The sequence below is a fragment of the Undibacterium hunanense genome, from assembly GCF_014284335.1.
Lineage (GTDB): Bacteria > Pseudomonadota > Gammaproteobacteria > Burkholderiales > Burkholderiaceae_D > Undibacterium > Undibacterium hunanense.
In genome coordinates, this window is sequence record NZ_JACOGF010000010.1 from 1 (window position 1) to 57,671 (window position 57,671).

The 57,671-nt window shown below is 52.6% G+C and carries 43 protein-coding genes and 3 tRNA genes (1 of these 46 running past the window's edge); 8 read left to right on the forward strand and 38 right to left on the reverse strand.

Going from position 1 to position 57,671, the window contains the following annotated elements:
- The 8 genes from H8L32_RS18375 to H8L32_RS18415 form a co-directional block, all read right to left on the reverse strand.
- Positions 1 to 4,273 (reverse strand): transglutaminase-like domain-containing protein (locus H8L32_RS18375; RefSeq protein ID WP_186948737.1); only part of this gene is annotated, 4,273 nt, incomplete at its 3' end.
- A 345-nt stretch (positions 4,274 to 4,618) separates the two neighbouring features.
- Positions 4,619 to 7,036 carry an endopeptidase La gene (lon, locus tag H8L32_RS18380; protein WP_186948738.1) on the reverse strand — a complete coding sequence of 806 codons (2,418 nt, stop codon included), beginning with the start codon at positions 7,034 to 7,036 and terminating at the stop codon, positions 4,619 to 4,621.
- 251 nt (positions 7,037 to 7,287) lie between these two features.
- Positions 7,288 to 8,553 carry an ATP-dependent Clp protease ATP-binding subunit ClpX gene (gene clpX, locus H8L32_RS18385; RefSeq protein ID WP_186948739.1) on the reverse strand — a complete coding sequence of 422 codons (1,266 nt, stop codon included), beginning with the start codon at positions 8,551 to 8,553 and terminating at the stop codon, positions 7,288 to 7,290.
- Between the two features lie 244 nt (positions 8,554 to 8,797).
- A complete protein-coding gene (gene clpP, locus H8L32_RS18390; protein ID WP_329605199.1) occupies positions 8,798 to 9,424 on the reverse strand; it encodes an ATP-dependent Clp endopeptidase proteolytic subunit ClpP in 627 nt (208 codons plus the stop codon).
- 16 nt (positions 9,425 to 9,440) lie between these two features.
- The gene (gene tig / locus H8L32_RS18395; RefSeq protein ID WP_186948740.1) at positions 9,441 to 10,790 is read right to left on the reverse strand and encodes a trigger factor; all 1,350 of its coding nucleotides are present in this window, start codon (positions 10,788 to 10,790) and stop codon (positions 9,441 to 9,443) included.
- A 28-nt stretch (positions 10,791 to 10,818) separates the two neighbouring features.
- Positions 10,819 to 10,905: transfer RNA gene (locus H8L32_RS18400), tRNA-Leu, on the reverse strand.
- A gap of 287 nt (positions 10,906 to 11,192) precedes the next feature.
- Positions 11,193 to 14,288 (reverse strand): efflux RND transporter permease subunit, encoded by a 3,096-nt coding sequence (locus H8L32_RS18410; RefSeq protein ID WP_186948742.1) that lies wholly within the window; start codon positions 14,286 to 14,288, stop codon positions 11,193 to 11,195.
- Positions 14,285 to 15,472, reverse strand: coding sequence for an efflux RND transporter periplasmic adaptor subunit (locus tag H8L32_RS18415; RefSeq protein ID WP_329605200.1), 1,188 nt, complete (start codon positions 15,470 to 15,472; stop codon positions 14,285 to 14,287). The genes H8L32_RS18410 and H8L32_RS18415 overlap by 4 nt, the downstream gene beginning before the upstream one ends.
- A 461-nt stretch (positions 15,473 to 15,933) precedes the next feature.
- Here H8L32_RS18415 and hpnC point away from each other — a divergent pair, with 461 nt between their 5' ends.
- The 3 genes from hpnC (at position 15,934) to H8L32_RS18430 (ending at position 18,143) form a co-directional block, all read left to right on the forward strand.
- Positions 15,934 to 16,791, forward strand: a complete 858-nt coding sequence (hpnC, locus tag H8L32_RS18420; protein ID WP_408058950.1) for a squalene synthase HpnC — start codon at positions 15,934 to 15,936, stop codon at positions 16,789 to 16,791.
- Between the two features lie 302 nt (positions 16,792 to 17,093).
- Positions 17,094 to 17,381, forward strand: coding sequence for a hypothetical protein (locus H8L32_RS18425; protein ID WP_186948743.1), 288 nt, complete (start codon positions 17,094 to 17,096; stop codon positions 17,379 to 17,381).
- 57 nt (positions 17,382 to 17,438) lie between these two features.
- Positions 17,439 to 18,143, forward strand: a complete 705-nt coding sequence (locus H8L32_RS18430; RefSeq protein WP_222619411.1) for a M24 family metallopeptidase — start codon at positions 17,439 to 17,441, stop codon at positions 18,141 to 18,143.
- Between the two features lie 181 nt (positions 18,144 to 18,324).
- On the opposite strand, the gene H8L32_RS18435 is transcribed toward H8L32_RS18430, so the two are convergent.
- Entirely contained in the window at positions 18,325 to 19,176 is an 852-nt protein-coding gene (locus H8L32_RS18435) for a hypothetical protein (protein ID WP_186948744.1), read from the reverse strand.
- A gap of 359 nt (positions 19,177 to 19,535) precedes the next feature.
- Here H8L32_RS18435 and hpnD point away from each other — a divergent pair, with 359 nt between their 5' ends.
- Positions 19,536 to 20,369 (forward strand): presqualene diphosphate synthase HpnD, encoded by an 834-nt coding sequence (gene hpnD / locus H8L32_RS18440; protein WP_186948745.1) that lies wholly within the window; start codon positions 19,536 to 19,538, stop codon positions 20,367 to 20,369.
- Positions 20,362 to 21,729, forward strand: coding sequence for a hydroxysqualene dehydroxylase HpnE (gene hpnE / locus H8L32_RS18445; RefSeq protein WP_329605201.1), 1,368 nt, complete (start codon positions 20,362 to 20,364; stop codon positions 21,727 to 21,729). Before hpnD ends, hpnE begins: the two co-directional genes overlap by 8 nt.
- 6 nt (positions 21,730 to 21,735) lie before the next feature.
- Here hpnE and radA read toward each other — a convergent pair whose 3' ends face one another.
- A complete protein-coding gene (radA, locus tag H8L32_RS18450; protein ID WP_186948746.1) occupies positions 21,736 to 23,115 on the reverse strand; it encodes a DNA repair protein RadA in 1,380 nt (459 codons plus the stop codon).
- 217 nt (positions 23,116 to 23,332) lie between these two features.
- Between radA and lplT the strand changes: the two genes are divergently transcribed.
- Complete coding sequence (gene lplT, locus H8L32_RS18455; RefSeq protein ID WP_186948747.1) at positions 23,333 to 24,595, forward strand: lysophospholipid transporter LplT; 1,263 nt, start codon at positions 23,333 to 23,335, stop codon at positions 24,593 to 24,595.
- 65 nt (positions 24,596 to 24,660) lie between these two features.
- Here the strand turns inward: lplT and H8L32_RS18460 are convergent, their stop codons facing one another.
- Genes H8L32_RS18460 through tsaB form a run of 4 tightly spaced genes read right to left on the reverse strand, consistent with a single transcriptional unit; the run spans position 24,661 to position 27,883 of the window.
- Entirely contained in the window at positions 24,661 to 25,650 is a 990-nt protein-coding gene (locus tag H8L32_RS18460) for a DUF1853 family protein (RefSeq protein ID WP_186948748.1), read from the reverse strand.
- A 22-nt stretch (positions 25,651 to 25,672) separates the two neighbouring features.
- Positions 25,673 to 26,644 (reverse strand): uracil-DNA glycosylase, encoded by a 972-nt coding sequence (locus H8L32_RS18465; RefSeq protein WP_230412302.1) that lies wholly within the window; start codon positions 26,642 to 26,644, stop codon positions 25,673 to 25,675.
- 38 nt (positions 26,645 to 26,682) lie between these two features.
- Positions 26,683 to 27,174: a ribosomal protein S18-alanine N-acetyltransferase gene (rimI, locus tag H8L32_RS18470; protein ID WP_186948750.1), complete on the reverse strand. Its 492-nt coding sequence runs from the start codon at positions 27,172 to 27,174 to the stop codon at positions 26,683 to 26,685.
- Between the two features lie 16 nt (positions 27,175 to 27,190).
- The gene (tsaB, locus tag H8L32_RS18475; protein ID WP_186948751.1) at positions 27,191 to 27,883 is read right to left on the reverse strand and encodes a tRNA (adenosine(37)-N6)-threonylcarbamoyltransferase complex dimerization subunit type 1 TsaB; all 693 of its coding nucleotides are present in this window, start codon (positions 27,881 to 27,883) and stop codon (positions 27,191 to 27,193) included.
- An 84-nt stretch (positions 27,884 to 27,967) separates the two neighbouring features.
- On the opposite strand from tsaB, the gene H8L32_RS18480 reads away from it, so the two are divergent.
- Positions 27,968 to 28,378, forward strand: coding sequence for a thioredoxin domain-containing protein (locus H8L32_RS18480; RefSeq protein WP_186948752.1), 411 nt, complete (start codon positions 27,968 to 27,970; stop codon positions 28,376 to 28,378).
- A gap of 145 nt (positions 28,379 to 28,523) precedes the next feature.
- Here the strand turns inward: H8L32_RS18480 and H8L32_RS18485 are convergent.
- From H8L32_RS18485 to paaA, 22 genes are all read right to left on the reverse strand, one after another.
- Positions 28,524 to 28,600, reverse strand: a tRNA-Arg gene (locus tag H8L32_RS18485).
- 246 nt (positions 28,601 to 28,846) lie between these two features.
- Positions 28,847 to 29,095: a hypothetical protein gene (locus H8L32_RS18490; RefSeq protein WP_186948753.1), complete on the reverse strand. Its 249-nt coding sequence runs from the start codon at positions 29,093 to 29,095 to the stop codon at positions 28,847 to 28,849.
- 181 nt (positions 29,096 to 29,276) lie between these two features.
- A complete protein-coding gene (locus H8L32_RS18495; RefSeq protein ID WP_186948754.1) occupies positions 29,277 to 29,669 on the reverse strand; it encodes a DUF4279 domain-containing protein in 393 nt (130 codons plus the stop codon).
- Positions 29,670 to 30,055: 386 nt separating this feature from the next.
- Positions 30,056 to 30,793 carry an REP-associated tyrosine transposase gene (locus tag H8L32_RS18500; RefSeq protein ID WP_222619412.1) on the reverse strand — a complete coding sequence of 246 codons (738 nt, stop codon included), beginning with the start codon at positions 30,791 to 30,793 and terminating at the stop codon, positions 30,056 to 30,058.
- Between the two features lie 182 nt (positions 30,794 to 30,975).
- The gene (locus H8L32_RS18505) at positions 30,976 to 31,623 is read right to left on the reverse strand and encodes a hypothetical protein (RefSeq protein ID WP_186948755.1); all 648 of its coding nucleotides are present in this window, start codon (positions 31,621 to 31,623) and stop codon (positions 30,976 to 30,978) included.
- 202 nt (positions 31,624 to 31,825) lie between these two features.
- Positions 31,826 to 34,273, reverse strand: a complete 2,448-nt coding sequence (locus tag H8L32_RS18510) for an RHS repeat-associated core domain-containing protein (RefSeq protein ID WP_186948756.1) — start codon at positions 34,271 to 34,273, stop codon at positions 31,826 to 31,828.
- A gap of 47 nt (positions 34,274 to 34,320) precedes the next feature.
- Entirely contained in the window at positions 34,321 to 35,730 is a 1,410-nt protein-coding gene (locus tag H8L32_RS18515; RefSeq protein ID WP_186948757.1) for an RHS repeat protein, read from the reverse strand.
- Complete coding sequence (locus H8L32_RS28200; RefSeq protein WP_186948758.1) at positions 35,727 to 37,841, reverse strand: RHS repeat protein; 2,115 nt, start codon at positions 37,839 to 37,841, stop codon at positions 35,727 to 35,729. Before H8L32_RS28200 ends, H8L32_RS18515 begins: the two co-directional genes overlap by 4 nt.
- Before the next feature lie 1,132 nt (positions 37,842 to 38,973).
- A tRNA-Arg gene (locus H8L32_RS18525) sits at positions 38,974 to 39,050 on the reverse strand.
- Positions 39,051 to 39,107: 57 nt separating this feature from the next.
- Positions 39,108 to 40,985, reverse strand: coding sequence for a potassium transporter Kup (locus tag H8L32_RS18530; RefSeq protein WP_186948759.1), 1,878 nt, complete (start codon positions 40,983 to 40,985; stop codon positions 39,108 to 39,110).
- 186 nt (positions 40,986 to 41,171) lie between these two features.
- A complete protein-coding gene (locus tag H8L32_RS18535; protein WP_186948760.1) occupies positions 41,172 to 43,994 on the reverse strand; it encodes an ATP-binding protein in 2,823 nt (940 codons plus the stop codon).
- A gap of 213 nt (positions 43,995 to 44,207) precedes the next feature.
- Positions 44,208 to 46,262 carry a phenylacetic acid degradation bifunctional protein PaaZ gene (gene paaZ, locus H8L32_RS18540; RefSeq protein ID WP_186948761.1) on the reverse strand — a complete coding sequence of 685 codons (2,055 nt, stop codon included), beginning with the start codon at positions 46,260 to 46,262 and terminating at the stop codon, positions 44,208 to 44,210.
- A 56-nt stretch (positions 46,263 to 46,318) separates the two neighbouring features.
- Positions 46,319 to 46,918 carry a phenylacetic acid degradation protein PaaY gene (locus tag H8L32_RS18545; RefSeq protein ID WP_186948762.1) on the reverse strand — a complete coding sequence of 200 codons (600 nt, stop codon included), beginning with the start codon at positions 46,916 to 46,918 and terminating at the stop codon, positions 46,319 to 46,321.
- Positions 46,919 to 46,933: 15 nt separating this feature from the next.
- The gene (gene pcaF / locus H8L32_RS18550) at positions 46,934 to 48,136 is read right to left on the reverse strand and encodes a 3-oxoadipyl-CoA thiolase (protein WP_222619413.1); all 1,203 of its coding nucleotides are present in this window, start codon (positions 48,134 to 48,136) and stop codon (positions 46,934 to 46,936) included.
- Between the two features lie 39 nt (positions 48,137 to 48,175).
- Positions 48,176 to 49,504, reverse strand: coding sequence for a phenylacetate--CoA ligase PaaK (gene paaK / locus H8L32_RS18555; RefSeq protein WP_186948763.1), 1,329 nt, complete (start codon positions 49,502 to 49,504; stop codon positions 48,176 to 48,178).
- A 60-nt stretch (positions 49,505 to 49,564) separates the two neighbouring features.
- Positions 49,565 to 50,047: a hydroxyphenylacetyl-CoA thioesterase PaaI gene (gene paaI, locus H8L32_RS18560; protein ID WP_186948764.1), complete on the reverse strand. Its 483-nt coding sequence runs from the start codon at positions 50,045 to 50,047 to the stop codon at positions 49,565 to 49,567.
- 134 nt (positions 50,048 to 50,181) lie between these two features.
- Complete coding sequence (gene paaG / locus H8L32_RS18565; protein WP_186948765.1) at positions 50,182 to 50,985, reverse strand: 2-(1,2-epoxy-1,2-dihydrophenyl)acetyl-CoA isomerase PaaG; 804 nt, start codon at positions 50,983 to 50,985, stop codon at positions 50,182 to 50,184.
- Positions 50,986 to 52,062 carry a 1,2-phenylacetyl-CoA epoxidase subunit PaaE gene (gene paaE / locus H8L32_RS18570; RefSeq protein WP_186948766.1) on the reverse strand — a complete coding sequence of 359 codons (1,077 nt, stop codon included), beginning with the start codon at positions 52,060 to 52,062 and terminating at the stop codon, positions 50,986 to 50,988.
- A gap of 33 nt (positions 52,063 to 52,095) precedes the next feature.
- Complete coding sequence (gene paaD / locus H8L32_RS18575) at positions 52,096 to 52,626, reverse strand: 1,2-phenylacetyl-CoA epoxidase subunit PaaD (RefSeq protein ID WP_186948767.1); 531 nt, start codon at positions 52,624 to 52,626, stop codon at positions 52,096 to 52,098.
- Positions 52,620 to 53,399: a 1,2-phenylacetyl-CoA epoxidase subunit PaaC gene (gene paaC, locus H8L32_RS18580; RefSeq protein WP_186948768.1), complete on the reverse strand. Its 780-nt coding sequence runs from the start codon at positions 53,397 to 53,399 to the stop codon at positions 52,620 to 52,622. The genes paaD and paaC overlap by 7 nt, the downstream gene beginning before the upstream one ends.
- A 46-nt stretch (positions 53,400 to 53,445) precedes the next feature.
- Positions 53,446 to 53,730 (reverse strand): 1,2-phenylacetyl-CoA epoxidase subunit PaaB, encoded by a 285-nt coding sequence (paaB, locus tag H8L32_RS18585; protein WP_110252930.1) that lies wholly within the window; start codon positions 53,728 to 53,730, stop codon positions 53,446 to 53,448.
- An 18-nt stretch (positions 53,731 to 53,748) separates the two neighbouring features.
- Positions 53,749 to 54,738 (reverse strand): 1,2-phenylacetyl-CoA epoxidase subunit PaaA, encoded by a 990-nt coding sequence (gene paaA / locus H8L32_RS18590; RefSeq protein ID WP_186948769.1) that lies wholly within the window; start codon positions 54,736 to 54,738, stop codon positions 53,749 to 53,751.
- Between the two features lie 220 nt (positions 54,739 to 54,958).
- On the opposite strand from paaA, the gene paaX reads away from it, so the two are divergent.
- The gene (gene paaX, locus H8L32_RS18595; protein ID WP_186948770.1) at positions 54,959 to 55,885 is read left to right on the forward strand and encodes a phenylacetic acid degradation operon negative regulatory protein PaaX; all 927 of its coding nucleotides are present in this window, start codon (positions 54,959 to 54,961) and stop codon (positions 55,883 to 55,885) included.
- A 95-nt stretch (positions 55,886 to 55,980) separates the two neighbouring features.
- Here the strand turns inward: paaX and aceB are convergent, their stop codons facing one another.
- Positions 55,981 to 57,567, reverse strand: a complete 1,587-nt coding sequence (gene aceB / locus H8L32_RS18600) for a malate synthase A (RefSeq protein ID WP_186948771.1) — start codon at positions 57,565 to 57,567, stop codon at positions 55,981 to 55,983.
- Positions 57,568 to 57,600: 33 nt separating this feature from the next.
- On the reverse strand, positions 57,601 to 57,671 hold the final stretch of the coding sequence (locus tag H8L32_RS18605) for a haloacid dehalogenase type II (RefSeq protein WP_186948912.1). Its footprint extends 613 nt past the window's final position; only the last 71 of its 684 coding nucleotides appear in the window; the start codon falls outside the window, past its right edge; it ends in the stop codon at positions 57,601 to 57,603.

Consider the following 57,671-nt stretch of genomic DNA (forward strand, 5'->3'; position numbering starts at 1 on the left):
TGACGTTCCATTGCAGACCCAGGATCATGTTCTTGCGGATCTGGACGTTCTGATAGTCCACACTCCAGCCATACCCAAAGTCAAGATTCTGGCTCTTGCGACGGGTGTCGTAGGTGCGGGTGACGCGAATCGGGATGCCGGACGCCTGGATGTTGATGTCTTCAAAGCTGATGCTGAACTGGCCTATCTTGAGGTTGCGGTTGACATCAACGGTGATGAGGTGGTTGGTCTGTACGCCATTGGTGTTGACGACGATGAGGTTGAGGTCGTAGATGCCGTTCTGTAATTGGGTAGGGTCAAGCTTGCCAAGTGTGCCATTGGTGACGGACTGGTAGCCACGGCCAATTTCTTGCCAGTCACTGCTGTCAGTGGCGCGCAGCAGTAGCTGGTAGTAGGCGAGGTTTTTAGCGCTGGCGGTACCGGTGATGATGCCAGGGGCGGTGACGTCGGCATCGTCAATGGGGGCGGTGATCTGGGCGACGGGGGTAGTGGTGTCGCTGGGATCTTTGACGCTGTAGAGGCTGGTTTTAGTCAGGGTGCCAAGATCGTCTTTGGCAGTGACGGTAATCTGGTGGGCACCTGTTGTGCTGGCGGTGAGGATGGCGGTGCCGTCAGTGTTGAGGGGCACGGGCTGTCCATCGACGGTCAGGCTGGTGCTGATGGCGCCGGTGCCACCGTTGGTGAGGACGGTGAGGGTGACTTTGTCACCGAGGTTGACCAGGGCGGGGGCAACAGCGAGGCTGATGGACAGGGCTAAGGCATGGTCGCTGACGCTGAGCTGATAGCGTTGTTCAGCATAGGCGCGGCCATTGTCGGCACGGACGGTGACGTTGAAGTTGCCGATGACGGGTTTGGTCCAGCTGATGACGCCGGTCTTGCTGATGCTCATGCCGCTGGGGGCGTCAGTGAGGCTGAAGCTAAGTGCAGCCCCTTTGGGGTCTTGGGCAGCGACGGGGTAGCTGTAGGCTTGTGCCGCGACGGCAGCCGTGACGGGGGCACTGGTGATGACGGGGACGCTGGTGATGTCGGTGGGGGTGCCGGTGCCGCTGTCGTCATAGCCGGTGGCAGTGCCAAGGTTGGCGGCGATGATGGAACTCAGGCTGTCGCAGGCGGTGTTAGTGTTGCTGATGCTTTGTGCACCAGCCAGGCGGGCCAGGAAGAGGCCATTGGCAACATCGGCCTGGCCACTGAAGTAGGACCAGCGGATCTGGTCGCTGTTGTCATTGCCGCCGGTACCGCCACTGGGCAGCATGCTGGCGAGAATGGTGTTGATGCTTTGGCTGGCAGTGATGGCGGGACTGATGCTGGCTTGTGCCTGAACGGGTTGGGCAAGGGCAAGCCAGGCCATGCCCTGAGGCGCGAAGATGGCGGCGGTGGCGGTGCCGCTGAGATTGCCGCTGCCATTGCTACCATTGCTGCTGCCACCGGAGAGGCGATAGGCACCGGCACCGGTCTGGGGGTCTTCAATCTGCATGGCTTGTCCGCTCCAGCCACTGAGGGTGGCGGGGTTTTGCGGCAGCAGGACGCGATAACCGGCGGCCACGGCGTTTTGCAGATCATTGGATTGGTCGGCGGTGAGGCTGATGTTGAGTAAGGCGGCGCTGAGGTTACTGCTGGTCACTGCATGCACGGGCTGGGTCTGTGGCTGACTGGCGGCTTTGGCAAGGATGCGTACGGCTGAGGCGGCGGTGACGGCGGCAGTATTGGTGGCTGCATTGGCAGCACTGCCATAGTGTTTGTCCAGGACGAGATGGGCATAGGCGGCATTGCGCTGGTTGCTCTGACGGCTGTAGACGGGGGCGCTCAGACCGGTGCTTTGGCTGGCGACGGCGCTTTTAAGGCGGTCAATGTCGAGAATGACGCCAGGGAAGCTGACGTTGTTGACCATGCCGAGCAGGAAGTCGGGGCTGACCTGGGCCACGGCACGTCCATGCGACGGCAGGCGTTGTTCGATGACACCGGCGGCGCGCTGGAAGATGGCGCTGTTGGCATCGGTGGTGGCGAAGTAGGCCAGGATGGTCTGGTGCAACAGGTCGCCGGTGAGGTCGTCGCGGCTGACGCTAGTGGCGGCTGTTTGACTATTGAGTCTGGTTTGGGTGGCAGCCAGGCGTTGGCGTACGGTGTCGAGCTGGGCGGGGTTGATGCCCTGGGTATCGGCAACGATGGCGTGGTAGTCACCGGCATGGGCGATGAAGTTGCTGTCGTTCCAGTTGTTGGCGGCCGGGTCGTAGTTGCTGATGCTGGCGGGCAGTTCGCTGCCAAGGCTGAAGTTGCCACCGGTGGCAACCACTTGGCCATCGAGGCGGATTTCGGCTTTGAGCTGGACCAGGTAGCCAGGAATGCTGGTGGGGAATTCGCTGGCAGTAATAGGACTGTTGTCGCTATGGGCGGCAGGCAGGTAGGCGGCCAGGACATCGGCATCGGCCTGGCTGACGGGGGCAAAGCTCAGGGTCAGGCGTTTGTTGGCGAGGCCGGGGTAGCTGCTGGTGTAGCTGACGCTGGGGTTGTTCTGGACTTGTGCTGCTGGGGTGGCATACAGCTGGAGGCGTAACGTGCCTTTGAGGTTGCTGGGGATGGCGGTGAAGCTGGCTCCCTGGGCGATGACGCTGTAGGGCAAGGAGCCCATGAGGATGCTGTAGTTTTCTGGGGCGATCTGGCTGCTACCGAGGACGCCGCCTACGGTCAGGTCGCTGCCCTGCTGACCGAGTACCTGGTTGAGCTGGGTCTGGTAAGTGGTAAAACTGGTCTGGATGGCGATCTGGTTGAGGCTTTTACCGGCATCGGCACTGCAGGTGGCACCTTGACGGGCGGCATCGAAGACGCCGGATTCGTTGAGGGCGACGCTACTGCGCAGGCCAAGTGCGGCGATGCTGTTGCTTTGTTTAAAACTGGGGTCCAGCGGGTACCAGGCGCTGGCCTGGCGGTTTTTAGCACCACGACTGGGGCTGGCGTCGATGAAGGCTTCTACCCAGGTGTGTTCGAGCTGGATGGCGCTGATGTTGCCATTCTGGAGGATGGCTTTGTTGGGAATGCCGGCCTGGGTGAGCAGGCTCAGTGCGGCAGTGGTGTTGTCGACATGCAGCCAGTTGAGCAGGCGGCTGGCAGGTACTTCAATGGTGCCGTAGACATAGCGGCTGGGTATGCCTGCGGCTCTATACAGTGCAATGAGCAAACTGGCGCTGTCGGTGGCGTTGCCGCTTTTGGCTTGCAGGGTCTGGGCGGCACCTTGCAGGCTGCCATAGCCGGGACGGTAGCTGATGCTGTTGCGAACGTAGTTGTAGATGGCGACGGGATTGTTTTGCAGGCTGCTGGCAAGGGTGCTGATGTCGCTGCTGAGTTGAACGTCGTCGGTGGCGGCGAGGTCAGCGGCAGTCGGGGTGTCGCTCAGTACGGCATCGGGCAGGGGCAGACCAGAGAGGCTGCCATTGCTGGCGAGCATCACGCTGCGCGGGAAGCGGTGTTCGAACTGGCGTGCTGTCTGTGCTGGCTGGGCTGGCTGTGTTGGTAACTGAAGCAGGCCGACTTTGCTATTGCCGCTATTGTTCTGGGGGGTGGTCGTGCCCCAGGGGAGTTTGTTGCCGTTGAGGACGGGGGTGCTTTGGCTGGCGTATTGTTTGAGGTATTGTTGCCATTGCTTGAGGGCGCTGCTGGCATCGGTCTTGCCGGCGGCTGCATTGTCGAGGGGGGTGTAGGCGTCTTTGAGGAGGCTGGCGCGTTTGGTAAATTCGGTGACCATGGCGTCGTGCCGCTGGCTGATGCTGGTGGGCAGTTTGCGGTCTTTGATGAGGCTGGCTGTGGCCGTAAAACCTTGGGTCACGCGTTGTTCTTGCTGGACGAGGGTCTGGTATTGGCTGCGGATGCTGTTGATGGCAATTAAGGCGCTGGCATTGCTTTGCAGGGTTTGGGCACTGACCTGGGCGCTCAGGTCTATGAGTTTGGCGAGGCTGCGGGCGTAATCGGCACTGGCGTTGGTGGTGGTATTGTTCGCAACGGGAGCTGCTGCTGGTGTTGGAGTTGGCGCCGGGGCCAACGCGGAAGCCGATATGGTCTGTTGTGCGGTACTGCCCTGCCCTTTGCCCAGTGGCAGACTACGCGGCCCCACCGGCAGCAGGGTGTTGTTGTTGCCCAGGCTGCTGTCCTCTACCCGCGCCCGCGTGCTGCCTTGGGCTGGCGCACTGCCCTGTGCCAACGCTAACGGGGAGATCAGGCTGCTTGTGAATGCGACAAGAACCAGACTGGCCAGACTGCGTTGAAGACGGGGATGGCGGAACATAAATATTTACTCTTGGTAATGTGGCATAGGTAGGCGCAAGGCCTGTCTGGATGCGGCCACACCCGCCAAGTTTGGTAGTGCTGACATCTGAAAGCTGCTTGCATGGTCAACGCCCCCGATTAGAGAAGGAGCATGGAACCTGTCTATTTTTAAAACCACGCATGTTACCAATTGTAAAATATTATTGCAAGAAAATTACCCTTTTGATATCTTTGTAACCGACACATTCAGCGAAAATCAAAGCCGCAAAAACAAAAACGCCCGATTTTTTAATCGGGCGTTTTTATCTGTTGCCAGCGCTTACCAAGTTGACGCTGATAAGCACCTATTCGACATAGCCTGAGCCTAGTGCTTTACCACCGTCGTATCCGCCGGTGTTTCTGGCGTTGCCGGTGTTGCTGCGGCAGCTACAGGGACTGGCTCATCGACCAAAGGAACCGGCTGGGTTTCCAGTGCGATTTCCAGGACTTTGTCTATCCAGCGAACCGGGATGATTTCCAGTTTGTTTTTGACGTTGTCCGGGATCTCTGCCAGATCCTTGGCGTTTTCTTCTGGTATCAGCACGGTTTTGATGCCACCACGATGTGCAGCCAGCAATTTCTCTTTCAGGCCGCCGATAGGCAATACTTCGCCGCGCAGCGTGATCTCGCCTGTCATGGCGACATCGGCACGGACCGGGATGCCGGTGAACACAGACACCAGCGCCGTAGTCATGGCGATACCGGCAGACGGACCGTCTTTCGGTGTTGCGCCTTCTGGCACGTGGATATGGATATCACTCTTCTCGAAGACATCAGCCTTGATACCCAGACGCTTGGCGCGGCTGCGTACCACGGTGCGGGCTGCCTCGATGGATTCTTTCATGACATCGCCCAGGGTACCTGTACGAATGACACCACCTTTACCTGGCATGGCAACGGCTTCTATGGTCAGCAGATCGCCGCCCACTTCAGTCCAGGCCAGACCAACTACCTGGCCGATCTGGTTGTCTTTGACAGCGACGCCAAAGTCATAGCGACGCACACCCAGGTATTTATCCAGATTTTTGGAATTGACCGTGGCTTTTTTCTCGGTCTTTTTCAGCAAGAGCATTTTCACGACCTTGCGGCAAATCTTGGAGATTTCCCTTTCCAGCGAACGCACGCCGGCTTCACGGGTGTAATAGCGAATGATGTCGCGTATCGCACTTTCGGCCACGGTGATTTCGCCTTCTTTCAAACCATTGTTCTTGATTTGCTTGGGCAACAAATAGCGCTGGGCAATGCTGGTTTTTTCATCTTCGGTATAACCCGACAGGCGTATCACTTCCATCCGGTCCAGCAAAGCTGGCGGAATATTGTAGGAGTTGGACGTCGCCACAAACATCACATCGGAGAGATCGAAATCGACTTCAATGTAATGATCCGAGAAAGTATGATTTTGCTCAGGGTCCAGTACCTCCAGCAAGGCAGACGACGGGTCGCCACGGAAGTCTGCACCCATCTTGTCCACTTCATCCAGCAGGAAAAGCGGATTACGCACACCGACCTTGGACAGGCTTTGCAGAATCTTGCCTGGCATGGAGCCGATGTAGGTACGACGGTGACCGCGGATTTCAGCCTCGTCACGCACGCCACCCAGGGCCATGCGCACGAACTTGCGGTTCGTGGCACGGGCGATGGATTGCCCCAGCGAGGTCTTACCTACGCCCGGAGGACCTACCAGACACAGGATAGGTGCTTTCAGCTTGTCGACGCGCTGTTGTACTGCAAGATATTCCAGGATGCGTTCCTTGACCTTATCGAGGCCAAAGTGTTCGTCTTCCAATACTTTTTCAGCATTCGTCAAATCATTATTGACCTTGGATTTTTTCTTCCATGGCAGATTGACGATGGTGTCAATGTAATTGCGCACGACGGTGGCTTCTGCCGACATCGGGGACATCATCTTGAGTTTTTTCAACTCATTCTGTGCCTTGTCGCGGGCTTCTTTAGGCATCTTGGCGGCCAGGATTTTTTTCTCCAGCTCGTCAATATCGGCACCCTCTTCACCTTCGCCCAGTTCTTTCTGGATGGCCTTGACCTGTTCATTCAGGTAGTACTCGCGCTGGGATTTCTCCATCTGGCGCTTGACGCGACCACGGATACGCTTTTCAACCTGCAGAATATCGAGTTCACCTTCCAGTTGACCCAGCAAATGCTCAAGGCGTTTGGACACACTGAAGATTTCCAGGATGACCTGTTTCTGCTCCAGCTTCAATGGAAGATGGGCAGCAATGGTGTCAGCCAGGCGACCGGCATCATCAATACCGGACAGGGATGCCAGGATTTCTGGCGGGATTTTTTTGTTCAGTTTGACGTATTGATCAAACTGCTGAACGATGGCGCGACGCATCGCTTCCACTTCAGATTCATCACCTTCATCCAGAGCGACCGGTGTCAGGTCTGCGAAAAAGTGCGATTCGGAATCATGGATCTTGTGTATGCGCGCACGCTGAGCACCTTCGACCAGTACCTTGACGGTACCGTCTGGCAACTTCAACATTTGCAGAATGTTGGCAATACAGCCGATTTCATAAATATCATCTGCCGAAGGCTCATCCTTGGCAGCGGCTTTCTGAGCGGCAAGCATAATGCTCTTGCCTTGATCCATGGCAGCTTCCAGGGCCTTGATGGATTTTGGACGCCCCACAAACAGAGGAATCACCATGTGCGGGAATACAACAACATCACGCAGTGGCAACAACGGCAGTTGGGTTTGTTCGGTTATCAGAGTAGTCGTCATGGCGCACCTTTCATAAATACTGGTTAACAATGTTGGCGCACTGGGCGGAAACACAAGCCCATTCTGGAAAAAAACAATAAAAAAAGCCACACAGAGAGTCTCCCCGGTAGCTTTACGATTGAAGCTGTCATTGTTTTCTTAAATCATTGTACTTCGAATCAAATTAAAACGAAGAAATAAAGCGAGAAAACCAATAAAAAATGGGGAGTTGCCTCCCCATTAAGTTTCTACTGTTACATCACGCCACCAATTCAGGCACCGGCAACCTTGGGTTGCTCATGGTAAATCAACAAGGGCTTTGCACCATTGGTGATGGTGTTTTCATCAATGACGACCTTCTCTACATTCTGATGGCTAGGCAAGTCATACATGACATCCAGCAGGGCGTGTTCCAGTATCGAACGCAGGCCACGCGCGCCAGTCTTGCGGGCAATCGCTTTTTTGGCAATCGCCTGCAGGGCGGCAGGACGAATTTCCAGTTCTGTACCTTCCATCTCCAGCAATTTTGCATATTGCTTGATCAGGGCGTTTTTAGGCTCAACCAGAATTTGTATCAGTGCGGCTTCATCCAGTTCATTCAGTGTGGCAATGACAGGCAGACGGCCAACCAGTTCAGGAATCAGGCCAAACTTGATCAGATCTTGCGGTTCAGCGTCCTGCATGACGTCGCTGGCGCTCTTTTCTGCCTGGCTCTTGACGCTGGCAGAGAAACCTATGCCGCTGCGCTCAGAACGGTCGGAAATGATCTTGGCGAGGCCATCAAACGCACCACCGCAGATGAACATGATGTTGGTGGTATCGATCTGGATGAAATCCTGATTTGGATGCTTGCGGCCACCCTGTGGTGGCACCGATGCCATGGTACCTTCCACCAGCTTCAGCAAGGCTTGCTGCACGCCTTCGCCGGACACGTCACGGGTAATCGACGGGTTGTCAGATTTGCGAGAAATCTTGTCAATTTCATCGATATAAACGATACCCTTTTGCGCACGTTCGACTTCATAGTTGCAGTTTTGCAGCAACTTTTGAATGATATTTTCTACGTCTTCACCAACATACCCAGCTTCGGTCAGGGTAGTTGCATCGGCGATCACGAAAGGCACATTCAACATGCGTGCCAGTGTTTGCGCCAGCAAGGTCTTGCCGGAACCTGTCGGGCCCACCAGCAAGATATTACTCTTGGCCAGTTCGACATCGTCTTTCTTGCCGAGGTGCTTCAGGCGCTTGTAATGGTTGTACACCGCCACCGCCAGAATACGCTTGGCACCCATTTGGCCAATGACGTACTGGTCGAGCAGATCGGTGATCTCTTGCGGTGTTGGCAGTTCGGTTTTTGCACTGGCAATATTATCAATTTCGGACACTTCGTCACGAATGATGTCGTTGCACAAATCGATGCACTCATCGCAAATAAATACGGATGGCCCTGCGATCAGTTTCTTAACCTCATGCTGACTCTTGCCGCAAAACGAGCAATAGAGCAACTTTTCTCCGCTGGAGGATTTTTTATCGGGCATGATACGTATATAAAATAAACAAAATTAATCTATGAAACCGAGGTCAACAGCACGGCAGGATGACAAAACATCCGTGCGACCTATACCAAGCTTCTTCCGTACGCATATTACCTGCAAAACCGGCTTTCGTCATGGCAACCACATATTGCAGTTGAATTGCCGCTGAGCCCACGCCAATATTATAGAGCAGAATAAAAAAACGCCCGAACCATAGCGGAGCGGGCGTTTTATTTTTTTATACTTTTTACGCGCGATGGGCCAGGACTTTATCAATCAGACCATATTCCGCTGCCGCATCGGCAGACATGAAATTGTCACGATCGGTGTCTTTGGATATCTGCTCCAGACTGCGACCTGTGTTTTCAGCCAGGATGCCGTTCAGGCGTTCACGCAGATACAGAATCTCGCGTGCCTGGATTTCAATATCAGAAGCCTGACCTTGGGCGCCGCCCAGAGGTTGATGAATCATGATACGGGAATTTGGCAGGGAGAAACGCTTACCCTTGGCACCTGCCGCCAGCAGGAAGGCACCCATGGATGCCGCCAGGCCAGTACACAGCGTTGATACATCAGGCTTGATGAACTGCATGGTGTCATAAATCGCCATACCAGCCGATACCGAACCACCAGGAGAGTTGATGTAAAGAGAAATATCCTTGTCTGGATTTTCACTTTCCAGGAACAGCAATTGAGCAACGATGAGATTGGCGGCCTGGTCATTGACCGGGCCAACCAGAAAAATCACACGTTCCTTGAGCAGGCGGGAATAGATGTCGTAAGCACGCTCACCTCTGCCACTCTGCTCTATCACCATAGGCACCATGCCCAGCATATTTGTGTCCAGTGCCGAATTACGGATGATGCCTGTCATGTGATTTCCTTTTTGCTTACGCTTGTGCGTTGTTACCCATCAATTCGTCGAAAGGCAGAACCTTGTCTGATACTTTCGCTTTACCCAGGACATAGTTAACGACGTTTTCTTCTAATACAAGGGCTTCGACTTCAGCCAGACGGTTGCGATCGCTAAAATAATATTTAACGACTTGCTGCGGGTCTTCGTAGCTTTGGGCGAAGTCTTCAACTTGCGCCTTGATTTGCTCGGTAGTTGCCTGCAGGTTGTTGGCCTTGACCAGTTCAGCCAGGATCAAACCCAGACGTACGCGACGTTCTGCCTGAGCAGCAAACAATTCTGTCGGGAATGGTACATCTTTAACGTTCATGCCGCGTTGCGCCATGTCCTGACGTGTCATTTCTGCCAGACGTTCGCCATCCTGGGCAACCAGGCTCTTCGGCACGTCAAATTCAACTGCCTTGACCAGTGCGTCCATGACGCTTTCTTTGGTCTTGGATTTAACACGGCCACGCACTTCGCGTTCCAGGTTGTCTTTGATGTCGGTACGCATTTTTACCAGGTCGCCATCTTCCACGCCCAGCATTTTTGCGAATTCGGAATCCACTTCAGGCATGTGCGCCCATTCCAGCTTTTTCAGCGTGATGGTGAATTCTGCTGTTTTACCGGCAACATCTTTGCCATGGTAATCTTCAGGGAAAGCCAATGGGAAAGTTTTGGATTCGCCAACTTTCAAACCGATAGTTGCCGTTTCAAACTCAGGCAACATGCGGCCTTCGCCCAGAACGAAATTAAAGTCATCTGCCTTGCCGCCAGCAAATTCAACGCCGTCGATCTTGCCAACGAAATCAACTGTAGCGCGGTCACCGTTTTGTGCGGACTGGTCTGCACCACCGTCACCGTGCGCGCCCTGCTCGCCTTTAACGTGGAAGTGCACGCGCTGTTTGCGCAGGATGTCGATGGTCTTGTCGATTTCAACATCAGTCACTTCGGACTTGACTTGTTCCACTTCAGCAACAGACAGATCACCAATGGTGATTTCTGGATAAATTTCAAATGTTGCATCAAATGCCAGGCTGCCTTCAGCAACGTCGGCACCAGATTTTGGTTCTATGCTTGGGTAGCCTGCAACGCGCAATTTGTTTTCATTGGCGGCGACGGAGAAAGCCTGACCGACTTTGTCGTTCAGTACTTCTGTCTCGACCTGATAGCCATACTGGGCAGCGACCATTTTCATCGGCACTTTACCAGGACGGAAGCCAGGCGCTTTTGCTGTACGTGCACGCACTTTCAAACGCTTTTCAACTTCCGATTGCACGTCAGCGATCGGGAAAGAAATCGTTAAACGGCGTTCCAATTTATCTAAAGTTTCGACTGCAGTTGCCATGAAAATCGTCCAAATAGTAAAAATTCTGTGGTGCGAGGAGGGGGACTCGAACCCCCACACCATTGCTGGCGTCAGGACCTAAACCTGGTGCGTCTACCAATTTCGCCATCCTCGCGGGATGTTTATGTTGCATACCGGCAAAGTATCAGCACATGCTCGCATGTTCTGCACCGCCGGTACAAAAGCAAAGGGCGACCCGAAATTCAAGCGTCGCCCAAAACTGATGTATGTGGCATTACAACTCCAGCCCGATATTCTACTGGATTTTATTCGCACGTGCCTTATTTTTTTAAATACGGCCCAAAACCCCGTCTCCCTGCCCTGCCGGTCTATAAAGCAAAAAACCCTTGCCAGCATATAAACACAGGCAAGGGCTTTTGCGTTGAAACTATTTATACGAGATTACGCGGGCTTTTTGACGCGGAACCATGCAGCATACAATGCCGGCAAGAACAGCAGGGTCAGCGCGGTCGCAATGATCAGGCCGCCCATGATGGCAACCGCCATTGGGCCCCAGAATACGGAGCGCGACAAAGGTATCATCGCCAGCACCGCAGCGGCGGCCGTCAGGATGATGGGGCGGAAACGGCGTACAGCCGATTCCACAATCGCATCCCACGGTGCAGCACCCTCACGGATGTCATGCTCAATCTGGTCGATCAGGATCACCGAGTTACGGATGATCATGCCGAACAGGGCAATCACGCCAAGCTGGGCCACAAAGCCGAATGGTCGTTGCAAAATCAGCAAAGCCATTGCCGCACCGGCCACACCCAAAGGCCCGGTCAGGAACACCAGCAAGGAACGCGAGAAGCTATGCAGTTGCAACATCAGCAAGGTAAAGATGATAAACACCACCAATGGCACGTTGGCTGCAATCGATTCCTGCGCCTTGCCACTATCGGCTGCGGCACCGGCCAGTTCTATCTTATAACCCGGCAAGAGACTGGCGCGGATTTCATCGAGCTTCGGTGAAATCTGGCTGGACACCGTCGGCCCCTGTATACCATCCACCACGTCAGACTGTACGGTCACAGCCCATTCGCGGCCTTCACGCCAGACCACACCAGGTTCCCATACCAGGGAAATGTGGGCAACTTGTGATAAAGGCACGTATTTACCGCTGCCGGTCGGGATATTGGCGTTACTGAGCGCTTCCACGGTCGAACGTTCATCCACAGGCTGGCGTACGGCAATATCGATCAACTTGTTGCCATCACGGAACTGACCAACCGTAGTGCCAGTCAGGATGGTATTGGCAGCGCGCATCACCGTTTGCGAGGTAATGTTCAACATGCGTAACTTGTCCTGATCAAGGTCGATCCTGACTACCTTTACAGATTCATTCCAGTTGTCATTCACACCAACAGTATTGGCATTGGCCCGCATGACTTCTTTGACGCGATCAGCAATTTCCCTGACCTTGGTCACTTCCAGGCCAGACACACGGAATTGCACAGGGTAAGGAACCGGTGGTCCATTTGGCAACAGCTTGACGCGGCCGCGCACTTCAGGGAAATCCTTTTTAAAGATATCGATGATTTTCAGGCGCAATGCGGCACGGGCCTTCAAATCCTTGGGCAAGACCACGATCTGCGACACGTTGGTCTGCGGGAAAATCTGATCCAGCGGCAAATAGAAACGCGGGCTACCGGTACCGACATAGCTGGTGACGCTATCTACGCCTTCCTGCTTCTGGATAAAGGCTTCAAATTTCTTCGCTTGCGCTTCTGTTGCAGCAAAGGATGAACCTTCAGGCAGCCACAGTTCCACCATCAATTCCAGGCGACTGGAATCCGGGAAAAATTGCTGTTCAATAAACTTGAATCCGAATACACCCAGGCCAAACACGCCCAGGGTAATGATGATGGTGGTTTTACGCCATTCCACACACCAGTTCACCATGGCACGGAAGCGGCTGTAAAACGGCGAATCAAATATCTCATGCTCGCTACCACCGGACCCACCATGTGGCTTCACCTTCAACAGCAAATAACCAAGATAAGGCGTGAAGATAACCGCCGCCAGCCAGGAAATGATCAGGGCAAGCGCATTTACGGAAAACATGGAGAAGGTATATTCACCTGCCGCAGACTTGGCCAGACCAATCGGCAGGAAGCCTGCCGCCGTGATCAGGGTACCGGTCAACATCGGCATCGCGGTGGAGGTATAGGCAAAGGTTGCGGCATCAAAGCGCGAGAAGCCCTCTTCCATCTTCCTGACCATCATCTCGACCGCAATAATGGCATCGTCCACCAGCAAACCCAGTGCAATGATCAGCGCGCCCAGCGATATCTTGTGCAGATCGATATCAAAAATACGCATGAACAGGAAGGTAATCGCCAATACCAGTGGTATCGTCAAACCCACCACCAGACCCGGCCAGATATCCAGGCGGAATGGCTTGGTATGCAAGCCCAGGGCCAGGAAGCTGACTGCCAGCACGATAACAACCGCCTCGATCAGGGTATGAATGAATTCACCGACCGATGACGTCACCGCATCCGGTTGATTGGACACTTGTTCAAGCTTGATACCCACCGGCAGCTTGGCCTTGATGATGGCGACATCATGCTGGAGATTTTTACCCAGCTCGATAATGTTGCCACCCTTTTCCATGGAAATACCAAGACCCACGACTTCCTTGCCATTGAAGCGCATCTTGTCTTGTGGCGGGTTCTTGTATTCACGCTTGACGGTCGCAAAGTCACCAAGACGGAAGGTGGTTCCGTTGGCGCGCAATTGCAGGCTTTCCAGGTCTTTCACCGTCATCAGGGCGCCAGATACACGCACTTGCAGGTTATCGCTGGACGTGGTCAGCACGCCAGTACCTTCGATACCGTTCTGGGAACTGATCTGCCCGACTATCGCATCAAAGGGAACACCAAGTTGCGAGAATTTTTTCTGGGAAAATTCAATATTGATTTTCTCATCCTGCACACCAAACAGTTCAACCTTGGATACAGAAGGAATGCGCAAGAATTGCTGGCGTACATAGTCAGCATATTCCTTGACTTCTTCATACTTGAAGCCATCACCGGACAAGGCAAAGATAGACCCATAGGTATCGCCGAATTCATCATTGAAGAACGGCCCCTGCACACCCGGCGGCAAGGTCGCCTTGATGTCGCCTATTTTCTTGCGCACCTGATACCAGGATTGCGCAGTTTCCTTGGGCGGCGTTGATTCACGGAGTTGCAGAATAATCAGTGTTTCACCGGGTTTGGAATAGCTGCGTATCTTGTCGATATACGGTGTTTCCTGAAGTTTTTTCTCCAGCTTGTCGGTGACCTGATCCGCCATCTGCAAGGCAGTGGCGCCCGGCCAGATAGCCCTGACCACCATGGCACGGAAAGTAAACGGCGGATCTTCATCCTGCCCCAGTTTGCTGTAACTGAGTATGCCACCCAGCAACAGCACGACGATCAGGTAACGCGTCAGCGGTATATGCTCAAGCGCCCACCTGGATAGATTGAATCCACGGGAAGAATCGCTCATTTCGCGGCTCCCGCAGCGGCATCAGCCACTTTGGCTGGCGCAGCAGGATTAACCGAAGCAGCCGGTGCTTCAACGCCAAGAATAGTCACTTTCTGACCATTTTTCAGTTGATTAACGCCCGCAGTCACGACCACCTGGCCAGGCTTGACACCACCAGCCAGCAATACTTCTTCGCCAGATGAACCGGCGACCTGTACCGGCACCAGCCTGACCACGCCAGACTCCACCAGCCAGACCGAAGAGGCATTCTTTTCCTGGAACATGGCGGTCAACGGCACCCTGATGGTGCTAGCGGGATTTTTGGCATTGAAGCTGACAAAGGCTGTCATACCCAGTTGTACATTCTTGACATCGCCACCCAGACTGACCTTGGCAGTAAAGGTGCGCGTCACCGGATCAGCAATCGGCGACAATTCGCGCAATTTGGCCGGAATTGTCTGACCAGGACTAGCCCACAGACGCACATTCACATCAGTCATCTGACGGATGGAGTTGATCTTGTCTTCCGGAATGCCGACCACGACATCCAGATCACCTGTTTGGGCAACCCGGACTACCGGCGTGCCAGCAGTAACTACCTGGCCAACTTCTGCATCCAGACCGGTAACGACACCATCCACATCGGCCACCAGGCTGGTATAACCAGACTGATTGGCCTGATTTTTATAGGCAGCCTGTGCCTGTTCATAGCTGGACTGGGCAGATTTGGCAGCCACTTCTTTGCCATCCAGCACGGAAGCAGCAACAAAATTCTTGGAACGCAGGTCCTGATAACGCTTCAGTTCAGCCACTGCCAGGTCACGATTGCTTTCTGCCGCTGTCAATCCGGCTTTGGCCTGCATCTGTGCCAATGCCAGATCTTGCGGATCAAGCTGCATCAGCACCTGACCACGTTTAACTACTGTACCCACATCCACCTTGCGAGCAACGATTTTGCCGGCAACACGAAAGCCCAGACGGGATTCGATACGCGGTCTGACTTCGCCAGGCAATTCGGAATTGATATCGACATTACTCGAAACCAGGGTAATCGTCCTTACCGGACGAATGTCTTCGGTTTTTTCAGCGGGTTTGGAACAGGCCAGCAACAGGGCCGCAGAAGCGAGGGCGAAGGCATACGTGGCAACGCGCCTGCCAGCCAACTGCCGCGCCTGAGGATGATTGGTAGTTTCTGGTGTTAACACAGGAGTTTTCCTTTACTATGCAGGCTTTCCAAGCCGGGATGAAACGAGTAAAAAAATCCAAACAGGACTTAAGCAAGACTGCCCCTGCTGCGCTACAGCGCCTGGCAGTAGATTTTGGGACAATTTTGCGTAAGCCCTATTTAAAGATGATGAATCTTGCCCCAACTTCAGGCATGACCAGATTTCTTGATTTTTTATAATTAGGACTTACGCAAAACAGCCCCAGCTGCGTTGCAGCTCCTGGCCGTACTATTCGTACTGTCTTCGTCGCTACGCCTTGCTGGGACAATTTTGCGTAAGTCCTAATAATATTTATCTGCTACCATCAAATAACTGACTTTGCGGTTAGTAATTATAGTTAAGCATCCTGTTTTTGCCAATGACTTTTCAGTCATTAAGCTTTTTATTAAATTTTTGCCTATAGCTACCCTCTTGAAGAGGTGGTGACGATGGCACCCAATATGGATCTGATTCAGCAAAATATGCCCGCCTCCGCCACTCATCCAACCCAGCCATCCAAACATTACGAAAACTTTCCCGTCGCATCCCTGCTGATGCCGGCCAGGCTGCGGCCAGCGGTAAATGTTATTTATGCGTTTGCCCGCAGCGCCGACGACATTGCTGATGAAGGCGATGCCAGCCCCGAAGAAAGGCTGCGCCAACTGGCGATCTATGAAGCAGAACTCGACAGCATAGAGAAAAATAGTAGCAGCGAATCGCAACTATTCAAGGCACTCGCCGGGGTGATACATCAATATGACCTGCCCCTGCAATGTTTCCGGGACTTGCTGTCGGCCTTTAAACAGGATGTGGTAACGACGCGGTATGCTGATTTTCCCGGTCTGCTGGATTATTGCGCGCGCTCGGCCAATCCGGTAGGCACGCTGATGCTGCATTTGTACGGTGAAGCCAGCACAGACAATCTGCGTGATTCAGATGCCATTTGCAGCGCCCTGCAAATCATCAATTTTTGGCAGGATGTTGCCGTCGACTGGCAAAAACAGCGCATTTACCTGCCGCAGGATGATCTCAGCCGCTTTGGCATTGGCGAACAACAAATCGCCAACGGGGTATTGAATGAAGACTGGCGCAATCTCATGCGCTTCCAGATTGCCCGTGCCAGAACCATGATGCTGTCCGGCAGTGGGCTGGCGAAACGTTTGCCAGGTCGACTGGGCTGGGAACTGCGACTGGTTGTGCAGGGTGGCTTGCGCATCCTGGAAAAAATCGAGGCAGTGCAATACGATGTATTTCATCAGCGCCCCAAACTGGGCAAAACAGACTGGATTCGCCTGGCCTGGCGCGCCTATCAGATGTAGTACACATGTAGCACACATGCAGAGCACATGTAGGACATCAGTTGACCCAAGCGTGCATCTACACTGTTTTGTTGCGGATGAAAACAAACGCAACGATTAGTAACAAATCAATGCGAATTTATACTGATAGACATAGTAGTTATTGCGGAATGAACTTAAAATCATCTGCATGCACTAAGCTTGATGCGGAATGATGTGAAAGTGGTGTAACGATCATTTTCATGCATTTCATGCATCTCCATAGCTTGCCGCCCTTGACACTGAATCACCCTCTTCTCTCCAACCGAAAACCGGAGCCAGTTTTGCTAACTTATCTATATCGCAGTACGCTGCTGCTTTGCCTGCTTTCTTTGAATGGCTGTACTGTCATCGCGATTGCCGATGCGGCAGTATCCACCACGGTGAAAGTTGGCAGCGCAGTGGTCGGCACTGCAGTGGATGTAACGCGCGCTGGCGTCAGGGCCATTACACCCGGCACCCGTGACAAGGCCGATGATGACGGCAATAACGCAGCCACGGACAGCAATGACAGTAGTGACAGCAGCGACAAAGATGATGCAGGTAACCGCCATCGCAGCACGCACGCATAATTCATACATACTCACACATAAGCACGCAGATTGTTCACCAGCCAAACCAAACCCATCATGCCGACAGAAACACAAATTGAGCAACACCGTGTAGTCCAGGCTGCCGCCAAAGCGGTACTGGAACGTCTGGCAGGCATGATCACCGCCAAAGATACCGAGCAAAGCATCGCCGACAAAGCCTATGCCATGTTGTGTGAATGCGGCTATGCAGACACCTGGTACCACCAGTGTCCAGCCCTGGTGTTACTGGGGTCACGCAGTTGCGTTTCGATTTCTGGCCGCGATTATCAGCCCGGCACCGAGCCTGTAGGCAGTGCCAACCTGATCACGGTTGATCTTAGTCCCACCAATGAACAATACTGGGGTGATTGCGCCCGCTCTTTCCCGGTAGAGGGTGGCAAGGTCACGCATGCACCGCAGATGCTGGAATTTCGCAACGGGCTGAGCTTCCTGAATCACCTGCATGCGCAAATGCCCGCAATGGTGACTCCGAAAACCACCTTTGGCCAATTATTCGACTGGGCCAACCTGCGCATACGCCAGAACGGTTTCGTCAATCTGGACTACCGCAATAATGTAGGCCACAGCATCGTCACCAACAAGGACGACCGCGAATACATACAGTCAGACAACAAGATAGAACTGGGCGAAGTCCCGTTTTTCAGCTTTGAACCCTTCATACGCCTGAAAGGTGGCAAATGGGGTTTCAAGCATGAAGGCATTTTTTACTTCAACGCTCAGGGTCACCTGGAAGAACTGTAAGCCCCTTCCCGTCTCAATCTAGCGCGCTGATGCATTACATCACACAAGAGCGCGTTCACCCCTCGTCGTTGAAATTGCAGCATAAAAAAACACAGCCATGGTTACCCATGGCTGTGTTTCATCATATTACTCATTGCCTGCTAATCACCATTCGCCTGCACAGTGGCAGGCAAATGCCGCATCAGCTCTTGGCGCAGGTCACCGTGATATTGGCAGCAGCGGTAGGATTATTGAAATCAATAACACCAGTGCCATTGGCTACCTTACAGGTCTGGCCGCTAGGCTGGGTATCCACTGCGGCGACATACGACACGCCATTGAGCAGACTCCAGTTAAAGCCGTACGTACCATCCAGCGTGACCGAGAACTTATCGGCATAGGCGTTGGCCGTATTGACCATGGTCAGTATGGTGCCAGCAGTCATGCCGGTTACCGTAAATTTGACGGGTACCGCAGGCACACAGGTCACAACGGATGTCAGTGCCGCCGCCGTATTGAGGATATTGGCCGTACCAGTACCATTGGCAACCGTACAGTATTGCGCTGCTGGCGGGATACCTACAGCAATCGTATATGCATTACCGTTGACGACGTAATTACCGAACAGGAAAGTACCATTTGTCGATACGGTCGCTGTCAGGCCGGTATTATTATTCACCAGCACCAGCGAGGTACTATCTGCCAGTCCGGCCAGGGTACCGCCGATAGGCACATTCGGGACGCAGGTCACGATAATATTCTTGACCGCAGCTTCACCAGTCATTTTGCCGGTACCGTTGACCACGGTACAGTTCACTGTATTTGGCTGTGTCAGGACACTGATTGCATAGCTACCATTACTGGCAACGTTGAAAGAGAACGTGCCATCAGCAGTCAGGGTCTGGGTGTAATTGGCGTCATTACGCAATACAAGGGTATCACCCGAAGTGAGTCCCGTTACAGTACCACCCACTGTGGTATACACAAAGCCACCGCAACCAGCGAGGATGAGTACCAGGCAAGTTATAATTCCTAAAAGTTTCGATTTATTCAAGATATTCGTCCGGATTGATAGAATTTTTCCAAAAGCAGCGCCCCACTATTGCAGAGCGCACTATAATGCGCCCACTATTATACGAGCTAGCGTTGCCAAAGGAGACAATTCTTCATTGTGATTACATTCTGTTACGGCGCATATTACCATTAAACCAATGTTCATTCTGCCTGGCGCAGGTAAATCGGAGTAAATGCGCACAGGCTTGTCACGACGATCTTTGTATGTAGCAGAATTTGTGGGCTTTGCCACAGTTTGCTAGCATTACAACTTTGCTGCCATGTTTTGGCTATAGCAAACTCCCGGGCTCCCAAGCTTCCCTTAACCAGATTTGCCCTGAACAATTCAGACTATCCAGCATGTCTCCAGACGAATATTGCCAGCAAAAAGCTGCACAAAGTGGTTCCAGCTTTTATTACAGTTTCCTGTTTTTGCCAGTTGCAAGGCGCCGCGCCATTACTGCGCTGTACGCCTTTTGCCGCGAGGTCGATGACGTGGTGGACGAAAGCACAGATGACATGGTGGCACGCAGCAAGCTGGGCTGGTGGCGCAAGGAAATCCAGGCCATGCTGGCGCAGCAACCCACCCACCCGGTGACCAAGGCATTGTTGCCGCACATGGCAGAGTACCAGTTGGACGGCGCGCACCTGCAAGCCATCATTGATGGCATGGAAATGGATTTGAACCAGACCCGTTATCTGGATTTTGCAGCCTTGCAAAAATACTGCTGGCATGTGGCCGGCGTGGTCGGCATCTTGTCTGCCAGTATTTTTGGCATTAAAAATCCACAAACGCGTGAATTTGCCGAAAAACTCGGCCTGGCTTTTCAGATGACCAATATCATTCGCGATGTCGGCGAAGATGCACGCAAAGGCCGCATCTATCTGCCTGTGAATGAGTTACAGCAGTTTGCCGTCACTGCAGCCGACATCCTGAACGCGCGCCACAGCACCCAGTTTGAAAGCCTGATGCAATTCCAGTATGAACGGGCGCAACGTCTGTATGACGAAGCCTTTGCCCTGCTGCCGCCGGAAGACCGCAAGGCGCAAAGAACCGGTCTGATCATGGCAGCCATTTATCGCGCCCTGCTGGTAGAAATCCAGCGCGATGGCTTCCATGTACTGAACCAGCGCATTTCACTGACACCGATACGCAAGCTGTGGCTGGCCTGGAAAACCTACGTCCGTGGCTAAGTTGACCAGCTCCCCGGCCAAATCAGTCGCCATCATCGGTGCCGGCTGGGCCGGTTGCGCCGCTGCGCTTGAACTGGCGCAAGCCGGTGCACACATCACCCTGATAGAAGCAGGCCGTCACCTTGGTGGCCGCGCCCGCGGCGTCAGCCTGCATGGTCATCAACTTGATAATGGCCAGCACATCTTGCTGGGCGCCTATAGCGAAAGCCTGCGCCTGATGCGCAAGGCTGGCGTTGACATCGACCAGGCATTATTGAAACTGCCGCTGCAAATGGTCTACCCGCAGCATGAAGATGGCATGTCTTTCATTGCGCCCAGGTTACCAGCGCCCCTGCATATGTTGGTGGCGCTATGGAAAACCACAGGATTGAGTTTTGCCGACAAACAGGCTTTGGCGCGTTTTTCTACCACGGCACGCTGGATGAGCTGGCGGCTGCATGAAGATTGCAGTGTCACCGAATTGCTGGAACGTTTTGACCAGACAGAACGGCTATGTCGCCTGATGTGGAATCCACTCTGCATTGCTGCCCTGAACACCCCGCCAGAACGCGCATCGGCCCAGGTATTCCTGAACGTGCTGCGCGATAGTCTGGGTGCCAGCCGCGCTGCCTCTGACATGCTGTTGCCACGCGTGGACCTGTCTGCACTGTTCCCGGACAAAGCCGCTGCTTTGGTGAGCAAACATGGCGGCCAGGTCTTGATGGGACATACTGTCCAGGCCCTGCATCAGAATGCAGATGGCAAATGGCAGTTGGACATCAAACACAGCGAAGCCAACACTGCCGGCATAACACCATTTGACAGCGTCATCCTGGCCAGCGATTTCGCCAATGCAGAACGGCTGATGCAGCCCTTGCCAGGTCATACCGGCAGCATGCCTGCCTTCACCTACGAATCCATCACCACCTGTTATCTGCAATATGAGCAGACAGTACGCTTGCCGCGCCCAATGCTGGCGCTGCTGGACGACCCGGCACAAAGCAAATGGGGGCAATATGTATTTGACCGCGGTCAACTGCATGACACCCAGGCGGGCTTGCTGGCGGTGGCAGTCAGCGCATCGGAACAGGCATGTGCACTCGATCAACAGCAACTGGCGCAAGACATAGCAGCACAATTGGCCCACAGCCTGGGCATGCCCACCCTGCTGCAACCCCTATGGCATAAATGTATTTCAGAAAAACGTGCCACCTTCAGTTGCACACCAAAACTGCAAAGGCCAGACAATCAAACGTCCAGCCCCGGCCTGTTTCTGGCAGGTGACTACACCAAAGGTGACTATCCGGCGACGCTGGAAGGCGCAGTGCGCAGCGGCGTTGCTGCCAGCAAAGCGGCGCTGGCATTTTTAAAATCCAAATAGCTTTTCTTAACTTGCATCATCCACCTCGCGTATCTTGGTCAACGCTTCTTCGATACGGTCCACGCCAATAATCGTCAAGCCTTCGATTTTCTGTTTGGGCGCATTCGACTTGGGGATCATGGCGATGGAAAAGCCCAGCTTGGCTGCCTCACGCAAACGTTCCTGCCCGCGTGGTGCTGGCCGTATCTCTCCTGCCAGACCAACCTCGCCAAACACCACCAGCCCACGCGGCAGGGGTTTGTTGCGCATGGAAGAATTAATCGCCAGCAGTACCGCCAGATCGGCAGCAGGCTCGGCAATCTTGACACCACCAACGGCATTGATGAAGACATCCTGATCAAATGCTGCCACACCCGCATGGCGATGCAATACCGCCAGCAACATGGCCAGACGATTTTGCTCCAGTCCGACGGACAGGCGGCGCGCATTCGGCGCATGCGAGCTATCAACCAGGGCCTGAATTTCAACCAGCAAGGGCCGCGTGCCTTCTTGCGTGACCATGACGCAAGAGCCAGCGACCTGGGTATCATGTTGCGATAAAAACAGGGCCGAAGGATTGGATACGCCCTTCAGGCCTTTTTCTGTCATGGCAAACACGCCCAGTTCATTGACGGCACCAAAACGGTTCTTGATGGCCCGCACCAGGCGGAAGCTGGAATGCGTATCGCCCTCAAAATACAAGACCGTATCCACAATATGTTCCAGCACCCTTGGTCCGGCCAGGGCCCCTTCTTTGGTGACATGGCCGACCAGTATCATGGTGATGTCCATGGTCTTGGCAACGCGGGTCAGTTGGGCCGCACATTCGCGCACCTGGGCAACGGAACCCGGTGCCGAACTCAGCGCATCCGAATACATGGTTTGTATGGAATCGATGACCACCACCTGCGGCTTGTGTTCTGCCAGAGTATTCAGGATTTTTTCCAGCTGTATCTCGGCCTGCAATTGCAGGTCTTTGGCATCCAGCGACAGGCGTTTGGCACGCAGCGCAATTTGCGCACCGGATTCTTCGCCGCTGACATACAGCACCTTTTTTATGCGCGCCATATTTGCCAGCGCCTGCAACAGCAGCGTTGATTTACCGATGCCGGGGTCACCACCGATCAACACCACGCCACCCGGCACCAGACCACCACCCAGCACACGGTCAAACTCATCAATACCGGTGCCAAAGCGCGGCACATCAATGGCTTCAATTTCAGCCAGGTTCAATACTGGCGCAGATTGCGCCAGGCCCTGTGGCTTGACAGAAAAACGGTTGCCGACAGATTCCACGATGGTTTCAACCAAGGTATTCCACTGCCCGCAGGCCGGACACTGACCAGCCCATTTATTGACGATGCCACCACATTCGGTGCAAGTGAAATTGGTTTTTGCTTTTGCCATTTGTAGTGCCAAAAAGTTGTGTGAATGCCATACCAGCATGACAGGTGAAACCTGCTGTTGACATTGGATGCCTGTAAACCATGCCAACGCAAACACTGATATTTTAACCAGTATTCATGATTTAGCTTGCCCTATTTCACAAATTCGCCGCAATTTTCATGGTATAAAGCAAGCCAGTGACATTTTGTAGCAGGTAAATATCAAGCATGAATAAAGCATGAAGAGCGGTTTTTACACCATCATGGCGGCACAGTTTTTTTCATCACTGGCCGACAATGCCTTACTGATAGCCGCAATGGCACTGCTGGCGTCCATGCACTCACCGAGCTGGATGCCGCCGCTGTTGAAGTTATTCTTTGTTTTGTCTTACGTTTTGCTGGCCGCTTTCGTTGGTGCCTTTGCCGATTCTTTGCCCAAGGGCAAGGTCATGCTGATGACCAACATGATCAAGGTCGGTGGCTGCGCGCTGATGTTCTTCAACGTCCATCCTTTACTTGCGTATGCGGTAGTGGGCTTTGGCGCTGCTGCTTATTCGCCGGCAAAATACGGCATCCTGACTGAATTGCTGCCACCAGAAAAACTGGTTGCTGCCAATGGCTGGATAGAAGGCCTGACAGTCTCGTCCATCATCCTGGGTACGGTATTAGGTGGCGCACTGGTGAACCCGCAGATATCCAGTGCCTTGCTGAATTTTGATTTCCCCGTACTTGATTTCAATATCACCACACCATCTGAAGCTGCATTGTGCGTTATCACCGCCTGTTATGGACTGGCAGCCCTGTTCAATATGCGGATTCCCGATACCGGTGCGCGCTACGAACACCAGCAACGCAATCCCATCAAGCTGATCGTCGATTTTGCTGGCTGCTTTACAGTCTTGTGGAAAGACAAGCTGGGCCAGATTTCTCTATCAGTCACCACACTGTTCTGGGGTGCCGGTGCGACGCTGCAATTCATCGTACTGAAATGGGCAGAAAAATCCCTGAACATGCCACTTGACAAGGCTGCCATACTGCAAGGTGTGGTAGCGGTCGGTATCGCCCTTGGCGCAGTAGCCGCAGCCCGTTTTGTGCCTTTGAAAAAATCATTGAGCGTCATGCCACTGGGCATCGCCATGGGCCTGGTAGTAACCACCATGGTGTTTGTACATAATGTGTGGATTGCTTACCCATTGCTGATTCTGGTAGGCGCGCTGGCCGGTTATTTTGTGGTGCCAATGAATGCATTGTTGCAACATCGCGGCCACGTGCTGATGAGTGCAGGCCACTCCATCGCCGTACAGAACTTCAATGAAAACCTGTCCGTGCTGACCATGCTGGCGCTGTACGCGCTGATGGTATCGCTGAACCTGGATATCCTGGTGGTGATCGTGCTGTTTGGCCTGTTCGTTGCCAGCACCATGTATCTGGTCATGCGCAAACATGCGGCCAATCAGCGCGAATTTGATTCGCTGGCGCTGATTGGTGAGCACAAGCACTGAACAAAAACACTGATCGCAAGCACTCCCCCCCGGATACCAGGACGCGCCCTTGAGGCGCGTCGCCTTCAGGGTCGCTTGATCTCTGCAGCACGCATGAACCAGTCAGCAGGCACGACCATGCCACGCCGGTATTCCTGCATCAAGCCTTCATTTTCCTGCATCAAGGCCAGCATGACCGGGGTTTCGTTTACACCAAAACTGGTATCGATGGCTGCCATTATCTGGGCTTTGTCCTGCGTCTGACCTGACGATACCTGCGCCGGTGCCAGCCAGTCCAGCCTGTCGAGTATCAGTGCCTGGTTAATATCCAGCGACAGCAGGTCTTCCTGCGTCCAGATCAAGCCACGGCAATGGCTGGCGTTCAATCCCGGCAGGCCAGGCAGGTCAGACAGTTGCTGCGGCAAATCCTGTTCGCGATAAAACAGCCAGCCTAGCACCAGCGCCTGTGCGGTACTTACTGCCTGTGGCAACAAGGGTTGCGCCAGCGGATGGCGTGACAACTGCAATTGCTGCTCAATAATCTTGCTGATTTTTGCGCCCAGGCTATCTGCCAGATTGGGGCCCAGAAAATCATGCAGAACCGCCGGTTTGCCCGCTGCCACGGCAAGGTCAGTTCTGTGAAACAGATAAAACTTGGTTGCCAGCTCCAGATGTTGCAAGCTGCCATCCTTCTGCAGCAAAAAATCAAATTCACCTATGGTATTGGCACCCTTGTTATGTACCTGCAAGCCATGGGCTTGCAGCAGGCCGTGGGCTTGCAGATAAAATTCAAACAGGGTTTCGGCATACAGGCCAAGACGACGATGCGCATGCCGCCCCAGCAACGTCAGCAAAGCAGCCGGATCATGATCCAGCTCTCGCAGCCATTGCTGCAACGTCGCCATATCGCTGACCAGTGGCTGGGCGATGGCCGCATGCCATAAGGGTGATTGTGCATCCAGCAAGCCCGGTGCAGTCAGCATCCAGGCCAGTGCACGCACATGAGGATTATGCAGGTGCTGCCACTGTTGATGGAAATCAGTCTGACAAGCATCTACATTTTGCCTGCGTGACACGTGTGATATCTCTGGCATGTAATCAGGCAACAGGCATGGCTTGCATGGCCATGCACAAATCTACCCATGCCTTGCTTTTATCTGCCGGTTTGCGCAACAAGTAAGCTGGATGGTAGGTCACCACCAGCGGGATATCATTGAAGTGATGCAGTCGCCCCCTGAGCTGCCCTACCGGCGTTTCCAGATTCATGCCCAGCAGCGATACTGCCGCAGTCTTGCCCAGGGCAACAATCACCTGCGGCTGTATCAGCGCAATCTGTCTGTGCAGATACGGCAGGCAGGCAGCGATTTCATCGGCAGTAGGTGGCCTGTCCTTGCCGTTTTCATCGGTAGGACGGCATTTGACGATGTTGGCAATATACGTCTGATCGCCACGCGCCAAACCCAGGGCTTTCAGCATATTGTCGAGCAATTGTCCGGCAGCCCCGACAAAAGGCAGGCCCTGCAAATTCTCATTGTAGCCAGGGCCTTCCCCCACAAACAGCCATTTGGCACGCTGATCGCCGGTACCGAACACTGATTTTGACCTGCCCTTGCACAAGCCACAGGCACGACAGCTTTCGACCAATGGCTGCAATACTTCCCACGACATGGTGGATACGGATGAAGTGTCTGCACCCGCATCTGCTGCTTCTGCTACTTCTGTTGAGGCTATTTTTACCGGTGCTGTTTCCGTTACCGGTCTTGCTTCTGCCTGCGCTACGCGCTGCTGCGGCAATGCGTCATCTGAAAACGACACCTGCGGGCGTGGCGACTGCGCCACCTGTTCCGGAGTAGCGGCTAGTGGCTGTAGTGGCTGCCCTTGCTGCTCTATGGCTACGGTGTTGACAGTTTTCTCGACAACTGACACCTGCGGCACCTGTGGTGATTGCGGCGCACGAACTTCGCCTGCACCAACAGGCATGCGCGCCACGACAGGCGCCGGTACGTCTGCGGATGTGCCAGCATTATGTCGCAACTGCCAGACGGGGCCTATGCCCAGTTCGTGCAACATGCTATTACGATGTTGATCGTGTTGATCAAATGCAGGCATCAGCAGGCCCTCCGCATGACAATGGCATCTTCGCGCTGCTCATCATGCGCGGGGTAGTAGCCCTTGCGCACGCCAATGGCAGCAAAGCCCGCGCTTTCATAGACGGCGATAGCACGCGCATTGCTGCGCCGGACTTCCAGCAAGATGGATACATAAAGGCGTTCATTCGCATAATCGAACAATTTATCGAGTAATAACTTACCCTTGCCCTGCCCCTGATGCGGCAAGTCCACAGCAAAATTCAAGAGATGCAATTCATCCAGAATCGGCATCACCACAAAATAGGCAAACAGTTCCTGCTCTGCATCACGCAAGCCATAAGCTTCATAGCCGCTTAACAGCGAATCGGTAAAATTACCCCGCGTCCACGGATGGGTGTACACCTGTTCTTCTATCGTCAGTATTCGGTCTATATCGGCATAGCCGAGCTTGCACAAAGCTGGCGATGCAGCCGTGGCAGGCAAGACAGTTAAGGTGGGCGTCAAATTCATCAATCTCAACAATCTTTCAAACCAGTGCTTTGGCCTGTTCCCGCTCAGCCGTGGTCAGTGCAATTTTGTTGCGCAAATACAAGGGTTGTGCCTGCTCGGGCGGCAATTGCAAGCCTGCCTGCAATGCGTCAAGGCCCAGTGTTGCCACCTGCGCCGCATGTGGCATGCGCACCAAACTGTCTGCACTGGCCGCAATCGCTTCCGGCAAGACAACACCATGGCCCAGCACATAAGTGGGCGTCACAAAACCCACCTGTGGAAAGACATCGTCAAGACGTGCCAGCGCCGGTGCTGACACCACTTCCCAGGCATTGCCGATAAAACGATACTGCGCCCAATAGACTTCATTCATACGTGCATCCAGTATGCAGACAAATTCGGCCAGGCTTTTTTCACCCCTGGCAGCCTCTGCCATTGCCTGCAGGCTGACCACCGGCAAAACTGGCAGGTCTGCGCCATAAGCCAGGCCCTGCACAATGCCACATGCCGTACGGATGCCGGTGAATGCGCCCGGCCCACAACCAAAGGCAATGGCGGCACAATCCTGCAGGCTTACACCTGCTTCTTTCAACAGCGCCTGGATAGCAGGCAAAATACCCTGGGAATGCGTTTGCACGCCAGAAAGCTCACGCAGATACAGGCGCCCGTCCACCAGCACGGCTGCCGTTGCCAGTTCGGTAGAAGTTTCAATTGCTAATAGAATAGTCATGCCCGTATTTTACCGTGTTCCATTCAATTCAAGGCTGGCTTTTGCCAGTCGCACCCGGTCGCCCAGTTCGGTTAAAATTGCCATATGAACGCAATCACGAATACCGAACACATCCCCTCCATCAAGGCAGAACTAGCAGACAAGGACTGGCTTATCGCCTGCCTGTGCGCCGCATGGTGCGACACCTGCAATGCCTATCGCACAGCGTTTGATAGCCTGGTACAACAGCATGCCGACAAATGCTTCGCCTGGATAGACATCGAAGACCAGGCCCATCTGGTGGATGAAGTGGATATTCAGGATTTTCCTACCATCCTGATTCAACACCGCGACCAGGTCATCTTCCTGGGCACCGTGCTGCCAGATCAGATGCAATTGCAAAGACTGATTGCATCCATGACAGAACACGCACCAGGTCCGAAAATCAAACGCAGCGCCGTCAACCAGGACGCCCCGGAAGGCTGGAATATACGGCAACTGATCCTGGCAAGCTGACAAAGCAGACACAACGCAGACACAACGCAGACAACTATGGACAGGGACCGGCGCCGCGCTGCGCCATAGGTATAAGCCCATCAGGAGCATATTTCAACGTCAAAAAGACAAAAGGGACTAGATTTTCATCTAGTCCCTTTAAATCTGGTGCGGCTGGCAGGAATCGAACCCACGACCCCTTGGTTCGTAGCCAAGTACTCTATCCAGCTGAGCTACAGCCGCGAAAAACGAGAGTATAGCACGGGTAATCTGGAAATAAAAAGCCCTTTGGGGGAAATATTTTGGAGTTTTGTACAGGTTAAATACCAGTCACGACAATTTTATTGCCAATAAAACCATATCGCATTTAAGAATATTTTTAGCCTGACATCGTACGTTCTCGCCAAGGTTTAAACCTTAGGGAGGTTGATAGTCCTCCATTTTCATCACGTTGCCTATGTATTTTATGCACAGCACACCTCAGAAAACTCAACTCTCTAACCAATGAGAAATGAGCGGAACCACGAGCATTAGGACAAAAACTGCTCCCCAACCAAGCTTTTCCCGGGTCGTGAATTTGTAGTTACGCTTTAGCAGAATGAGGTATGCAGGTCCAAATATGAATAAACCAGCAACACCACTCTCTTTTTGCTTTAATTTATTCATTGCAAATAAAATTAACGCCAACCCAATCAATACGATCAAAAGAACCATCACGTAAAAAAGATAATTTTTCATTTCGATTGCACTCTCCGACACCAAGTAGTTCGCCCTCACACTGAGAGCATGTTAATCATGCATGGCGTACCTACCCATTCAGAAATCTACTTCCGTCCTTTTGGAAAAATGAATCAAAAGCCCCCAACAGAAGCAAGCAGTCTGCACTTTAAGCATGGACTTCAGCACAACAGCAACGCGATTAATCATCACTAGAAAAGTAATTATCCAAAAACAGTGGCACACCAAAATCAGCAAGCTTTCTAAACAACTCAGGTGAAAATGTTGGCCCTCCATCAAAACTTTGCTGAAAATGACCACACCACCAATATTTTTTACATTCCGTAAATTTTAAATCGATTAAATTTTTCTTTATGAAAAGCTCTCCAAGCAAATGCAGGAGTCCATCTTCAAGAGAATCCCATTCGATCTGTGATGCAGAGCCACTGTAAGACCAGAGTGAATTACGTCCATTATAATTTTCGTCCGAAGGATGCACGCGCACATGAGATGGCTGCAATCCCAATATGTCAGTGACCTCTGACGGGACCAAAAATCGCCCCTCAATCCGGAACGAAACTGTGTATTTATGCATTTCCTACCTTTGATACAAGCAAGAACATCAGTAGATCAATTGCACGCCTTATCTAAATGCGCGATAAATTCATCCATTTTTCTTACAGTCTTAAATTTCTGATTGGCGAAAATTTTTGATTGAGCTATGGCTTTTCCATTTCCGTAACTACTACTAAATAGGGGTTAGGTCTTACATTACGACAATTCTACAACAAGCAAATGTGTGAATATAAAACCTGTCGCCGTCACTCAGTCTCATTAAAGTCTTTAAAGAAGGCACAAATCAACACAAGTCTACTGTTCGCGTTTTGCCTCAAATGCCCGCACTACCCTGCTGACAGTAACGTAGTGAACAGAAAAAAAGGCCGCAATTTCAGCCATGGAATAAGCGCCAGACCGATACGCCTAGGCCATGGCCTCATTGCGGTCAGCGAAGTTTTCCTGATAGGCATGCAACGGTAAAGAAATCGCACGTCGATGTGCGATAGACACGTCCTGGAGGTCTTCAGGGCGTAATTGATGCTGGTATTTTTCGACAAATTCATCATCCCCCAGCAACAGTTGGTGCCGGGTTGCAAGCAAAGGCGAAGCCAAGCCCACTCCATCCAGTACAAACCTGGCATAGGCCAACCTGGCTTGTTGACATTTGACGCCAAACTGCCCCAATAAGCAGTCGGTATCCAGCCACGGCGGCGCGTGCCGGTCACGCACGCAGAAATCATAGCTGCTCCAGTGCCATTGCTCTGGCAAACTCACCATCCCGGCACGTACTGGATTAAGAACAATGTAGCGCGCCAACTCCAACAGGTGCGCTTCTTTTTGTATCAGAATCGCTTTGTACCTGCCCTGGAATAAATGCCCGACTTGTTTGTGACGACGATTAAAACGCTGGGTATACAAGCCATTGAGCTGGCGCATGCCACGCGATAAATTGCCATCAATGGTTTCCACCAGCAGATGATAATGATTGCTCATCTCGCAGTAGGCATGTACCGCCCAGTTGAAGCGATCACACACCTCGGCCAACACCGTCAACCACTCCTGCCGGTCGTCATCATCCAAATAGATATCCTCACGCCTGTCTCCACGAGAAGTGACGTGATACAAAGCACCCGCAAACTCTAATCTTAGTGGCCTTACCATGCTAGAAGCACAGCAGGCTTTTTAGGGAATGTATGAATGTAAGACCTGACCCTGACTTTCCATACGTACTAATGTCTGAAAATAATGAAATCACAATTAAAGAAAATCAGAGTATAAGCTCGACTCCCAGCGCCATAGAAATAGCGCGAGCCTCGATATGCCAATTTGATATTTCTACAGACTCAATTCTTTCTACAGAAAGGCCTAAAGTCTTTCATGCTAGAGATAATTTCTAGCATTCTTTTCTTATTTTCGAGCAGCTTAATTCTTGCATGAATATCTTTTATCGCAACTTCAGTTTCCCCGCCACAATAACTACTTAATGCAATAATCGTAGAAGTAAAAGTGACAGGGTTTTCCTCAAGTGCTACGGTTCGAAGAAGCTCAATGTCATTTTTATTTTTCAAAATACCAATTGCTGAAATCGCTTTACTTTTAACAACTTGGTCCTGCTCCAAGATTAATTTTCTCGCGTATGCATGAAACTCTTCTTTGTTAATTTTTATAAAACCATTGTAATTTGCCTGCAAAAGCGTATCCGCAGTTTCAAGGCGAATTAACGGTGAATCTATCAACGTCCAATTTAACTCTGGATATTTTTTCTTGTCCTTTAACCATAACGACATAGTAAAACTTATTAACTCCCATGAGCGTTGATTTCGCTTCACACGATTGAATGCAACAACAATTTCATCTGGCTCATCTGTTTTAAGCACCTCTTTAAATTCAGATAATTTTATTGCTTTTTCCGGTGCTGCTTGCGCCAAACAATTTGATGTCATGATCAAAAAAATAGAAATCGCCAAAAACGCTTTATTAAAATACTTCATGCAACATCCTTATTAAATTCAAATATTTGGCAAAAATATATTTTTGTAATATAAAAAGCAGTAGTCGACCAAAATAATTGGACTCAGAAAATACCAAACCCAATTTTATTAGCAGACTTCTCACCTCCCACAATTGTCTATTGACAAACTCCAACCACGTCTATATCTGTCCGAATTATGAATCTATATCCATAGTTATTGCTTAAATTCCCTGGTCAAGAAGTTTCCATAGCCATTCAGTTCTTGTCATAAACCTTGTATCTATAAGTGTCTTTCTCCTAGCAAGTTCTTTTATTGATTTTGTTGTAGTAATGTGAGTTGTTTCCTTCCCACATTTATCAATCGTTTTCCATTCACAAACAGTTGTAACCTCTGCCCATGCGACATAAGTTTCATACGTTTTCTCATTCCAATAGTATTGCCTAACTTGCCAAAGTTCCAGCGTTAACTCTGGTTTTATTGGTGTACGATATCTTGGGTTAGGATCTAAATTTGGACCGAAACCACCCTTAGCACTTTTCACAGCAATAAAAAGATGATCGAAGACGGGATCTTCCTCAATACTTTTCCGTATGTCTTCCTGTGTCGGGCCATACATATCCCTGCAGAGCGCCCAAAAATCTGAAAACCCAATCGGATTCCCGCCCACATACCCAAACGTATTTATCCCCCCATCCAACCCAATCGGATCAGATTCCACATACCGCCCTGCCTGCGGATCATAATCCCTGTAGTAGTTATAGTGCAGATTCGTCTCCGCATCAAAGTACTGTCCCGGGAAGCGCAGATTAAAGGTGAACTTCGCCGTGCTTTGTGTTGGTTGCTCATTCGGTGCTGTTTCCCCAAACGGTGCACTGTCCCAACGCCAGACTTCATTGCCACTCGCATCCGTGATCACACGCGGTGTGTTGAGCTGGTCACTGTGAATGTCATATGCCTTCGGTACATTCGCCGTCACACTCACAGGTACTGCTGCTGAGGTCGTTGCCGCCCCCAGATTATCGGTTGCCTTGGCTGTCAGGCTATAGGTGCCCTGGGCCACATTCGTCCAGTTGGTGGTGAATGGAGCTGTGGTTATGGTCGCAATGGCCGTTGCGCCATTGAAGAACTCTACCTTGGCAATCGTGCCATCGCTGTCGGCTGCTGTCGCATTCAGGATGATGGTCGCTGGTGCGGTTGCATTCGCCGGGTTGGCCGTCAGGCTGACCGTGGGCGGGTTGTTGTTGATGACGTTCACAGTCACCGGTGCACTGGTCGCTGTGGTGTTGGCACTGTCCGTGGCTTTGGCGGTGACGCTGTAGCTGTTGGCAGCGACATTGGTCCAGTTGACGCTATAGCTGCTGCCATTGGTGGTGGTCGGTGCTGTGGCTGTGCCGATCAGGGTGGTGCCCTGGTAGAACTGGACCTGGCTGATGGTACTGCCACTGGCGGCGCTTGCCGTAGCGGTCAGGCTGATGCTGGCCGGCGCAATGAAGTTGCCATTGGCAGGCGCGGCCTGGCTGGTCTGCAATACGGCAGGCGACAGGCTGATGGTCGGTGGTGTGGCGGTGGTGCCACCACTGCCGACGCTTGCGGTCGTGGTGCTGAGTACCTGACGGTAGGCAAATACGGTCGGCCCACCATTGGTGCTGGTGATGTTTTTGGCGAAGACTTCACCGATGATGGCGAAGTTGTTGGCGCTGGTGAGGCTGACATCGCCCTGGTCTACATAGATACCAGCCGCAATCTGTGCCCCTTGTACGGTGGTGAAGTTGCCGTTATATACGTAGAGCTTGAGCTTTTGTGGTTGCTGGGCCTGGATCTGGGTGCTGCCCATGGTGCTGCCACAGGTGCCGCTGATGTTCCAGCAGGTGGGGCCGGCATTGAGGGTGAAGGCGTTTTTAAAATACAGGTTGACGCTGGTGGCGGTATTGCCACTGGCAGCAGGACTGACTGTGAGGTGGCAGCTTTGTTGCCAGCTGGCAGTTTCTATATAGTAGTCACCCGGTTCAAACTCCATGGTGCTGCCGTTGCAGTTGGCAACGCTGAGTTGTTTGATGCGGGTGGCGACACTACCACCCTGGAAGTGCAGGACACCACCAGCCTGGCTGGCGACTTTGGCATATTCTCCGGCAGGCAGGCTGAGTACGCTGCTTTGTACTTTGAGGGTCAGGGTTTGGGAGGCGGTGGTGCCGCCGCTGTTGCTGGTGACGGTCAGTTGCCCGGCACCGTTGAGGGTGGTGCTGGTGCTGCCGTTGTTGGCGATGACCTGGGCGCTGTTGGCGTAGTTCACATCCAGCAGGTTGGCGGTGCTGAGGTAGGCTGGCAGGATCAGGCGGCTGACATTGGCACCGCTGGTGGCAATGGTGGTGGCTGCGGCTGTACTGGTACTGCTGCTGTTTTTACACAGTTGGGTACCCAGCAGGTTGGCGGCAATGACGTTGACCTTGGGGCTGTCATAGAACCCCGGATTACAGAAGGCCTGGGTATTGACGGTGTCACCCAGGGTGATTTTACCGCCACTGAAGACGTTGAAGACGCTGTTGGCGACCACCGGGGTGGTTTGGGCCTGGGCACCCGGAACTGCGAAGCAGCTCAACAGGACGACACCTATTGCTGACAGTTGCAAGCTGCCCCATGCCCTACGCACGGTTTGTAAAGTTGAATTCATGCTTTTGCTTTTTTTAATTAATGAGTCAGGGGCAGCAATGCGCTGCCTTATTTGATGACTGCCACAGGAATATCACCGAGGTAGATGTAATCCACATCGCTTTGTCCGGTGCGTTCGCTGATCAGTTTGCCGCCACCATCGTAGTGATACAGGGTGCTGGTCGCGGCATTGCTGCCATTTGCCGGCACGGCCTTTTGCACCCGTTGCCCCAAAGCATTGATGGTGTACTGGACGACGCCGATGCTGGTGGTGACTGCGGTCATGCGGCCCCGGGTGTCGTACGTGAACTGGGCATTGCCATTGTTGGTGATGCTGCCGTTGGCGTCGCTGACGATCGCATTGCTCTGGCTGTCAGCAACCTGGGTCAGGCGGTTGCTAGTGCTGGCGTAGGTGTAGTTGGTATTGGCGGCACCTGTGGTTTTAGTGCTGCGGTTACCTACGGCATCATAGGTAAAGCTCTGGCTGGTTTGCGGTGTGGTGTAACTGGTCAGACGGTCGAGATTGTCATAGCCATAGCTGGCCTGGCGATTGCTGTTGTTGACGTCATTGATCGCGGTGATGCGATTGGCGGCATCATAGGTGACGGCTTGCACCTGGTTGTTGAGGGTGTAGCTGGCAATGCGGCCTTCGTTGTCAAAGCTGCGGGTGGCTGTTTGCCCGGCGCTGTTGTGATAGCTTTGTACGCCACCAAAGGGGCGATAGATGACCTGGCTGACGAGGGTCAGGGCAAGGCCATCTTTGCTGCTGTCGATCTGGGTAATGCGTCCCAGGCTGTCGCGGGTGTAGCTGACTTTGCGGCCATTGGGATAGGTCAGGCTGCTAATGCGGCCTGCATTGTCATACTGGTAGCGGGTGACGTAGCTGACGGTATTGATGGTGCGGGTGTCGGTCAGCGCGCGGCCACGGCTGTCATAGCTGTACTGGATGGTGCTGTTGGCGTCCGTGATCTGGGTCAGTCGACCTTTGGCATTGACGCCCTGGTCGTAGCTGTAGTTGATGATGCTGCCATCATGATAGGTGATGCGGGTGATGCGGTTGAGCACATCATAAGCATAGCTGGTGGTCTGGCTTTTAGCATCGGTACGGGTCAGGATATTGCCGGCAACATCGACGGTGGTCGTGGTGACGCCGGTATCGGGACTGATCTGACTGAGCTGATTGCCCAGGCCGTCGATGCTGTAGAGGGTGCTGAGGCTGCGGGCATCGGTGACTTTGATGAGGCGATGCTGGCCGTCATAGTCATAGCCGGTGACTTTGCTGTTGCCATCGGTCTGTGTTTGCAGGCGGTTGTGGACGTCGTAATTTTGCAGGGTGGCGACGTTGTTGGCATTGGTGATTTTAGTGACGTTGCCAACGTTGTCGTACTCGTACTGGTAGACGGTGGATTGTGCATAGCCGCTGCCATAGAGGCCAGCCAGCGCCATGGCCATCAAACTGTTTGTAAAGTGGCGGCTCATTGTGCGGCTCCTGTCACTTTTTGCAATTGGTTCAAGATGTCATACACACGGCTGACCTGGCGCGTTAAGTTGCCACTGCTGTCAGTAACGGTTTCATTGATGCGGTTGCTCATGTTGTCGAGGGTGTAGTTGATGCTGTTGCCCAGACTGTCGTTGATTTTAGTCAGGCGATGGGCGTCGTCATAGGTGTAGCTGATGCTGCTGCCATCCGGCAGGGTGACTTTGGTCATCTGTCCGACACCATCGTATTGGTAGCTGGTGGTTTCTGAGACGCCGTCACCATTACTCACACGTTGGCTTAACCAGCCACGTGGGGTGTAGCTCAGTGTGGTGACCAGGCCATTGGGGTCCGTAATCTGACCAACACGGCCATTGCCGTCATAGTTGGCAAGGGTCGTGAGATGACCAGCCGCATTGCTGACGGTACTGAGGTTGCCTTTGCTATCGTAGGTGTAGGTGGTTTTATCCACCACATCGGTACGCGGGCCGGTTACGGTCAGGACTTGACCAACATTGTTGTAGGTGTAGGTCCAGGTACGGGCTATACCGGTCACACTGGCACTGGCGCCCTGGCTGCCATTGGTGTCGCTGGTCGCCTGTGTGGTTTTAGTCAGCAGGTTGCCTTTGGTGTCATAGGTGTAGGTCGTGCGCAATAAGGGTTCATTGACCTGAATCGGCAGACGGTAAGTCGCGTGCCAGGAGGTGGTCGTGGTTAAGGGCTGTGATGTATTGAATGCGTCTGTGCGGCGAATTTCCAGATTGCGGTTCAGATCAAAATCATAGGATGTGCCGATATCTTTCCAGTCGTATTTACTGGTCAGGTTACCGTTGGCATCATAGCCATGACCTTTGGTTGTAGGGCAACCAGCACAGCGGTCATAGGTACCCATGTATTGAGGAACACCAACGATCCACGGGTAATATACATACAACGTTGCACTAACGGTAGGATTGGCATTTGTTCCGCCAAAGTACCTGATGCCATGGGTGCTTCGAACGGTACTAAAACCATATTCAATAGTAACCTTTTCTACGCCGCCAGCATGCTGTGACATGGTCGCCCTACCCATGCAATCGTAACCCCAGGTCGCAAAACGCACACCGTTTTCGTCTGTGATGCCAGTCAGCACATTTGGCAGAACACCGAACCCGTTACCCACATTATTACCACGACAATTCGAGCCGCCATTGATCCATGCGCTTTCGTTGTAGTGATAAGTCCGCTGCTTGCCATCCGGATAGGTGACGCCCGTGAGGTTATTTGCACTACAAGCCAGACTAGTGGCACCCGAGGTAGCGCAACCGCCAGATGCACCGTCATATTGGTATGTCGTTACTGCATTGTCTGGCGCGATAAGCTTCACGATACGGCCAACTATGTCGTATTCAAACTGGATCTGCTTGCCCCAATTATCGGTAACACAGAGCAAGCGATCCGCTGGCAACACTGCGCCAGATTGCACGTTACCGCAAACGGGTGCATCGGCTGGCCATCTGGCTGTTGCCGTGTCATTGCTGGTACCGGTACTGTAGGTCATTGTACGTGTCATGCCAGCACGGGACGTGATGGACAAAAGCTTGCCGTCGGCACTGTACCTCTCGATATTCTCGGTATCGCCATCGGTGTAGGTCCAGACGATTTTATTATTGCTGTCTGTGGTTGCTGTAAGGCGGCTATTAATATCAGCATCGGGCGTACCGACACCATTGGCCATGCTGAACAAGTGACGGCCACTATTGGGACGTGTGACAGAAACAATGTCTGGAATAACCAGGCCAGTCAGCTTTTGTGATTTATCCGGGCAAAATGTACGATCGTCTACGCTATTGGTATAGCAGACTGCATTCGGTGCCCTATTGATGCGTATGGGCTCCTGTAAGATTTTAGAATCAAAAGGGGTCACCCAGTGACGGCCAAACAAGCGTACCGTTGCCTCGTCAATATTGAGCATATCACCATAGTAATAACGATCAAAACCAAGCTCGCCATTCACTTTGAAGTCGGTTTCAATTTGAATTTTACTGGCGTTCGCCGGCACAATCGGGTTGCCACAACATGGAATAGGCGGAGGCGGTTTATTTGGATCGGGTTCATCCGGAGCTTTCTTCACGCACTTCTTGTCTTCGACAACCTCGCCAGGACTACAGTTGCAAGCTTCCCGATCGGCACTTAGCGTTGTATTAGCAGGGCAAACTACTATCAATGCAACCGTGCCACAGGTATTCTCCGGTGGCGTTCTATCAAAACAACTACCCATCTGACCATTGTTATCTGGTGGATTAAGAACTGGAAAAGTACCAACAGCACTACAGGCGTTTTCTGGAGATGAAAATTTCTTGTCTTTAACTTCAGGATATGCGTTATCCACCCATGTGCCTACGCACCACGACCAGCCGCTCAAGGTCCAATATTTTTCTGGTTTAACGGATGTCTCTTGCGCATTGGCCGTCGAAACACCCAACATCAAGCAACAGAAAACACTAACGAACAAAACGACTTTTTTGACATTATTTTTAAAGCGACGTTTGATAAAACAAACCAATCGTTCTAAAGCAACAAGCGGCCACTGAGATATAGACATAAGGAAATTCTTTAAATGAACTAGGTACTTGGTTACGTCATTCCAACTTGCGAAACACCAACTTCATGGCGAATTTTAAAAGCGGAGCGGGACGTGAAAATTGTGACGCAAAGGGCGACCAATACTGCCTGGGTGCAGGTGACCAGCAAACATGGACACCCGGTAAGACCACTGTTCAACGCAAGTTAAACATGAAGCTACACATTGATTGAATCAATGAATTATTTCTAAACATGGGTTCACCTGACATTTAGCACTGTACGTGCATTGCATAGTGATTTTCTGCATTCAGATAACATCCACATCTGAACAGGGAAGGTATGGCGATGTAACTCAACACCACCAAAACAGGAGGAGATTGAAAACACGCACGCGCAAAACTATTGCCACATTTGCGCCCGAATTAACAGCAAAATAAACGCTCCAATTATATTATGAAAAAGTCTTCAATGTTAACTAATGTTACGCAAATTTTTGATTGTAAAACTTACTTCCACAAAAAAAGACTGGCTACGATCTTTTACAAAACCGATGTTTACAAGTTTAAGCCGGATAAAAAAGGAGCAAGGTAAAATATTTTTGGATGCCACACATGCACACGCAACAAAAGCGATTTTCCAAAGACAAAAGGGACTAGATTTTCATCTAGTCCCTTTAAATCTGGTGCGGCTGGCAGGAATCGAACCCACGACCCCTTGGTTCGTAGCCAAGTACTCTATCCAGCTGAGCTACAGCCGCGAAAGACAAAGATTATAGCATAGGCTTTTTCAATTGATAAGCCCCTGCCGCCATTTTTTAGATTTCCACCTGTGAACCCACCTCAATGACGCGATTGCTGGGGATCTGGTAATAGTCGGCGGCGTCGCGGGCAATACGGGACATGGCGACGAAAACGCTCTCGCGCCACATGGCCATGCCACTGCCAGGACTGGAAATAATGGTCTGGCGAGAAATGAAGTACGAGGTTTCCATCGCCTCAAAAGTCAGGCCATATTGTTCGCACAATGCCAGCGCTGCCGGGATATCGGGTTCGTTCTTGAAACCATAGAACACGTCGATCTGAAAGCAGGCATTGCCCAGGTCCGTCACCTTGACACGTTCGGCGTAAGGCACCCAGGGGATTTCCCTGTTGTGCAAGGTGAGGAAGACGACGCGTTCATGCAAGATCTTGTTATGCGACAGATTGTGCAGCAGCGCATGTGGTACACCGTCCGCTTCACCACGCAGGAATATGGCCGTGCCTGCAACCCTGACTGGTGGCGAGACGAACAGGGATTCCAAAAAATCTTCCAGTGGAATCGCGTGTTTTTTAAGGTTGTCAAACACCAGTTCACGCCCACGCTTCCAGGTCATCATCAAAGTGAATATGACGATACCCAGCACGACCGGGAACCAGCCACCGTGGAAAAACTTCAGCACGTTGGCAGAGAACAGTGAGACGTCGATAAACAGGAAGAAACCAGTCGCTGCAAAACACAACAGGGGGTTGTATTTCCAGCCGTAGCGAATCACAAAGAAGGTCAGCAAGGATGTCACCAGCATGGTGCCGGTAACCGCAATACCGTAGGCAGAAGCCAGGCTGGAAGAAGAACCAAAACCAATCACCGCTGCGACCACGACAGCCAGTTGCAACCAGTTCACGGCAGGGATATAAATCTGCCCGATTTCATGGGTTGAGGTATGTACGATCTCCATTCTTGGCATGATGCCCAGGGCGATGGCCTGCTTGGTCATGGAGAAGGTACCGGAGATGGTCGCCTGCGAGGCGATCACGGTTGCCACGGTGGACAAGATCACCAGCGGATACACGCTCCACGCACCCAGTTGCTGATAGAAAGGATTGCCTGCGGCTGCCGGATTACCCAGCAGGAGTGCGCCCTGCCCCAGATAATTCAGTGCCAGCGAAGGGAAAACGATCATGAACCAGGCTGAACGGATAGGCTTGCTGCCAAAGTGGCCCATGTCTGCATACAGTGCTTCGGCACCGGTGAATGCCAGCACCACAGCACCCAGCGCCAGGAAGGCCAGCAACTTTTGTTCAACCAGGAAACCGATGGCGTGTCCAGGATTCAATGCCCACAAAATGCCAGGCACTTTGATGATGTTATAGATGCCCATGCCAGCCAGCACCAGAAACCAGATGACCATGATGGGGCCAAACCATTTACCTATACCGGCTGTACCCTTGTATTGCACTGAATACAATAACAACAGCACCACCAGGGTAATCGGTACGACGTAGGGGGTAAAGGCAGGTGTTGCCACTTCCAGCCCTTCAATCGCCGACAAGACTGAAATGGCGGGCGTAATAACACCATCGCCATAAAACAGGGATGCCCCGAACAAACCCAGGACCAGTAATGTGAAATGCCATTTGGAAGATTTGCCGACCGATTCCAGCGCCAGCGCAGTCAGGGCCATGATACCGCCCTCGCCACGGTTATCTGCGCGCAAAATCAGGGTGACATACTTGATTGCGACAATAATCAGCAGCCCCCACAGTATCAGCGAAACTACGCCGAAAATATTTGCATCAGTGAGGGGCAGGCCATGTTCTTTTGAAAACACCTCTTTCATCGTGTAAAGAGGGCTTGTTCCTATATCGCCATATACGATGCCGACAGCAGCCAGCGTTAACCCTGTGAGGCTGCTTTTTGTGTGTTGATTAGCCAATTGTGTACCTTGTTATTATTGGTGCATTGCACAATAGGTGATTCCGTAACTATTTTCAAGTAAGTGCAACAAAAAAACGCTGCTTGACAAGCATCAAATTCGGGAGTTCTTTTTACAAAAAATTTACGCGAATCAATGTCTATTTACTACTTATCTCTACAGGATAGCCAGGCTGCGGTACCGCACTCAAACTGTGAGTGGCAAATCCAGGAAGAAACTGGTGCCCGCACCTATGCTGCTTTTGACGCTTAACTGACCATGTAATATCGAAGTTGCAATGTTATAGCAAATATTCAAGCCCAGGCCGCTGCCTCCCTGCCCCAGTTTAGTCGTAAAAAAGGGATCAAAAATACGTTTTTGATTTTCTTCGGGTATGCCCGCCCCGTCGTCTGAAAAACCGATCAGTACGCGTTGCTCATCCACCATGGATACGTCGATACGCATGTGACCGGATTCGACGTGATCAAAGGCATGCAGGATGGAATTTTCTACCAGGTTGCTGATCACCTGTCCCAGCGACCCGGGGTAACTGTCCATGTGGATGTTATAAGGTACATTCAGTTCTATCGTATGGCCAGTCTGGGTAATGCGTATGTTCAGTGTGGCGATGATGTCGTGCAAGACCTGGCGCAAATCAAAGCTGCGTCTTTGCTCTGAAGTGCGATCCACCGCCACCTGCTTGAAGCTGCTGACCAGAGTGGCGGCACTGCTTAAACCACGCATCAGTATCTCGGATGAAGTTTTGACTTCGTCGCAAAAATTGTTCAGATCAGAACGACGCAGGGTCTGGCCTTGCAGCTTGCTGTGCAAGACTTTGCTGCCATCCTGCAAGGTACTGGCGACCAGCAGGCAATTGCCTATCGGCGTATTGAGCTCATGTGCAACACCGGCCACCAGAGAGCCCAGGGCGGCCAGTTTTTCTTGTGCCAGCAAATGCTCCTGGGTTTGTTTCAGGCGCAGATAGGCATCTGCATTGCCCAGCGCAATCGCGCCATAGGCACACAGCGAGCGGAAAATCATTTTCTCGCGTGCGCCATACACAAGCTGGCGGGACGATTGTATGGTCATGGCGCCCAGTACACGCTCGCCGATAATCAAGGGCGCAAACAGCATGCTGTGTACTTTTTCTGTGCCGGGTATCAGGCCGGGCAGATCGTCTTCGCCGGCCAGCTCAATGGAAATTTCGCTTCGTTCTTTTACACAGCGCACTGAATTAGAGACTTCGCTTTGCATGTAGACGGTATCCGGCTCTATTGGCACGCCGTTTTCCACACCAAAGGCAGACGTCATGCTTTGCTGGTCATCATTCATGAGGTAGATGACAAAGGCGGTAACGTGCAGCAAATCGTGTACATGACGGTTGAGTGCGTCGAATACTGCCTCGGCATCCAGGCTGCCGGTAATTTCCTGGCCTATCGCACCCAGTTTTTCCAGCACGGCACTGGTCTGTTGCAAGACTTCGGCGCGCTCTGCTTCGGCTGCCGCCAGTTGGCGCAGGTGTTCGCTTTCTGCCTTCATGAGTTCAGTCTGCTGATTCAACTGCATGGCATTGACGCGATGTGCTGCATCCTGGTTATGAATTTTTTCTCGGGCAGCAATGGCTTCGCGACTATATTCATATGCTTCTTTGAAACTGCCGACAGCGGCATAGGCATTTGCCAGTTCCTGATACAGCTCACCCGGCACGACAAAGCCGCCAATATGACTGGCGATATCCATGGCCATGCCAAGATAATATAGCGCAGCACTGGCCGCCTGCATGTCGACCGGAGGTGGCAAGAAATGCCGTGCGTGCAAGGCAGCCAGCACCCGCAAGACTTCAACATGGCGATAACTGTCTTTGCTGTGACGCACCAGTTCCAGCGCATCCAGCGCGGCCAGTTGGGCCTCTTGTGCCTGCCCCAACTGCGACAATGCAGCCGCATAACCACGGCGTGAACCGATCCGGAAATCCAGGTGGTCTTTATTGTCGGCCCAAAACATCAGCTCAGAAAAACTCTTCAGCGCGACATCAAAATCACCACGGTCCAGCGACAAATCGCCCAGGTAACGCAAAGCCAGTAAATGTGAGCGTGAACCAACAACATTATTCAGAATGGGAAAAGCGCTCTCCAGCAATTCCTTGGCACTATCAAGTCGCCCAAGACGACGCAGGGTTTCTGACATCTGGATCAGGCAACTGGCGATGCTGTTAGGCCAGCCAGTTTCGCGGGCGAGATTCAAGCCTTCCTGTATCCAGCGTAAGGCGGCCTGATGATCACGCATGCTGTTGAATGAATCACCGACATTGCTGGCGATGCTGATCAGACGTCTTTTTTGCCCGTATTGCCTGGCAAATTCAAATACCTGTATGCCACGTGCGGCCGATTGCGCAAAATCGCTGCTTACGGAAGATGTATAAATCTGGAATTCATTGATATAACTGTTGACGAACGGGTCGTCAATCGCCGTCGCAGGATTGTGGCTTGCACTCCAGCGCTCGATAGCACGTGGCAGGTTGCGCAATACCATCTGGTTGACCAGAAGCGATTCGGCCACAACCTCTCGCATGCTATCGTGGGCCTGGCGGGCAAACAGGATGGCCCGTTCGACTTCCACCTCCATCACCTGCATCTCGCCTTTCAACAAACCAACGCAAGCCAGCAGATAGTGCGCATCTGCTGCCAGCATGGCTGTGTAGCGCGTTCTTTCATGTTCAGACAGTTGCAGGCTCATTTCTGTCATTTGCTGGGCATTATCAAACTCACCAAACAGCCACGCGACTTCAGCCCTGACCAGCATCAGCCGGGCATGAATAAGATCAGATTGAGGGTCTTTTTTTGTTGTGGCAGCAAGCGGCAATAACTCATGCAGCAACTGCTCTGCAGCATCAGCCAGTTTTAACGCCCTGCCCGTGTCGCGCTGGCGCAAATGCCATGCCAGGCTGACCGTCACGTTCAGTAACTCCTGTCCTTGCAAACACGGCAACTCGCATTCCCATTGTTTTACTTCGTCATCAGTAACGAACATGTCCATGGGATAAACGCTAATATCAAAAGGCTAAGGTGGCTGGAATAAGTCCTGTTTCAGAAATAGTATCAGATCAATGGAAAAAAGTTCACTTTATCCCATATCAGTTCAACATCATTTGAATAATGTTAACAAAAAACTGCCCGGTGCAAGCATGGCAAGCCTGGTGTAAGCAAGCCATGTTAGTCTTGAGACAAAGTATCAGGCATCCGGCTATGCAATCACATCCGATTTTTTAGCCACCAATGTCAAAATATCATACGACGCGACCAGTTCATTATCCTGATTGGTCACTTCCACATCCCAGGCCACTACGCCCTGCCCCACGCCTTTGGCATCTTTCTTTTGCCTGTCTGTCTTGCGCTTGCAGGTCAGACGGGCACGGATGGTGTCGCCTATGCCTACCGGTTTGATGAAGCGCAGGGTATCGAGGCCATAGTTTGCCAGGACGGGGCCCGGCGCGGGTGACACAAATAAACCGGCAGCCGCTGACAACACAAAATAGCCATGCGCAATACGCTTGCCGAAAGGGCTTTCTTTGGCAGCGATCTCATCAAAATGCATGTAGAAAAAATCGCCGGACAAACCACCAAAGCCAACGATATCAGCTTCACTGACTGTGCGTCTGTGCGTCAGCAAGGACATACCGATCTGCAAATCTTCAAAATAGCGGCGGAAAGGATGAATATCAGATTCGAGCACGGTAGCACCGCGCACATGTTCTGCCGTCACTGCCGCCAGCATGGTGGGCGCACCCTGCACGGCAGCTCTTTGCAGATAATGTTTGACGGCGCGGCTGCCACCCAGTTCTTCACCACCACCGGCACGACCAGGGCCGCCATGCTTCAATTGCGGCAAAGGGGAACCATGGCCGGTTGATTCTGGTGCTGATTCTGCATTCAAGATCATCAGGCGACCATGGCGTGCTGCCATATGCGGTATTGCCATGGCCGCGACATGCGGGTCTTTGGTGACCAGGCTTGCTACAAGACTGCCGCAGCCTTTTGCGGCCAGCGTCAACGCTTCCTGCATGTTCTGATAAGGCATCAGGGTAGTCACCGGGCCAAAGGCTTCAATCTCGTGTACAGCTGAATTTTCCATCGGTTGGCGACAGACGATCAGGGTCGGCGAGACGAAAGCGCCCTGCTCCAGCCCATCACCCTGCAATTGCGTGGGTACAGTGCCACCGCAGATGATTTGATTGCCTGCTGCCAGTTGCTGAATGCTGGCGAGTACATCGTGCTGCTGTGCACGGCTGGCCAGCGGCCCCATGCGTACACCTTCAAGACGGGGGTCACCGACAATTGTTTTCTCCAGCCTGGCGCGTATCTTTTCTGCCACGACATCCAGTTGTGCAGCGGGCACCATGGCCCTGCGTATGGCCGTGCATTTTTGCCCGGCCTTGGCCGTCATTTCACGCACCACTTCTTTGACATACAGATCCAGCTCTTCATCACCAGCCACTATATCCGGCCCGAGTATTGCGCAATTCAGTGAATCAGCTTCGGCATTGAAAGGAATGGAACGGCACACGATATTTGGATGTACCTTCAATTGCGCTGCGGTGGCCGCAGAACCGGTGAAGGTGACGACATCGGTTTCTTCCAGCAGATCAAGCAGGTTGCCAGTAGAACCGATGACCAGTTGCAAACTACCTTCAGGCAGCAAACCACTGGCATGGATTTGCCTGACCAGTGCTTCGGTCAGATACGATGTTGCAGTCGCCGGTTTGACGATACATGGCATGCCCGCCAAAAAGCTGGGAGCAAATTTTTCCAGCAAACCCCAGACCGGAAAATTGAAGGCATTGATATGCACAGCCACACCCTGGCGCGGCACCAGGATATGCGTGCCAGAAAAATGCCCCTGTTTGCCCAAGGGCATGGCCGGGCCTTCGTGCACCACATTCCCGGACGGGAATTCATTCGTGCCTATGCTGGCGTAGGCAAATACGGTACCTGCACCACCTTCTATATCTATCCAGCTATCACTGCGCGTCGCACCGGTGTGGGATGAAATGGCGTATAGCGCTTCCTTGTGTTCAGTCAGGTATTTGGCCAGGGCGCGCAGGATGGCGGCACGCTGCTGGAAGTCCAGCGCCAGCAAATTTTTCAGGCCGACCTGCCTTGCATAAGTCAGCGCTGCGCCAAAGTCCAGGGCTTCGGCATGACTGGCGTACATCGCACTGCCATCAATGGCGCTATGCAGGATTTGTTGTGGCTCTGTACCTGTCCATACACCGGCTATCCAGCTTTGCAAAATTTTCATGGATTACTCTCTTAAATAATCAGATATTCAGATACTCAGATCAGGACTTGGTGCCATCAGGTCTTGGTACTATATGCTGGCAAGCCTGCTGCCAGCGCAATGCGTGGGCGATTTTCTTCGACTGCAGTCAGCGCTTCCACTTCCTGCATACTGGCGAGTGAGCGCCTGGTCAGTGCATGGTATTGCGCCGTGCCTTCGGTCTTCCAGGCGATTTCTTCATCACGCAAGGCACGCGCAATGCGTGCTGGTGCGCCCATGACCAGGCTGCGTGGCGGTACGTCCATACCGGCTTTGACAAAGGACATGGCAGCGACGATCGACGATTCACCAATCACAGCCTTGTCCATGACCACGGCATTCATGCCCACCATGGCATTTCTGCCTATATGACAGCCATGCAAGACGGCGCCATGACCGATATGCCCATCCTGCTCCACCACCGTGTCGCTATCAGGAAAACCGTGGATGACGCAGGTGTCCTGCACATTCGCGCCGCCTTCCAGAACAATGCGGCCAAAATCACCACGCAGGCTGGCAGACGGGCCGATATAACAGCCAGGCCCGACGATCACGTCGCCTATCAGTGTCGCGCTGGGGTGTACATAGGCTGTAGGGTGCACCACCGGTATCAGGCCGTCGATTGCGTATATAGTCATGCCATATCCTTGGCTTCAGGCACGTTCGATGATGAGTGCAATGCCCTGCCCTACACCTATACACATGGTGCACAGTGCGTAACGGCCATTGATGCGCTCCAGCTGGTTCAGTGCGGTCGTCACCAGACGTGCGCCGGATGCACCCAGCGGATGGCCTATCGCGATTGCGCCACCATTTGGATTGACGTGTGCCGCATCATCCGCCAGACCAAGATCACGCGTGACTGCCAGGCCCTGTGCAGCAAAGGCTTCATTGAGTTCGATAACATCCATCTGCGCCAGACTCAAGCCAGTTTGCGCCAGCAGTTTACGGGTTGCCGGTGAAGGGCCAAAACCCATGATGCGTGGTGCCAGACCTGCCGTCGCCATACCGACGATACGGGCACGTGCTGTCAGGCCATGCTGCTTTACCGCAGCATCTGAAGCCAGCAACAAAGCGCAGGCACCGTCATTCACGCCGGATGCATTGCCGGCAGTGACTGTGCCATCCGGTTTGACCACGCCTTTAAGGCGAGTCAGCATGGCAATATCGGTGTCGGGCCGTGGATGTTCATCGGTATTGAACAAAATGGCTTCGCCCTTTTTTTGCGGGATGCTGACAGGGATGATTTCCCCTGCAAAAAAACCGGCAGCATGGGCGGCCGCCCAGCGTTGCTGGCTGCGCAGGGCAAAGGCATCCTGATCAGCGCGATTGATGCCAAATTGTTCGGCGACGTTTTCTGCGGTTTCCGGCATGGAATCGATGCCGTATTTTGCCTTCATCAAGGCATTCACAAAACGCCAGCCTATGGTCGTATCTTCTATTTTTGCTGCACGTGAAAAAGCACTGTCGGCCTTGGCCATAACAAAGGGTGCACGCGTCATGCTTTCTACACCACCGGCAATAATCAGTGAGGCTTCACCCGATTTGATGGCACGCCCACCTATACCTATGGCATCCAGACTGGAACCGCACAGGCGATTGATGGTATTGGCCGGCACGTCTACCGGCAAGCCTGCCAGCAGTGCCGCCATACGACCTACATTGCGATTATCTTCACCCGCCTGGTTGGCGCAGCCGTAATAAACATCGTCCACCAGTTGCCAGTCGACACCGGCATTACGCGCGATCAATGCCTTGATCGGCAAGGCTGCCAGATCATCAGTGCGCAGGCTGGCCATGGCACCACCGTAACGGGCGAATGGGGTTCTGACGGCATCACATATCCATGCTTCCATAATCTTTGTCCTGGTCTCTTATAGGTTAGTATTTTTTCTTCATGCCTTAGGGCGATTGTCCACAACACGCCTGGCCTTGCCCACCAGGGTGCGTTCTATGCTGTTGGCGGGTAATATGCTGACCTTACAGCTGACACCGATAAAGGTTTTGATATGGTGTTCCAGCTGCTGGCGCAGTTGCTGAACATCCTGTTCTGACAAGGTAGCAGATATTTCGGGGCGCAATTCAGCTACGATGTCGAGCTTGTCCATATGCCCGTCACGCGCCACCACCAGTTGGTATTGCGGTGCTAGTTGCGGATGTTTGAGTATCAGTTCTTCTACTTGCGTGGGAAATAAATTTACACCACGGATGATGAGCATGTCATCAGAACGCCCGGTGATTTTACCCATGCGGCGCATGGAGCGTGAAGTCGGCGGCAGTAAACGCGTCAGATCACGGGTGCGGTAACGTATGACGGGGAAAGCTTCCTTGCTCAGCGAGGTAAACACCAGTTCCCCCTCTTCGCCATCAGGCACCACTTCTCCGGTATCCGGGTTGATGATTTCCGGGTAAAAATGGTCTTCCCAGATCACCGGACCATCTTTGCTTTCTATACATTCACTGGCAACACCCGGGCCCATCACTTCTGACAAACCATAGATATCAACGGCGTCGATACCGGCGCGCATTTCGATCTCACTGCGCATGGCATCGGTCCATGGTTCGGCACCGAAGATGCCAATTCGCAGCGAGGTGTTGGCAGCGTCTATGCCCTGGCGCGTCATTTCTTCTATGATATTGAGCATATAAGAAGGCGTGACCATGATGATGGATGGCTGAAAATCCTGTATCAGTTGCACCTGTTTTTCTGTCTGCCCGCCAGACATGGGGATGACAGTGCACCCCAGTCGCTCTGCCCCATAATGCGCACCCAGGCCACCGGTGAACAGGCCATAGCCATATGAAATCTGCACGATATCGCCTGCACGGCCACCAGCAGCGCGTATCGAACGTGCTACCAGGCTTGCCCAGGTATCAATATCTTTTTGCGTGTAACCGACCACGGTCGGTTTGCCCGTGGTACCGCTGGAAGCATGCACCCTCACCACTTTTTCACGCGGTACGGCAAACATGCCGAAGGGATAGTTGTCGCGCAAATCCTTCTTGCCGGTGAATGGAAATTTCGCCAAATCAGCCAGGGTTTTCAAATCATCGGGATGCACGCCCGCCGCATCAAAACTGGCGCGGTAGTGCGCGACATTGTTGTACACATGCTGCAAGGTCCATTTCAGTCGCTGCAATTGCAGGGCCTGGAGTTCATCCTTGCTGGCGGTTTCTATTGCGTCCAGGCCTGTAGCTTTTTTTCTGTCTGTGTTGTCTGCCATGCTTTGTCTCCCGCTCACTTATCCTGATTTCGTTTCTATGATTGATGGCTAAACACAAGGTCAATTTGGAATTGCGTTTTCTTGCAATACCAGACCCGGTACAACTTCCGCGTTCAGCTTATGTGATTTGCCACGGAACAGCGCGATCAATTGGCCATGTTGATTAGTCAGGCGCGCATCGTAAATGCCGGTACGGCCAGTCAATGATTGTTCTGTCGCAGTCGCGGTGATGACATCACCTTCGCGCCCTGGTGACAGAAATTCTATGCTGCAACCGGCAGCGACAGTGACATGATTACGGCTATTGCAGGCAAAGGCAAAAGCGCTGTCAGCCAGGGTAAACAAATAACCACCGTGGCAGGTCTTATGCCCGTTCAGCATGTCAGGCCTGATCAACATGCTGAGTGTCGCCGTACCTTCGGCCACATGAGCTATCTGCATATTCAGCCCGCGCGTTGCGGCATCGCTGGCGAACATGGCGGCGGCAGTCAGTTCTGCCATATGCTGACTGTCTTTGGCAAATTGCGTGGTTTCTGTACTCATTTATGCTTTTCCTCGGGCAGATCAAACTTATAGAACTTACGCAAAACCGCCCCAAAGCGTTGTAGCGCCTAGTCGTACTAAAGTACTGCCTTCGTCGCTACGCCTTGTTGGGACAATTTTGCGAAAGTCCAAACTTATTTGCCAACAAACTTTGGCGCACGCTTCTCTACAAACGCCGCCACACCTTCACGATAGTCCTGACTTTGTCCCAGTTCACGCATCATATTGGTTTCCAATATCAGTTGCTGTTCCAGGGTGTGCTGCGGGCTGGCGTAGATTGCCTGCTTGGTGAAGGCCAGGCCCTTTGTCGGAGCAGATGCAAAATGCGTGGCCAAAGCCATGGCTTCGGCTTGCAACTGATCATCATCCACACACTTCCAGATCAGCCCCCATTGCTCTGCCTGCTCAGCACTGATTTTGCCGCCCAGCATGGCTGCGCCTATGGCTCTGGCTGTGCCCAGGGCGCGTGGCAAAAAGTATGTGCCGCCGGTATCCGGTATCAAACCCAGCTTGCAAAAAACTTCAACAAAACTGGCCGAGCGTGCTGCCAATACGATGTCGCAAGCCAGTGGCAGGTTGGCACCGGCACCGGCTGCCACACCATTCACGGCGCAAATAACCGGGATGGGTAAAGCACGTAAGGCCAGCACCAGCGGTGCATAATATTTTTCCACTGACGCACCCAGGTCAGGCGGCGCAGCGTCGGCCGCATTGTCTCCTTTCACGGCACGGTCAGATAAATCCTGGCCTGCACAAAAGCCGCGCCCGGCACCAGTCAATACCATGACGCGCACCGAGGCATCAGCGCGTAGCACAGTCAGCGCATCCTGTATTTCCAAATGCATGGCAACGTTGAAACTATTAAGCTTTTCCGGGCGGTTCAGGGTCAGGTGGGCAATGCCGTCACTGATGTGAAACAGGATGTGGGAATAGTCCATTCAATTCTCGCTATCAAAATCCAGGGTCAGGGTATCGCTGACCGGGAAGCTCTGGCAGGTCAGCACGAATCCGCGTGCCACTTCGTAATCTTCAAGGGCATAATTCCTGTCCATATCGACCTTGCCCTCCACCACTTTGGAACGGCAGGTCGAACATACCCCACCCTTGCAGGAATAACGCATATCATGCCCCAGCTTCAAGGCTGCATCCAGTACAGATTCCTTATCTTTTTCCATATCGAAATGGGTGTGATGACCATCCATGATAATCGTCACGACGCAAGACGATTTGCCAGGCAGAGGCTTGGCGCTGGCGACATGCCGGTGCGTCGGTATGCTGGCGGCAAACAACTCGACCTTGATCTGCTCTTTGGCCATTCCACGCTGCTGCAGCGCAGTGCTGACAGCGTGCATCATGTCTTCCGGCCCGCAGATGAAGGCGGCATCCATGTCGTCTATGCGTATCCATTGATCAAACAGGTTCATACATTTTTCTGCACTGATGCGGCCATTGAACAAGTCTATATCCTGTTGCTCGCGGCTCATGATGTAGATCAGGTTCAGGCGCTGCAGGTAACTGTCTTTCAATGCTGCCAGTTCTTCCTTGAACATGACAGTCGATGATGCGCGATTGCCATATACCAGGGTAAATTTGCTGCGTGGCTCTGTCTGCAGCGTAGTCTTGATGATGGACAACAAGGGGGTGATGCCACTGCCCGCTGCAAATGCCAGATAATGTTTTTCATGCTCAGCAGCCAGGGGAAGATTGAAATGTCCCATGGCAGGCATGACATCGATAGCCATCCCCGTGCGCAGGCTGTCGTGCACCCAATTGGAAAATACGCCGCCCTGCACGCGCTTGATGGCAACCCGCAATTGTCCATCCTGCACGGCAGAACAAATCGAGTACGAACGCCGTATATCTTCACCAGCTATTTGCGCACGCAGGGTCAGGTGTTGGCCTTCACGATAGATAAACTGTTGTTGCAAGCCGGCAGGCACGGCAAAACTCAATACCACGGCATCACGGGTTTCTGGCCGTATCTGACTGACTGTCAGCGGGTAAAATTTGCTCATGTATTGTCGTCTCCCTTTATTTTTTTTATTCGCTCAATGCGGTTTGAAGTAATCAAAAGGTTCCAGGCAAGCCTTACATTTATACAGCGCCTTGCAGGCAGTTGATCCAAACTGGCTGACCAACTGAGTATCGACAGAACCGCATTGTGGGCAAGCGATGGCTGGCTGCACTTCTCGATAACGTTGTATGGAGGAGATATCTACTACCTGTTGCTGTGGCGGTGCGATACCATAGCCGCTTAACTTTTGTTTGCCTGCTTCCGTCATCCAGTCTGTATTCCAGGCAGGTGACAGTTGATACACGATGCTGGGTGTGTTGATGCCATGCGCCTGCAATGTCTTGCCGATTTCCTCGGCAATCACATCCATGGCCGGGCAACCAGAATAGGTGGGCGTAATCGTGATCACACATTCTGTGCCCTGCCATTCCACTGCACGGATGATGCCCAGGTCCGTTACTGAAATAACCGGAATTTCGGGGTCACTGACTTCACCCAGCCATTGCCAGATCTGCCCTGTGCTGGCGGGCGGATAATTCACATCTGCTATAGCGATGCTTACCATTGCGCCCCCGGATAGGCGCGCTGCAAGAACTGCATTTCTGCCAGCAGGTAACCCATATGTTCGGTATGTACGCCTTGTCTGCCGCCCTTGTGCATCCAGCTACTGGCATCCGGCAGGTGCAAGGTGGCGGCATGCATGACATCCGCCAGATGGGTATCCCAGGCTGACTTCAATTGTGAAGGCAAGGGAGCGATACCTGCTTCATGCATCGCGACATCAACCTCATCATCCATGAACATTTCACCAGTGAAGCGCCACAATTCGTCCAGCGCCGCCTGCATCATTTTCTGACTCAATTCGGTACCATCACCAAGCCGCACCACCAGATCGCTGCTGCGGCGCAAATGGTAAGTGACTTCTTTCAGGGATTTTTCTGCGATGGCAGCGATCTGCTGATCGCTGGATTGCTGCAATGCCTGTAGATAGTGGTAATGCCAGGTATCAAACAAAAATTGCCGCATCAGGGTATCGGCATAAGTACCGTTCGGCTGTTCGAGCAACAAAAAATTATGAAAGTCGTGCGCATCACGCAAGAATGCCAGATCGTCTTCTGTACGGCCCTTGCCTTCCAGTTCTGCTGCGTAGCTATACCAGAGCCTGGCCTGGCCTATCAGGTCAAGGGCAACATTGGTCAGTGCCATGTCTTCTTCCAGCGCAGGCCCCTTGCCACACCATTGCGACAGGCGCTGGCTGAGTATCATTGCATGATCAGCCAGGCGTAAAACATGGCTGAACTTGTCATTGTGCTTGTGATTGAACTTATCCTCTGACATCTCAATTCTCCAGAATTATTTAGCTATGATGTATAGATTTGTTCGATCACAGATTCTTGACTTCATCCGGCATGGGGAAGAAAGTCGGATGACGATAGACCTTGCTGTTCGATGGTTCAAACAGGGCTTCCTTGTCGCCGGGGCTGCTGGCAAAAATATCGCCGGCCCGCGCCACCCAGATGCTGACGCCTTCATTGCGACGCGTGTACACATCGCGTGCATGGTTGATCGCCATTTCTGCATCCGGTGCATGCAGGCTGCCTACATGCTTGTGCGCCAGACCGTGCTGGCTGCGGATGAATACTTCCCACAGGGGCCATTCTTTGCTCATCATTGGTCTCCAGTATTTTTATGCGCTCTTTTTTTGATCGTGCTGCTTGTCTGCATGCGCCTGCAAGGCATCACGGAACCAGGCACCATCTTCATAGGCCTTGACACGGGTACGCAGGCGTTCACGGTTGCAGGGGCCATTGCCTTTCAAGACCTGGTAAAACTCATCCCAGTTAATGTCACCAAAATCATAATGGCCACGTTCTTCATTCCACTTGATGGCAGGGTCTGGCAGTTGCAGACCCAGATATTCAATCTGTGGCACGGTCTGGTCGACCATGCGCTGACGCAATTCGTCATTTGAAAAAAGCTTGATACGCCATTGCGCCGATTGCGCACTGTTCACCGATGCCGCGTCTGAGGGGCCAAACATCATCAGCGCTGGCCACCAGTAACGATTCAATGCATCCTGCGCCATGGCTTTTTGTTCTGCTGTGCCACGGCACAGTGCCATCATGATGTCGTACCCTTGGCGCGCATGGAAGGATTCTTCTTTGCAGACGCGTATCATGGCACGTGAATAAGGACCGTAAGAGCAGCGGCACAGCGGTATCTGATTGATGATCGCAGACCCGTCGACCAGCCAGCCTATGGCACCCATATCAGCCCAGCTCAGGGTTGGGTAATTGAAGATACTGGAATACTTGGCCTTGCCGGAATGCAGGTCAGCCAGCAGCTCATCACGTGATACCCCCAGGGTTTCAGCAGCGCTGTACAGGTACAGGCCATGCCCTGCTTCATCCTGGATTTTGGCCAGCAGGATGGCTTTGCGTTTCAGGGTAGGTGCACGGGTGACCCAGTTCCCTTCCGGCAACTGACCGACGATTTCGGAATGCGCATGCTGTGAAATTTGCCGTATCAGGGTTTTTCTATAGGCATCAGGCATCCAGTCTTTGGCTTCAATGCGGATACCGGCATCGATTCTGTCCTGGAAGGCACGCTCTGCATCACTTAATTCTTCGGACGTGCGGACTTTTGAGAGACCTGTTTCCACTAATTGTGCATACATGACAACATCCCCTTCTGAGTACTTTGTAAAGATACAAAAACTTGATCTGCCTCAAACAAATTATATGATACAGTTTTTATTGATGTTAGTGTTTTTTTGTATCATTTAATTTAAACAGGTATTTCCGCATGACAATAGCGGGATGTAAATCTGCGTGTGCAGAGCCAGGCTTGGGTAAAATCTGTCTGACATCATCTGGGCTCTAACCTAAAAGTATCGTATGCGAAATGAAGCAAAAATCCAGGACTGGATAGAACTAAGCATCGCCAGGGATCCGCCACGCGCCAAATCATTGGTGATGACGGTGTTTGGCGATGCCATCGCGCCGCACGGTGGCAGTATCTGGCTGGGAGAGTTGATCACGCTGATGGGCCATTTCGGCATCAGTGACCGCCTGGTACGCACCAGCGTCTTCAGACTGACTGACGAAGGTTGGCTGGAAGCCCAACGCGATGGCCGTCGCAGCAGCTATCAACTGGCAACGGCCACCTATGCCCGCTTCCAGCATGCGTATAAAAGGGTGTACACACAGCAATCACCAGTCTGGGACAAACACTGGACGCTGCTGATTGCCAGTAATAGCGATGCAGGCAGCGGCAATAAAAACCAGCTGAAGAAGGAATTAAGCTGGGAAGGCTTCCGCCAGATCAATACCGGCGTCTTTGCACATCCGCAGGCAGACAGGGTGGCCTTGCAGGACATTCTGGATCGCACAGGTTACCGCAATCAATTACTGATCTGTAGCGCCAGGGATGATGAACAGTTACACGGCCTGCCCCTGCATTCACTGATCAAGTCTCACTGGCAACTGGATGAAGTCAATGCCAGCTACCAGAAATTCATCGACAACTTTTCCCCTCTGTTGAAATTAATCAGCAACCAGGATTTGCAGGCACCTGCCGCCTTCGTCATACGCAGTCTGCTGATCCACAATTTCCGTCGCACGCAATTGCATGACCCGCACCTGCCAGCAGAATTACGCCCGGCTGACTGGGCTGGCAGCAAGGCCTATCAGTTGTGTCGCGCTGTATATCAATGCTGCTATCAACAGGCAGAACAATTGCTGTCTGTAGCCCTGGACGGCAGCAGCAACGCCAGCAGCACCGGCCCCGCTGCTACAGATCTGCAACAACGCTTTGCCAACTGACAGACGCAAGCCGCAAAATAAAAACGCGGACCAGCTATAAACTGGTCCGCGCTTTTACATCTGCCACTATCAGGCCAGCATCCTATTTATGATGATCAGATCTCTTCATACAAAGGCAGAGTCAAAAATTCAGCAAAGTTTTCTGAAGTCGACATCTCTTCAAAAATTTGCGCTGCGCGGTCATAAGTTGCACCTGTGCCAGCGACTTCCTTGACCTTGACCAGTTCTTCCGGAATCATGGCACGCACCATGCCTGCAGTGACCTTGCGGCCATCTTCCAGGTTACCCTTGGCCGAGCGTATCCATTGCCAGACCTGGGAACGGCTGATTTCTGCCGTTGCCGCATCTTCCATCAGGTTATGGATAGGCACGCAACCATTGCCAGCCAGCCATGCCCCCAGGTAATGAATGCCGACGTTGATGTTGTAACGCAGGCCCGCTTCGGTGATTGGTGTTTCTGGCTGGAAGTTCAGCAAGTCCTTGGCGCTGACTTCAATATCCGGGCGCTGTTTGGAAATCTGGTTCGGTGCGTCGCCCAGTACTTTTTTGAATTCTGTCATGGCCAGATCAACCAGACCTGGATGCGCTACCCAGCCGCCATCGTAGCCATCAGTTGCATCGCGGGCTTTGTCATTACGTACACCGCCCATGGCGATTTCGTTTTTCTCAGGATCGTTCTTGATAGGGATCAGTGCTGCCATACCGCCGATGGCCGGTGCATTGCGCTTGTGGCAGGTTTTCAGCAACAGCAAGGCGTATGAGCGCATGAAAGGCGCCGTCATGGTGACCTTGGCACGGTCTGCCAGACAGAAATCTTTGTCGTTCTTGAATTTTTTGATGCAAGAGAAAATATAATCCCAGCGACCGGCGTTCAGGCCAGAGCTATGCTCACGCAGTTCATACAGGATCTCATCCATCTCGAAAGCAGCGACGATAGTTTCGATCAGTACTGTAGCTTTGATGGTGCCTTGCGCCAGGCCAGTTTCATTTTGTGCCATGACGAAAATATCATTCCACAAACGTGCTTCCAGATGCGATTCCATCTTCGGCAGGTAGAAATAAGGGCCAGCGCCGCGCGCCAGTTGCTCTTTGGCGTTATGGAACAGGAACAGGGCAAAATCAAAGATGCCGCCAGAGATGCGCTTGCCATCAACCAGCACATGTTTTTCATCCAGGTGCCAGCCGCGTGGGCGCACGACCAGGGTGGCGATCTTGTCATTCAGCTTATAGGACTTGCCGTTTTGTTCCAGGCTGATGGTGCGACGCACGGCGTCGCGCATATTGATCTGGCCGGTGATCTGGTTGTCCCAGTTCGGGGTATTCGAATCTTCGAAATCTGTCATGTAACTGTCAGCGCCTGAGTTGAAGGCGTTGATGACCATCTTGCGCTCTACCGGGCCGGTGATTTCTACACGGCGGCATTCCAGTGCTTTGGGGATAGGTGCAATTTTCCAGTCGCCTTCGCGGATATGCAGGGTTTCTGGCAAAAAGTCTGGTGTCTCGCCAGCATCCAGGCGTTTAGCGCGTTCTACGCGGGCGGCCAGCAATTCCTGGCGGCGCGGTTCAAATGCGCGGCTCAGTTTGGCAACCAGGGCCAGTGCTTCAGGTGTCAGAATCTCGGCAAAGCCTGGTTTGATTTCGCCAGTAATTTGCATGCCTTCAGGTAAAGTCAGTTGTGTCATGATGGTCTCCAGAAAAAATAATGTAAAACGAAATCAGTGGCGATGTTTTTCAACAAACGCGATCAGGTCTTGCAGGCTGCGCCCTTCGCCATGCGGCGTGACGC

Bases quoted from the DNA above. Each gene is read 5' to 3' on its own strand.
- lon (WP_186948738.1), bottom strand. From the start codon at position 7,036: ATGACGACTACTCTGATAACCGAACAAACCCAACTGCCGTTGTTGCCA.
- clpX (WP_186948739.1), bottom strand. From the start codon at position 8,553: ATGCCCGATAAAAAATCCTCCAGCGGAGAAAAGTTGCTCTATTGCTCG.
- clpP (WP_329605199.1), bottom strand. From the start codon at position 9,424: ATGACAGGCATCATCCGTAATTCGGCACTGGACACAAATATGCTGGGC.
- tig (WP_186948740.1), bottom strand. From the start codon at position 10,790: ATGGCAACTGCAGTCGAAACTTTAGATAAATTGGAACGCCGTTTAACG.
- H8L32_RS18410 (WP_186948742.1), bottom strand. From the start codon at position 14,288: ATGAGCGATTCTTCCCGTGGATTCAATCTATCCAGGTGGGCGCTTGAG.
- hpnC (WP_408058950.1), top strand. From the start codon at position 15,934: ATGGATCTGATTCAGCAAAATATGCCCGCCTCCGCCACTCATCCAACC.
- H8L32_RS18430 (WP_222619411.1), top strand. From the start codon at position 17,439: ATGCCGACAGAAACACAAATTGAGCAACACCGTGTAGTCCAGGCTGCC.
- hpnD (WP_186948745.1), top strand. From the start codon at position 19,536: ATGTCTCCAGACGAATATTGCCAGCAAAAAGCTGCACAAAGTGGTTCC.
- radA (WP_186948746.1), bottom strand. From the start codon at position 23,115: ATGGCAAAAGCAAAAACCAATTTCACTTGCACCGAATGTGGTGGCATC.
- lplT (WP_186948747.1), top strand. From the start codon at position 23,333: ATGAAGAGCGGTTTTTACACCATCATGGCGGCACAGTTTTTTTCATCA.
- H8L32_RS18465 (WP_230412302.1), bottom strand. From the start codon at position 26,644: ATGTTGCACGAACTGGGCATAGGCCCCGTCTGGCAGTTGCGACATAAT.
- rimI (WP_186948750.1), bottom strand. From the start codon at position 27,174: ATGAATTTGACGCCCACCTTAACTGTCTTGCCTGCCACGGCTGCATCG.
- tsaB (WP_186948751.1), bottom strand. From the start codon at position 27,883: ATGACTATTCTATTAGCAATTGAAACTTCTACCGAACTGGCAACGGCA.
- H8L32_RS18480 (WP_186948752.1), top strand. From the start codon at position 27,968: ATGAACGCAATCACGAATACCGAACACATCCCCTCCATCAAGGCAGAA.
- H8L32_RS18490 (WP_186948753.1), bottom strand. From the start codon at position 29,095: ATGAAAAATTATCTTTTTTACGTGATGGTTCTTTTGATCGTATTGATT.
- H8L32_RS18495 (WP_186948754.1), bottom strand. From the start codon at position 29,669: ATGCATAAATACACAGTTTCGTTCCGGATTGAGGGGCGATTTTTGGTC.
- H8L32_RS18500 (WP_222619412.1), bottom strand. From the start codon at position 30,793: ATGGTAAGGCCACTAAGATTAGAGTTTGCGGGTGCTTTGTATCACGTC.
- H8L32_RS18505 (WP_186948755.1), bottom strand. From the start codon at position 31,623: ATGAAGTATTTTAATAAAGCGTTTTTGGCGATTTCTATTTTTTTGATC.
- H8L32_RS18510 (WP_186948756.1), bottom strand. From the start codon at position 34,273: ATGAATTCAACTTTACAAACCGTGCGTAGGGCATGGGGCAGCTTGCAA.
- H8L32_RS18515 (WP_186948757.1), bottom strand. From the start codon at position 35,730: ATGAGCCGCCACTTTACAAACAGTTTGATGGCCATGGCGCTGGCTGGC.
- H8L32_RS18535 (WP_186948760.1), bottom strand. From the start codon at position 43,994: ATGTTCGTTACTGATGACGAAGTAAAACAATGGGAATGCGAGTTGCCG.
- paaZ (WP_186948761.1), bottom strand. From the start codon at position 46,262: ATGAAAATTTTGCAAAGCTGGATAGCCGGTGTATGGACAGGTACAGAG.
- H8L32_RS18545 (WP_186948762.1), bottom strand. From the start codon at position 46,918: ATGACTATATACGCAATCGACGGCCTGATACCGGTGGTGCACCCTACA.
- pcaF (WP_222619413.1), bottom strand. From the start codon at position 48,136: ATGGAAGCATGGATATGTGATGCCGTCAGAACCCCATTCGCCCGTTAC.
- paaK (WP_186948763.1), bottom strand. From the start codon at position 49,504: ATGGCAGACAACACAGACAGAAAAAAAGCTACAGGCCTGGACGCAATA.
- paaI (WP_186948764.1), bottom strand. From the start codon at position 50,047: ATGAGTACAGAAACCACGCAATTTGCCAAAGACAGTCAGCATATGGCA.
- paaG (WP_186948765.1), bottom strand. From the start codon at position 50,985: ATGGACTATTCCCACATCCTGTTTCACATCAGTGACGGCATTGCCCAC.
- paaE (WP_186948766.1), bottom strand. From the start codon at position 52,062: ATGAGCAAATTTTACCCGCTGACAGTCAGTCAGATACGGCCAGAAACC.
- paaD (WP_186948767.1), bottom strand. From the start codon at position 52,626: ATGGTAAGCATCGCTATAGCAGATGTGAATTATCCGCCCGCCAGCACA.
- paaC (WP_186948768.1), bottom strand. From the start codon at position 53,399: ATGTCAGAGGATAAGTTCAATCACAAGCACAATGACAAGTTCAGCCAT.
- paaB (WP_110252930.1), bottom strand. From the start codon at position 53,730: ATGAGCAAAGAATGGCCCCTGTGGGAAGTATTCATCCGCAGCCAGCAC.
- paaA (WP_186948769.1), bottom strand. From the start codon at position 54,738: ATGTATGCACAATTAGTGGAAACAGGTCTCTCAAAAGTCCGCACGTCC.
- paaX (WP_186948770.1), top strand. From the start codon at position 54,959: ATGCGAAATGAAGCAAAAATCCAGGACTGGATAGAACTAAGCATCGCC.
- aceB (WP_186948771.1), bottom strand. From the start codon at position 57,567: ATGACACAACTGACTTTACCTGAAGGCATGCAAATTACTGGCGAAATC.